Source organism: Halalkalibacter lacteus, assembly GCF_036663595.1.
Taxonomy (GTDB): Bacteria; Bacillota; Bacilli; order Bacillales; family Bacillaceae_D; genus Halalkalibacter; species Halalkalibacter lacteus.
The window spans coordinates 115,343-173,013 of sequence record NZ_JAWRVL010000005.1; the positions used below are offsets into that span (position 1 = coordinate 115,343).

General features: G+C 37.5%; 53 protein-coding genes, 5 tRNA genes, 2 pseudogenes and 1 riboswitch (1 of these 61 cut by a window edge). Of the genes and pseudogenes, 13 read left to right on the forward strand and 47 right to left on the reverse strand.

Annotation, left to right across the window (positions count from 1 at the left end; translation table 11 throughout):
- Window positions 1-85: 85 nt before the first annotated feature.
- From SAZ04_RS05490 to SAZ04_RS05505, 4 genes are all read left to right on the forward strand, one after another.
- Window positions 86-355, forward strand: coding sequence for a hypothetical protein (locus tag SAZ04_RS05490; protein WP_332692269.1), 270 nt, complete (start codon window positions 86-88; stop codon window positions 353-355).
- Window positions 356-651: 296 nt separating this feature from the next.
- Complete coding sequence (gene modA, locus SAZ04_RS05495) at window positions 652-1,440, forward strand: molybdate ABC transporter substrate-binding protein (RefSeq protein WP_332692272.1); 789 nt, start codon at window positions 652-654, stop codon at window positions 1,438-1,440.
- Window positions 1,440-2,117, forward strand: coding sequence for a molybdate ABC transporter permease subunit (modB, locus tag SAZ04_RS05500; RefSeq protein WP_332692275.1), 678 nt, complete (start codon window positions 1,440-1,442; stop codon window positions 2,115-2,117). Before modA ends, modB begins: the two co-directional genes overlap by 1 nt.
- A gap of 4 nt (window positions 2,118-2,121) precedes the next feature.
- Window positions 2,122-3,174, forward strand: coding sequence for a sulfate/molybdate ABC transporter ATP-binding protein (locus SAZ04_RS05505; protein ID WP_332692278.1), 1,053 nt, complete (start codon window positions 2,122-2,124; stop codon window positions 3,172-3,174).
- A 107-nt stretch (window positions 3,175-3,281) separates the two neighbouring features.
- Here the strand turns inward: SAZ04_RS05505 and SAZ04_RS05510 are convergent, their stop codons facing one another.
- From SAZ04_RS05510 to SAZ04_RS05520, 3 genes are all read right to left on the reverse strand, one after another.
- Window positions 3,282-3,902 carry a hypothetical protein gene (locus tag SAZ04_RS05510; protein ID WP_332692281.1) on the reverse strand — a complete coding sequence of 207 codons (621 nt, stop codon included), beginning with the start codon at window positions 3,900-3,902 and terminating at the stop codon, window positions 3,282-3,284.
- Window positions 3,903-3,914: 12 nt separating this feature from the next.
- Window positions 3,915-5,084, reverse strand: a complete 1,170-nt coding sequence (locus SAZ04_RS05515) for a ParM/StbA family protein (RefSeq protein ID WP_332692284.1) — start codon at window positions 5,082-5,084, stop codon at window positions 3,915-3,917.
- 625 nt (window positions 5,085-5,709) lie between these two features.
- Complete coding sequence (locus tag SAZ04_RS05520) at window positions 5,710-5,922, reverse strand: hypothetical protein (protein ID WP_332692287.1); 213 nt, start codon at window positions 5,920-5,922, stop codon at window positions 5,710-5,712.
- Between the two features lie 458 nt (window positions 5,923-6,380).
- Between SAZ04_RS05520 and SAZ04_RS05525 the strand changes: the two genes are divergently transcribed.
- On the forward strand, window positions 6,381-7,895 hold the full coding sequence (locus SAZ04_RS05525; protein ID WP_332692290.1) for an ATP-binding protein: 1,515 nt from the start codon (window positions 6,381-6,383) through the stop codon (window positions 7,893-7,895).
- Between the two features lie 295 nt (window positions 7,896-8,190).
- Here the strand turns inward: SAZ04_RS05525 and rlmN are convergent, their stop codons facing one another.
- The gene (rlmN, locus tag SAZ04_RS05530) at window positions 8,191-9,249 is read right to left on the reverse strand and encodes a dual-specificity RNA methyltransferase RlmN (RefSeq protein WP_332692293.1); all 1,059 of its coding nucleotides are present in this window, start codon (window positions 9,247-9,249) and stop codon (window positions 8,191-8,193) included.
- A gap of 188 nt (window positions 9,250-9,437) precedes the next feature.
- Between rlmN and SAZ04_RS05535 the strand changes: the two are divergent.
- The 3 genes and pseudogenes from SAZ04_RS05535 to SAZ04_RS05545 form a co-directional block, all read left to right on the forward strand.
- Window positions 9,438-9,592: pseudogene (locus tag SAZ04_RS05535) on the forward strand (iron chelate uptake ABC transporter family permease subunit); the annotation flags it as partial.
- A pseudogene (locus SAZ04_RS05540) lies at window positions 9,581-9,802 on the forward strand (iron chelate uptake ABC transporter family permease subunit); the annotation flags it as partial. The pseudogenes SAZ04_RS05535 and SAZ04_RS05540, both read left to right, overlap by 12 nt.
- A gap of 555 nt (window positions 9,803-10,357) precedes the next feature.
- Window positions 10,358-11,776, forward strand: a complete 1,419-nt coding sequence (locus SAZ04_RS05545) for an NAD(P)/FAD-dependent oxidoreductase (RefSeq protein WP_332692297.1) — start codon at window positions 10,358-10,360, stop codon at window positions 11,774-11,776.
- A 130-nt stretch (window positions 11,777-11,906) separates the two neighbouring features.
- Here the strand turns inward: SAZ04_RS05545 and SAZ04_RS05550 are convergent, their stop codons facing one another.
- Complete coding sequence (locus SAZ04_RS05550; protein WP_332692300.1) at window positions 11,907-12,263, reverse strand: nucleotide excision repair endonuclease; 357 nt, start codon at window positions 12,261-12,263, stop codon at window positions 11,907-11,909.
- A gap of 637 nt (window positions 12,264-12,900) precedes the next feature.
- Here SAZ04_RS05550 and SAZ04_RS05555 point away from each other — a divergent pair.
- Window positions 12,901-13,440 carry a hypothetical protein gene (locus SAZ04_RS05555; RefSeq protein WP_332692303.1) on the forward strand — a complete coding sequence of 180 codons (540 nt, stop codon included), beginning with the start codon at window positions 12,901-12,903 and terminating at the stop codon, window positions 13,438-13,440.
- Between the two features lie 437 nt (window positions 13,441-13,877).
- Here SAZ04_RS05555 and SAZ04_RS05560 read toward each other — a convergent pair whose 3' ends face one another.
- Window positions 13,878-15,221 (reverse strand): GntT/GntP/DsdX family permease, encoded by a 1,344-nt coding sequence (locus SAZ04_RS05560; protein WP_332692306.1) that lies wholly within the window; start codon window positions 15,219-15,221, stop codon window positions 13,878-13,880.
- Between the two features lie 179 nt (window positions 15,222-15,400).
- Between SAZ04_RS05560 and SAZ04_RS05565 the strand changes: the two genes are divergently transcribed.
- Entirely contained in the window at window positions 15,401-16,255 is an 855-nt protein-coding gene (locus SAZ04_RS05565; RefSeq protein ID WP_332692309.1) for a MurR/RpiR family transcriptional regulator, read from the forward strand.
- A 160-nt stretch (window positions 16,256-16,415) separates the two neighbouring features.
- On the opposite strand, the gene mmuM is transcribed toward SAZ04_RS05565, so the two are convergent.
- From mmuM to SAZ04_RS05710, 29 genes are all read right to left on the reverse strand, one after another.
- On the reverse strand, window positions 16,416-17,351 hold the full coding sequence (gene mmuM, locus SAZ04_RS05570) for a homocysteine S-methyltransferase (protein ID WP_332692312.1): 936 nt from the start codon (window positions 17,349-17,351) through the stop codon (window positions 16,416-16,418).
- A 45-nt stretch (window positions 17,352-17,396) separates the two neighbouring features.
- Window positions 17,397-18,134, reverse strand: coding sequence for an amino acid ABC transporter ATP-binding protein (locus tag SAZ04_RS05575; protein ID WP_332692315.1), 738 nt, complete (start codon window positions 18,132-18,134; stop codon window positions 17,397-17,399).
- On the reverse strand, window positions 18,131-18,853 hold the full coding sequence (locus tag SAZ04_RS05580; protein WP_332692318.1) for an amino acid ABC transporter permease: 723 nt from the start codon (window positions 18,851-18,853) through the stop codon (window positions 18,131-18,133). Before SAZ04_RS05580 ends, SAZ04_RS05575 begins: the two co-directional genes overlap by 4 nt.
- 21 nt (window positions 18,854-18,874) lie before the next feature.
- On the reverse strand, window positions 18,875-19,690 hold the full coding sequence (locus tag SAZ04_RS05585; protein WP_332692321.1) for a transporter substrate-binding domain-containing protein: 816 nt from the start codon (window positions 19,688-19,690) through the stop codon (window positions 18,875-18,877).
- Window positions 19,691-20,057: 367 nt separating this feature from the next.
- Window positions 20,058-20,161: riboswitch (SAM riboswitch) on the reverse strand.
- A gap of 347 nt (window positions 20,162-20,508) precedes the next feature.
- Window positions 20,509-20,988: a 23S rRNA (pseudouridine(1915)-N(3))-methyltransferase RlmH gene (gene rlmH, locus SAZ04_RS05590; RefSeq protein WP_332692325.1), complete on the reverse strand. Its 480-nt coding sequence runs from the start codon at window positions 20,986-20,988 to the stop codon at window positions 20,509-20,511.
- 66 nt (window positions 20,989-21,054) lie between these two features.
- Entirely contained in the window at window positions 21,055-21,216 is a 162-nt protein-coding gene (locus tag SAZ04_RS05595) for a CxxH/CxxC protein (protein WP_332692328.1), read from the reverse strand.
- Window positions 21,217-21,328: 112 nt separating this feature from the next.
- Window positions 21,329-22,552 carry a S1C family serine protease gene (locus SAZ04_RS05600; RefSeq protein ID WP_332692331.1) on the reverse strand — a complete coding sequence of 408 codons (1,224 nt, stop codon included), beginning with the start codon at window positions 22,550-22,552 and terminating at the stop codon, window positions 21,329-21,331.
- A gap of 265 nt (window positions 22,553-22,817) precedes the next feature.
- Window positions 22,818-23,615, reverse strand: a complete 798-nt coding sequence (locus tag SAZ04_RS05605; protein ID WP_332692334.1) for an MBL fold metallo-hydrolase — start codon at window positions 23,613-23,615, stop codon at window positions 22,818-22,820.
- A gap of 25 nt (window positions 23,616-23,640) precedes the next feature.
- Window positions 23,641-24,414: a two-component system regulatory protein YycI gene (locus SAZ04_RS05610; RefSeq protein ID WP_332692337.1), complete on the reverse strand. Its 774-nt coding sequence runs from the start codon at window positions 24,412-24,414 to the stop codon at window positions 23,641-23,643.
- Window positions 24,401-25,750 carry a YycH family regulatory protein gene (locus SAZ04_RS05615; RefSeq protein ID WP_332692340.1) on the reverse strand — a complete coding sequence of 450 codons (1,350 nt, stop codon included), beginning with the start codon at window positions 25,748-25,750 and terminating at the stop codon, window positions 24,401-24,403. The genes SAZ04_RS05610 and SAZ04_RS05615 overlap by 14 nt, the downstream gene beginning before the upstream one ends.
- Entirely contained in the window at window positions 25,747-27,567 is a 1,821-nt protein-coding gene (gene walK, locus SAZ04_RS05620) for a cell wall metabolism sensor histidine kinase WalK (protein WP_332692343.1), read from the reverse strand. The genes SAZ04_RS05615 and walK overlap by 4 nt, the downstream gene beginning before the upstream one ends.
- Window positions 27,568-28,278 carry a response regulator YycF gene (gene yycF, locus SAZ04_RS05625; protein ID WP_332692346.1) on the reverse strand — a complete coding sequence of 237 codons (711 nt, stop codon included), beginning with the start codon at window positions 28,276-28,278 and terminating at the stop codon, window positions 27,568-27,570. It lies immediately after the preceding gene.
- Between the two features lie 201 nt (window positions 28,279-28,479).
- Entirely contained in the window at window positions 28,480-29,940 is a 1,461-nt protein-coding gene (locus tag SAZ04_RS05630) for a peptidoglycan DD-metalloendopeptidase family protein (RefSeq protein WP_332692349.1), read from the reverse strand.
- Window positions 29,941-30,286: 346 nt separating this feature from the next.
- A tRNA-Thr gene (locus SAZ04_RS05635) sits at window positions 30,287-30,359 on the reverse strand.
- A 6-nt stretch (window positions 30,360-30,365) separates the two neighbouring features.
- Window positions 30,366-30,441, reverse strand: a tRNA-Phe gene (locus SAZ04_RS05640).
- Between the two features lie 35 nt (window positions 30,442-30,476).
- Window positions 30,477-30,553 (reverse strand) — tRNA-Asp (locus SAZ04_RS05645).
- A gap of 24 nt (window positions 30,554-30,577) precedes the next feature.
- Window positions 30,578-30,652: transfer RNA gene (locus tag SAZ04_RS05650), tRNA-Glu, on the reverse strand.
- A 16-nt stretch (window positions 30,653-30,668) separates the two neighbouring features.
- A tRNA-Lys gene (locus SAZ04_RS05655) sits at window positions 30,669-30,744 on the reverse strand.
- A gap of 257 nt (window positions 30,745-31,001) precedes the next feature.
- Window positions 31,002-32,288 carry an adenylosuccinate synthase gene (locus SAZ04_RS05660; RefSeq protein ID WP_332692352.1) on the reverse strand — a complete coding sequence of 429 codons (1,287 nt, stop codon included), beginning with the start codon at window positions 32,286-32,288 and terminating at the stop codon, window positions 31,002-31,004.
- A 279-nt stretch (window positions 32,289-32,567) separates the two neighbouring features.
- Window positions 32,568-33,932, reverse strand: coding sequence for a replicative DNA helicase (gene dnaB, locus SAZ04_RS05665; RefSeq protein ID WP_332692354.1), 1,365 nt, complete (start codon window positions 33,930-33,932; stop codon window positions 32,568-32,570).
- A 201-nt stretch (window positions 33,933-34,133) separates the two neighbouring features.
- Window positions 34,134-34,577, reverse strand: a complete 444-nt coding sequence (gene rplI / locus SAZ04_RS05670; protein WP_332692359.1) for a 50S ribosomal protein L9 — start codon at window positions 34,575-34,577, stop codon at window positions 34,134-34,136.
- Window positions 34,577-36,544 carry a DHH family phosphoesterase gene (locus SAZ04_RS05675; protein WP_332692361.1) on the reverse strand — a complete coding sequence of 656 codons (1,968 nt, stop codon included), beginning with the start codon at window positions 36,542-36,544 and terminating at the stop codon, window positions 34,577-34,579. Before SAZ04_RS05675 ends, rplI begins: the two co-directional genes overlap by 1 nt.
- Window positions 36,545-36,555: 11 nt before the next feature.
- Window positions 36,556-37,488, reverse strand: a complete 933-nt coding sequence (locus SAZ04_RS05680) for a YybS family protein (protein WP_332692363.1) — start codon at window positions 37,486-37,488, stop codon at window positions 36,556-36,558.
- A 227-nt stretch (window positions 37,489-37,715) separates the two neighbouring features.
- Complete coding sequence (gene rpsR, locus SAZ04_RS05685; RefSeq protein WP_332692365.1) at window positions 37,716-37,949, reverse strand: 30S ribosomal protein S18; 234 nt, start codon at window positions 37,947-37,949, stop codon at window positions 37,716-37,718.
- A 68-nt stretch (window positions 37,950-38,017) separates the two neighbouring features.
- The gene (ssb, locus tag SAZ04_RS05690) at window positions 38,018-38,518 is read right to left on the reverse strand and encodes a single-stranded DNA-binding protein (protein WP_332692368.1); all 501 of its coding nucleotides are present in this window, start codon (window positions 38,516-38,518) and stop codon (window positions 38,018-38,020) included.
- 24 nt (window positions 38,519-38,542) lie between these two features.
- Entirely contained in the window at window positions 38,543-38,830 is a 288-nt protein-coding gene (rpsF, locus tag SAZ04_RS05695; RefSeq protein ID WP_332692370.1) for a 30S ribosomal protein S6, read from the reverse strand.
- 701 nt (window positions 38,831-39,531) lie between these two features.
- A complete protein-coding gene (ychF, locus tag SAZ04_RS05700) occupies window positions 39,532-40,632 on the reverse strand; it encodes a redox-regulated ATPase YchF (RefSeq protein WP_332692373.1) in 1,101 nt (366 codons plus the stop codon).
- Between the two features lie 214 nt (window positions 40,633-40,846).
- Complete coding sequence (locus tag SAZ04_RS05705; RefSeq protein WP_332692376.1) at window positions 40,847-41,044, reverse strand: DUF951 domain-containing protein; 198 nt, start codon at window positions 41,042-41,044, stop codon at window positions 40,847-40,849.
- A 90-nt stretch (window positions 41,045-41,134) separates the two neighbouring features.
- Window positions 41,135-42,166, reverse strand: a complete 1,032-nt coding sequence (locus SAZ04_RS05710) for a YkvI family membrane protein (protein WP_332692379.1) — start codon at window positions 42,164-42,166, stop codon at window positions 41,135-41,137.
- Window positions 42,167-42,262: 96 nt separating this feature from the next.
- On the opposite strand from SAZ04_RS05710, the gene yyaC reads away from it, so the two are divergent.
- Window positions 42,263-42,916 carry a spore protease YyaC gene (yyaC, locus tag SAZ04_RS05715; RefSeq protein WP_332692381.1) on the forward strand — a complete coding sequence of 218 codons (654 nt, stop codon included), beginning with the start codon at window positions 42,263-42,265 and terminating at the stop codon, window positions 42,914-42,916.
- Between the two features lie 45 nt (window positions 42,917-42,961).
- Here yyaC and SAZ04_RS05720 read toward each other — a convergent pair whose 3' ends face one another.
- The 12 genes from SAZ04_RS05720 to rpmH all read right to left on the reverse strand — a co-directional run bounded on the left by SAZ04_RS05720 (window position 42,962) and on the right by rpmH (window position 54,526).
- Entirely contained in the window at window positions 42,962-43,666 is a 705-nt protein-coding gene (locus tag SAZ04_RS05720; protein WP_332692384.1) for a DUF554 domain-containing protein, read from the reverse strand.
- A gap of 15 nt (window positions 43,667-43,681) precedes the next feature.
- Window positions 43,682-44,833: an aminotransferase class V-fold PLP-dependent enzyme gene (locus tag SAZ04_RS05725; protein WP_332692387.1), complete on the reverse strand. Its 1,152-nt coding sequence runs from the start codon at window positions 44,831-44,833 to the stop codon at window positions 43,682-43,684.
- 164 nt (window positions 44,834-44,997) lie between these two features.
- Complete coding sequence (locus SAZ04_RS05730) at window positions 44,998-45,855, reverse strand: ParB/RepB/Spo0J family partition protein (RefSeq protein ID WP_332692391.1); 858 nt, start codon at window positions 45,853-45,855, stop codon at window positions 44,998-45,000.
- The gene (locus tag SAZ04_RS05735) at window positions 45,836-46,609 is read right to left on the reverse strand and encodes a ParA family protein (protein ID WP_332692394.1); all 774 of its coding nucleotides are present in this window, start codon (window positions 46,607-46,609) and stop codon (window positions 45,836-45,838) included. The genes SAZ04_RS05730 and SAZ04_RS05735 overlap by 20 nt, the downstream gene beginning before the upstream one ends.
- Window positions 46,610-46,755: 146 nt before the next feature.
- Window positions 46,756-47,622, reverse strand: a complete 867-nt coding sequence (gene noc / locus SAZ04_RS05740; RefSeq protein ID WP_332692397.1) for a nucleoid occlusion protein — start codon at window positions 47,620-47,622, stop codon at window positions 46,756-46,758.
- A gap of 199 nt (window positions 47,623-47,821) precedes the next feature.
- Window positions 47,822-48,535: a 16S rRNA (guanine(527)-N(7))-methyltransferase RsmG gene (rsmG, locus tag SAZ04_RS05745; RefSeq protein ID WP_332692400.1), complete on the reverse strand. Its 714-nt coding sequence runs from the start codon at window positions 48,533-48,535 to the stop codon at window positions 47,822-47,824.
- 156 nt (window positions 48,536-48,691) lie between these two features.
- Window positions 48,692-50,578 carry a tRNA uridine-5-carboxymethylaminomethyl(34) synthesis enzyme MnmG gene (gene mnmG / locus SAZ04_RS05750; protein WP_332692453.1) on the reverse strand — a complete coding sequence of 629 codons (1,887 nt, stop codon included), beginning with the start codon at window positions 50,576-50,578 and terminating at the stop codon, window positions 48,692-48,694.
- Window positions 50,579-50,774: 196 nt separating this feature from the next.
- The gene (gene mnmE / locus SAZ04_RS05755) at window positions 50,775-52,151 is read right to left on the reverse strand and encodes a tRNA uridine-5-carboxymethylaminomethyl(34) synthesis GTPase MnmE (protein WP_332692403.1); all 1,377 of its coding nucleotides are present in this window, start codon (window positions 52,149-52,151) and stop codon (window positions 50,775-50,777) included.
- A 285-nt stretch (window positions 52,152-52,436) separates the two neighbouring features.
- Window positions 52,437-53,060 carry an RNA-binding cell elongation regulator Jag/EloR gene (jag, locus tag SAZ04_RS05760; protein ID WP_332692406.1) on the reverse strand — a complete coding sequence of 208 codons (624 nt, stop codon included), beginning with the start codon at window positions 53,058-53,060 and terminating at the stop codon, window positions 52,437-52,439.
- Entirely contained in the window at window positions 53,057-53,830 is a 774-nt protein-coding gene (gene spoIIIJ, locus SAZ04_RS05765) for a YidC family membrane integrase SpoIIIJ (protein ID WP_332692409.1), read from the reverse strand. Before spoIIIJ ends, jag begins: the two co-directional genes overlap by 4 nt.
- A gap of 90 nt (window positions 53,831-53,920) precedes the next feature.
- On the reverse strand, window positions 53,921-54,274 hold the full coding sequence (rnpA, locus tag SAZ04_RS05770) for a ribonuclease P protein component (protein WP_332692412.1): 354 nt from the start codon (window positions 54,272-54,274) through the stop codon (window positions 53,921-53,923).
- Between the two features lie 114 nt (window positions 54,275-54,388).
- The gene (rpmH, locus tag SAZ04_RS05775; protein WP_003323480.1) at window positions 54,389-54,526 is read right to left on the reverse strand and encodes a 50S ribosomal protein L34; all 138 of its coding nucleotides are present in this window, start codon (window positions 54,524-54,526) and stop codon (window positions 54,389-54,391) included.
- Window positions 54,527-55,307: 781 nt separating this feature from the next.
- On the opposite strand from rpmH, the gene dnaA reads away from it, so the two are divergent.
- Together dnaA and dnaN are read left to right on the forward strand one after the other, a co-directional pair.
- Window positions 55,308-56,657, forward strand: coding sequence for a chromosomal replication initiator protein DnaA (gene dnaA / locus SAZ04_RS05780; RefSeq protein ID WP_332692417.1), 1,350 nt, complete (start codon window positions 55,308-55,310; stop codon window positions 56,655-56,657).
- A gap of 187 nt (window positions 56,658-56,844) precedes the next feature.
- Window positions 56,845-57,671, forward strand: partial view of a DNA polymerase III subunit beta gene (dnaN, locus tag SAZ04_RS05785; RefSeq protein ID WP_332692420.1) — the 5' portion only. Its footprint extends 313 nt past the window's final position; the window shows 827 of its 1,140 coding nt (coding positions 1-827); it begins with the start codon at window positions 56,845-56,847; its stop codon lies off the right edge, out of view.

A 57,671-nucleotide genomic window follows, 5' to 3' on the forward strand; every position in this document is an offset into this window, starting at 1 on the left:
ACACTTTTCTATTCGACGAACACAGGACTTGATCATGCATATTAACCGCCTCTGTATAGCACATTAGTAACAGGAGGGATGCACTTTGAAAAATAACATCACAAGTCTACAAACACAAAATCAAATATTTCAAGCACAGCAAGCGGTTGAGCATGCTCAAAATGCCATCCATCAAGCTCAATCGCATCCAAGCAAACAAACGATTGAACAAGCAAGAAACTCAGTCGAAACCGCTGAACATGCGTTAATGAATGCCTCTGAAAGTGACAACCAAGCAGCTATTGAGTTAGTACGCGAGCAATTCAAACAGAATAAACAAGCTTTCACAGAAATTTCAAACCGTACTTACGAATAATTAGCCACTGACTCCAAAGGTCTGCCCCCCTAGTCGCACAATATATGGGATTTCATATAGATCAATACCCGTATATTTCACTGTCTAGTCGGGGTCTGACCCTTTTTAGATAGTCAGATCACGTATTCACGGTTTGTTTTCGGTCAGTAACACTTCAAATTTATCCCATCAGCATGACAGAAATGCTCCTACAGAAAATCGAATTCTCCGCATGCTCCTTCGACATTATTCGTTGTTCCCTACACTTAATGTCGATATAATGGAATCTATACATAAGATCAAGGGAGCGCATTATTATGAAATCCATTCAGTTCTACCTTTTCTTTCTCATGAGCACGTTGATTCTTCTTTCGTTAAGTGCGTGTGGCAACAATGGTCAAGCCGAGAGTGAAAATGAGCTGTTAGTTGCAGCCGCCTCTGATTTAACAGTAGCATTTACGGAAATAGGTCCTTTATTTGAAGAAGAGTCAGGAGCTCGCATTACGTTTTCATTTGGTTCTACCGGACAACTAGCTGATCAAATCGAGAACGGCGCCCCTTTTGATGTGTTTGCTGCGGCGAATCGTTCATTTGTCGACAACTTACGTGAAAAGAAATTCGTTTTTGCTGATTCACAAACTACCTATGCGTTTGGCAGAATTGGAATCGCGGCTCTCCCAAGCAGTTCGTACACTGTGGAAACGATGGACGATCTGCTGAACCCGGACATTAAGAAAATTGCCATTGCCAATCCAGATCACGCCCCCTACGGCCTAGCAGCAAAACAAGCACTCCAATCGGCTGGTGTATGGGATGAAGTAAAAGAAAAGCTCGTTTTTGGTCGTAATATTTCTGATACGTTATCCTATATTAAAACAGGGAATGTAGAAGCCGGTATCATTGCTTTATCGCTTTATGAGGAAGGTGATGTTGGATTTAACATTATCAAAGACGAGTTACATGAACCACTTGAACAATCGATTGCTGTTGTGAAGAGAACAAGTCAAGAAGAGCTTTCAAGAGACTTTATCAATTTTCTTACCGGACCGATTGGTAAGCCAATTATGGAGAGCTATGGGTTCATTGTTCCTAAGGAGCATGAATAATGGCTGATATCAATTTATTTCCGCTTTTTTTATCACTAAGAGTTGCTGCAACAGCAACTCTATTAGCCATTTTGATCGGCATACCGATTGCCTATTATTTGAATAAATCCAATGGCAAGCTTGCTGATTTTTTTGATACATTATTAACACTTCCAATTGTTTTACCCCCTACTGTCCTTGGATATTATTTGCTCGTCTTACTCGGAAGACAAAGTACGCTAGGGAGATTTTTAGAAGATACATTTAACTTGACGATTGTGTTTACACCAACAGGGGCTATTATCGCAGCATTAGTTGTTTCCATTCCCTTTTTAATCAAATCAGCACGATCTGCGTTTGCAAACGTTGATCCGACCTTCTTAAAAGCAGCAAGAGTATTAGGGCGCTCTGAAATGAATATTTTCTTTTCAATTATTTTACCGCTTGCTTGGAGAGGGGTTGCAGCCGGAATTACCTTAGCCTTCGCAAGAGCTCTTGGCGATTTCGGGACGACCTTAATGGTGGCGGGAAGCATTCCAAATGAAACGATGACGATGCCAATTGCTATTTATGATGCGTTACTCGCCGGTAACCGCGACTTAGCAAATATCCTTGTAGTAATCATGACAACTGTTTCAATTGGAGTCCTTTATATTCTCAACCGTTTAGAGAAAAAAGGTTCTAGAGAAAGGAAGTAACGAAATGCTGAAAGTTTCGATTACAAAAACGTTCAACCACTTTAATTTAGATACTGATTTTAGCATCGCAAATGGAATTACTGGCATTATTGGTCCTTCTGGCTGCGGGAAGAGTGTTACGTTGCAGTGTATTGCTGGTCTCAAAACGCCAGATCTTGGTGAAATTGTTTTGGATCAACAACCATTCTTCCATGCGAATAAGCGGATTAATGTGAAAACGAAAGACCGCAATGTCGGCTATGTGTTTCAACATTACGCTTTGTTTCCCCATTTAACGGTTCATCAAAATATTGCCTATGGACTTAAATATGGAAAGAAATCTGAAAAGAAGGAAAAAGTAGCCCGCATGCTTAAGAAAGTTCAACTAATCGGCTACGAAAACCATTACCCTAATCAGCTTTCTGGCGGTCAGCAACAGCGCGTTGCACTTGCGCGGACATTAATAACAGAACCAGCATTATTATTGCTTGATGAACCTTTTTCTGCTCTCGACCATCACGTAAAGCATCTCCTTGAGCAGGAACTGTTAACGATTATAAAACAGCACTATTCAGGCGTCGTATTACTCGTTACACATGATATGGAAGAAGCTTACCGACTATGTGATCATGTCCTTATCTATGATAAAGGAAGAATTGTCCAAGCAGGAGAAAAGAAAGAAGTCTTTAATAAGCCAGTAAACGTTACAGCTGCTACAATCATTGGCTGTAAAAACCTCTATCCCATTGACTCATTAAACATAACCGAAGATGAAACGACCTGTATCATTAAAGGAATCCAACTTAACGTTCTAGAGAAACCATTAAAAAAGCAACCTAGCTATATAGGTATTCATGCTGGTACTATTCAATTTATAGAAAAAACAGTCCAAGTGGAAAATTCATTTGATTTCAAAATCGTTGATATTGTAACAGGCATTCACCAAACGAGTATAACAGTTCAAGTTAATGCTATTTTTATTAAAGCTACAATTCCTAGTAGTCAAATCGATCTTATCAAGAGTGAGAATCTTAGCGTTTATCTTCCTCCAGAGCAGTTGTTTTTCCTAAATAAATAAAACCGTGTTAGACATAGATTGGACCTACGCATGACACGGTTTTAATAGTTCGTCTTTCTTTATTCCCAAAGCAATTCCAAGCATTGCTCACGTTCAACATAACCGACTTACTTATTCATTGCATCTAGAAAATCTCCTAGTAAATCTTCTGGATCTTCTTCCTCCGCTTCTTCTTCCTGACTCTCATCAGTAGAAGCTAACTCTTGTCTTGCCTTATCAAAGTCAAAATCAAGCAAATCATCTTCAAGATCCTCTCGTTCATTGCCGATTGGCTCTTCTTCAAATTGATTTGACTCTTGCTCAAGTAAAGGAGAGAACCGGTCTGAATGGATGGACTGAACCATTTCACTTTCTTGAAGATAGAGGGCTTCATCAATATCAATTGCATTGCTAGTGAGCGATGCTAAAATAGAAGTCGCTCGCACTGGATCCGCTAACAATTGGTAGACAACATTTCCGAGCAAAGCTTCAGAATGAGAATGCCTCAGCCAGCTACGTTGCTCCTTGTTTAATGGTCTAGGAAGTGGAATCGTAACCGTTTCTTTCTCTTTTGAAAGGGAGTTACTCACTCCTTCTAACGTAAATTCAGCAATTTTACTTGAAAAATTTCTTCTTTCTGTTTCTTTTAACTTTTGCAATTGCTTGATGATATGATCAGGTGTATTAGAGGGGAGACGGAATGTAATCGCCTGCCCCCTCTGAATTCCAGTCATCCCCTTTTTTGTCATAAGATCACCCTATTAATTTTTTACTGCTTTTTTGTCTGTTTCTTTGTTATTCTTTCGATCAAAAGCAGCAATTAATTTATAATAAGCATTTGCCATCATCCAAATGCTTTCTTTCTCATCTTCAAAGAAGCCAATATTATAGCCATCCAAACTATTATTAAGCGTTTTGAGATAATCTTTTAAGACCATTGCCCCGCCCCCGACAAAATAACAAATCTCTGTTTGCGAATTTTTTTGCCATACATTGCGTAAATGACGATATTGTTTCTTCGCTAATTCTAAAAGAATTCGATCTGTTATATCATGGACGCTTGTCCGACTACCTTTAACCATAATATGGTTTCGGTCGTGCTTCTTCGTAATTATTTCAACGACATCTCTACGACTGTCTAATTCAACACCGTGCTTCGTTCTGATTTCTTCACGGATCGCTTCTAACGATTCAGATACTCCAAGATTGAAGCCCTGCGCCTTATCATCATCAACATTACGATTTTTGATTACTGCAATATCCGTAGATAATCCACCGATGTCTTGGATCAAGATTCTCTTATCTACTAAATCTCGATTAATGATATTCAAATTTTTATCCATCACTAAGTTAATATAGGCAGCAAAACCTTCTGGATATACTTTCATTTGATCAAACTTAATATTTACCTTTAACCCTTGGTATTTAGGTGTCACTAAAAATTCAACTTGATGAACCGAACTCACTAAACGTGAGCGGTATCCTACATCTTTGCCTTCTTTTACTTCACGAAGAGGTAGGCCTGTCCCAAGTGTGTAATTGGCATCAATCACATTATTCGTCTTTTTAAACAACTGTGCATTTTCTTCGCTCACTGCATCTAACGCTAAAGAAGCAAATAACATGACCAATGTTTGATCTTCTTCAGATTTGCTACTCCCAGGATCTAATTCAGCAGCATTGTCACTCTTTGTCGCTAAGTTACCAACACGGTAAATCGCATTGTTTTCTTTTAGGGCAGGGGAGTGAACGCGAATATGAATTCCGTCTAAAGGATCTTTATCATTTAATTCCTCTATCCCAATAACCGGTCTATCTTCTCTATCTCTTGCAATGACATTTGGAATGTTTAGTTCAAAGTCAGCTTTCCCAAATAACGCTTTAACAGAATCATTGCCTACATCAATAGCTGCAATTCTAGATCTACTCATATAATCATCATACCTTTCACTTGGATTATTGGTTTTTCAACTAAATTTTACCACTACTTGAATAGTATAATAGGTCAGTAGATTCGTCAATGATCCTAAAGTTGTACACAAAAAGAATATAAGAACACAAAGACGTTTACTTGTATACAAAATCGTAAACACGTTGATATGTATCATGTATACGTTATTGCACACATGCATACGTTGTTGCATACTTGTTTACAGAAATGTATACATTATAAATAATACTCTTCTCTCTTTTCTCCTCTATCTAATACATTCATTCTAATCAAACAACAACTTATGCTTTTATTGAATTACAACAAACAAAGGAGACTAAAATCGTTGTTCTCCAAATGAAAGCTTCTAATCTATTTACTTATTACCCTTCTACCAGCCCTAATCACTAGTTATTGGCTGACCGAACAGCAAACGAAAGAACTAAATTAGTTTGCAAATGATACCTTACTTAAGACACAGAAAAAAGATGTTCGCATTTTCTTGTTTTTATTGAACTAAACCTGATGAGGATTTGATAATAACAACAAACATTCTCTCTTCTCCCGTCAATATTTTCTGATAGAGAGTATTTTAAGAGGATCTCCAAACTGGAATGACAAGTATATTAGAACCTCATATAGGAAGGATTACTCGGCGTACGATTATCACAATTGTCACTCCAGCATTTTATAATGACGACGGAGAAGGTTTGCTTATTGCTAGCTAACGATTCGATCACTTGCAAATCATAATCGAATAATTGAAAAGATAAAAACATAACCGTTACCCAATTCAGTAGGAACAACTCTTTAATGACTTCCATACTAGAGTTACTCATATAAAAATCACACCTTGCATTTGAACTAACTTTTTTAAAATTTCAGCTTTTACTTGTTTTAGTAAAACAGGGTAGTGGATTTGTCAACGTTCTTAATTGTATACAATCAAGAACACAAGTACACAAATAAGTTTACATGAATACGAAGTCGTACACACATTGTCATACCGGCATGTATACCGATTTGCATACATGAACACAATAATGCATACACTAAGTGTACCATCTGTATACTTGTATCCAAAAATGTATACATTTTTGGAATTATACTTTTCCGCTCTCCTCTCCCCCATCTCTTACACTTATGCTCATCCTATAACTCTGTTATACATGCTCATTACAATCAAAGACACTTGAAAACTACTTATCAATTTTTGTATAAACAGCTACCCTTCAATGATATAATTAAACAAGGCTTATTCTACTAATACATTACAACATACAAAGGAGTACTCATCATGAGCCTTCCATCACTAAAGTCATTTTTCTCCAAACAAAATCTTCTTATCTATGTTCTTATTACTATTCTTCCAGCCATAGTTATTAGCTATTTGTTGACTGTTCAACAAACGCGAGAACTAAAGCAAGTATATACAAATGAAGCCCAGTGGTATGCTACTTTCCATGCAAACCAAATTGACAATTTTATTGGGGAAACGATTGGACGTCTCGAAATGCTTGCGACGTTTATTCACATTCAGCGCAAAGAACTCAATCAATTTGAACATATATTACTATCGACACAGGAAAAGGATATACGATTTTCTGGTTTTTATTGGGCTAATCCTGAAGGGGACTTGATAATAGGAACAAACGATCTCCCCTCCCCCGTTAATATTTTTGATAGGGAGTATTTCCAAGAGGCTCTCCGGACAGGAATGACAAGCATTTCAGAGGCTCACAAAGGAAGAGTTACGGGACGAAACATCATTACGATTGCAACTCCAGCAGTTTATAATGACGATATAGAAGGATTGCTTATCGCTAGCTTACGATTAGATCATCTACAAATTAAAATTGAGCAGAGCTTAACAAATGAGAATATAACAATCACTGACTCACAAGGAGCAACTCTTATTAAAACAAGACCAAACTTGGCGGAACCAAACACCATCACCTCTAGCATTACTGTTGAACGACTTCCTTGGACAGTTACAGCTCATGTAACACCAGCGGAAAGCAGTCGATTCAAGAATATCTTCCTTTTATACCTACCTATTTGTCTTATTGTGAGTCATATTGCGTTTTTGCTAATCCAATATTACCTTTTGCAGCGTCATGTAAAAAAGGAAAAAGAACAGAATGAAATTCAAAAAATGAAATTGGTTGAAAATTTAGCAGCAAGTACCGCTCATGAGATCAGAAACCCATTAACTGGTATTAAGGGCTTAGTTCAACTATTACGTGAAAAGCATAAAGATGAACAAGAACAGCTATATTTTACTGTTATTTTAGATGAAGTAAATCGGATTAATTCGATCGTTAGCGAATTACTATTGTTAGGAAAACCTACAGCCCAGGCCATAAACATCTATAACGCAAACGATATCATTGCAGAAATTTTGCCCATCATTGAATCAGAAACCAATTACAAAAATGTTGAATTATTCTTTCACTCAACAGCAGACACATTACCGATTTTGTGTGTAAAAGATCATATCAAACAAGTCATTTTAAATTTAGTAAAAAACTCACTTGAGTCAATGGATAATGGGGGCCAAATAACACTTTTATTAGAGAAACATGGCTATATATGTTGCATTAAAGTGAAGGATAACGGAGCAGGCATGACTCAAGACGTATTAAAGCAAGTATTTACGCCTTTTTTTACGTCAAAAGAGGATGGAACTGGACTAGGATTACCTGTTTGCAAACGAATTATTAAAGGCGCAGGAGGAGACATTACCATTCAAAGTGTGCTAAATAAAGGGACAGAAATTACTATTCAATTGCCCCTGACAGCAAGTGAATAAGGACGTAGCTGCTTATAAGCGGCTACTAACTGTCCGATTGTTTTGAAGCACTTGGCTTTGTTGATTTACTATAAGCATATGATCATTGCTCGTACCATTGAAAAGAAGGCACTGAAAAAGGTAAAAACCGACCTTAAAAAGAACTTCGAGGAAGCGCAATGGCTCCGCATGTTGCGTGCCTGCGGATTGAGCAACTCACTGATAGCAGGCTTTAAAACAAAGCAACGGCGGTGCTCATTGCTAAGAGGCTATGGATTTTTTTAAACAGAATTAACTAAGATCAATACGTTTATTATTAGCTTTGACCTTCTTTCATTTGCTTGCTTCGTAACTGACCACAAGCAGCATCAATATCCGTTCCGTGTTCAATACGGATCCCACAATTGATCCCCTTTTTCTTCAATCTATCATAAAATGCCAACACAGTTTCCTCTTCACTTCTTTGGTATTGGCTATGTTCATCAACAGGATTGTAAGGAATTAAGTTCACATAAGAGCGTCTGTCGCCAATCAAATCAGCTAACTCAAGTGCATGTTCCTTTTGGTCATTCACGTCTTTTAGTAAGATGTACTCAAGCGTAATCCGTCGATTCGATTTTTCCACATAATAGTCAATTGCTGGCATTAATTTTTCTAGTGGAATAGCGCGATTTATTTTCATAATTCGTGTCCGTAATTCGTTGTTCGGAGCATGCAGAGAGATCGCTAAATTTACTTGTAATTTCATATCGGCAAACTCATAAATTTTATCAGCTAGACCACTCGTTGATACGGTAATATGTCTTGGACCAATCTCAAGACCTTTTTGATCTTTTACAATTTCTAAGAAATCGACCATGTTATCAAAATTATCAAACGGCTCTCCAATTCCCATCACAACAATATGACTCACCCGATCGCCCTTGCCTACTTGATCAAAATGAAATTGAACTTTCATAATCTGTTCAACAATTTCACCACTTGATAAGTCACGATCTTTTTTTAGCAAGCCGCTCGCACAAAAACTACAGCCAATGTTACAGCCAACTTGTGTCGTAACACAGACACTTAAGCCATATTTATGCCTCATTAAGACTGTTTCAATTAAATTGCCATCACGTAATGTAAACAAAAACTTAATCGTTCCATCTGCCGATTCTTGCTTCGTATGCTCACGCAATGTTTGAATCGCGAAATGTTCCTTTAACACGTCGATACAGTCTTTGTTTACATCGACCATCTCAGAAAATTCCGTTACACGCCTTCTATAAAGCCAATCCCATACTTGTTGTGCACGGCCCTTTTTATGACCACGCTCCAAAAGCCAAGACGCTAAACGGTCAAATGTTAACCCATATATAGATTGTTTATTCATTAGATTACCCTCTTTTCAAAACGTAAAAACTCATCCCTATTCTACTGAATGTCAGTCAAACTAGCAAATCGTTCACTACTTAAATAATTGGAGAAATTGGTGTGTCTTGCTTGTGTTTAAGTTCGATACTGTTAAAATATCCATATCTTAGTAAGCGTGGAGGATGAAAATAATCGCTTCGAATGGGGAAAGAGAAGTTTGTGTTATTTTCTGTGCGCTAGCCACGTATTATTATTACGTTGTTAGCAGGTATATACTCGCTTACTCTGGGCCGAGTTTACAAGGAATCACACATAATGATTTAGCTGATCCTTGTATTATCGGAATTAACTCTGAAGCAGGAGGCTTTGCCTTTATCAGCTTAACGGCTCCATAAATTCCCAAAAATCAAGTAGGCCCTAGAAATCAATTATTCATCCCTGTAGCGATTTTAATTAGTGGGTGACTCTTATTATTTGCTGATACAATTGGACGCAATATCATCGAACCTGAGGGCATTCCAGCAGAGATTATGGTCAAAATAACCGATGCACCCTATTTTAAAAAATTCCTGACCCCCAGTACGTTTGAAGCGAGGTTGGTCATTTGGCTTATTGAAGATGATTCAGTTATTTCAGGAAATCAAAGTTCGGTTAACAGCGTGGTCGTATGTTGTGTATAGCGTTACTAACTACAGCAAAGTGATGAGGAATTTCTTTGCTGTAAGCTTTTCTACCTTCTAATCAACATGATTCTTTTTCTTCTGCTATCATATAAACTACTAAACTCTTTAAATAATAGATAAACCATTCAGGCTACTACGTTAAGGGGCCTCATTATTCTTTCACCTTAGACATTCCTTGTCTAATTATCTAACATCGTAAATCTCACTTATTGTAATGTGCTTTCGTTTCCTTATTTCCTTTCAGTAGCTTTTTAAGAAGATCCACTAGTTATATTAAACAAATAAAAGTATAGATTTTAGACAAAGTGAACATGCAATAAAATTGATAAAAGTGCTACGATATGCGCAAGGGAACAAGTGTAACTGTACGTACGGAAAGTTTAAATATAAGAAACAAGGATTGGGAATCTGTCTTATAGACGACGTTGAAAGGAATGAATAATCATGAGTTTAGAGACTTTAAACGAACAAGTGAAAACCGATCTTTCTTATCTCGCCTACGGTGGCCGGGATTGGGTACGCCCACTCAACCATCCTGAAGGACATGTCTATGATGTCGTAATCGTCGGAGGTGGTCAAAGTGGCTTAGGCACAGCATTTGGCCTTTTACGCGAACGGGTATCCAACATCCTCGTCATTGATGAAAACAGTGAAGGATTAGAAGGACCGTGGGAAACCTATGCTCGTATGGTAACGTTACGAACGCCAAAGCATTTGACTTCGATCGACCTTGGCGTTCCTTCTCTAACCTTCCGCTCATGGTGGGAAGAACAATTCGGACCAGAGAGCTGGGAAGAGATCGATAAGATTCCACGAGGCGACTGGATGAACTACCTACGCTGGTATCGAAACGTACTTAATCTACCTGTCATCAATGAGGTGAAGCTTGGCTTGGTTGAACCTGTAGAAGAAGGCATTCACCGCCTGCATATCGAAGGAGCGGGAGCACCATCTAACACATTACTAGCGCGCAAGGTCATCTTAGCGACTGGTATTCAGGGAGGCGGCGAATGGCATGTCCCGCCAATGATTGCTGATAAATTACCTGCTCATCTTTATGCTCACACCTCTGAAACGATTGATTTCGGCATGCTCAAGGGTAAAAAGATTGCTATTTTAGGCGGTGGTGCCTCCGCCTTTGATAATGCCAATTTCGCGTTATCAGAAGGTGTCGCTGAGGCGCATGTCTTTGTTCGTCGCAAGGAAATGCCGCGTATCAACCCAATTCGTCAGATGGAAGGTTCTGGCATGATCGAACGTTTCCATGCCTTAGTAGATGCCGACAAATATGCGGCTATCGCTCATTTTTTTAAGCACAATCAGCCCCCTACTAATGATACATTTGAACGTGCGACCTCGTGGAGTGGTTTTCACCTACACTTAGGTGCGCCATGGCTTGATGTTGAGGCTAGAGGTAATGGTGCAGTCGTGACTACACCTCAAGGCACATTCAGCTTTGATTTTTTGATCGTCAGTACCGGTCTTCTTACCGATCCGGCTTTACGTCCAGAGCTAAAGCTTGTCGAAAGCCACATTGCCCGCTGGGGAGATCGTTATGATGCTCCGACTGAAGTGGCCAATCCTGTGCTCGATGCACACCCTTACTTAAGCCCTGGTTTTGCTTTTGTAAGTCGTGATGAAAGTGGCTGCAAGAGCTTGCATGGTCTGTTCGCTTTTAACTATTCAGCTTTGATCAGTTGTGGGATTTCAGCCTCTGCCCTTTCCGGTATGAGATTTGGCATACCGAAGCTTGTATCTGCCGTTGCTGATCAGCTTTTCCTCGATGATCGTGATAAGATTTTGACTAACTTCTTTGCTTATAATGAGGTTGAGTTTGTTGGCGAATGGCCGGTAAATGTGTAAATTGGTAACAACTAATTGAAGAGAAACATCTAAATTCCAAGAAATACGTTAAAAAGGTCTGATCTAAGAAGTTGAACTTTCTTAGATCAGACCTACCTGACTGCTCTTTTGCTTCTGACTAAGAGGGCTTTTACTTAAAAAAGACTTTGTCTACATTGTACTTCGCCTTGAGTTCATTAATAATATACGTTTCATAGATTTCTCTATTAACAGGTTCTTCAATAATACAAACGTCAATTTTACTAACTTCATCTCTATGCATTTTGATCGCCGATACCGTATCCTCAAAATGTTTTTTTATTCTTGGTCTTAATTTTCTTGCTTTGCCGACGAATAATAATTCCTCATTATTATTATAAAACATGAAAATACCACCCTTATCTCTTGGAATCAGGTGAAAATCAGTAAATCCATAAATATTACTTAGCTCTGGATCGTCCTGTTTCGTAATGGAAACATTCGGTGTTGGAATCGTAATGTTTATCATTTAAGCTCACTTCCTCTTTTCATATTGCTGTAAATACTATCACAAATGCCCATGTAAAGCCATTTTTAACCTTTTTGTACTCTCCATCCTTTATGAATCACTTGTGGTAATGATTTCCTCACCACACTCTCAATCCTAAATTTTTTCTAAAAGCACCATGTTTTGAAAGTATGGTTGACTTCCAATTCTGTGCCATCAGAGCTCTTTACCACTCCTAATTTATCACTTAAAATCTCCGACTGGATGCCTACTTCTTTTTCTCTTGATAATGCTTAAATCCACCCTCTTTTTCACTTGCTGGTTCAGGTGTGTTACCGGCATGATTTTATTTGTTAATTCCCGACTGAATGTGAGGTCAAACGTAGCTTTTATAATTTTTATTAATTGAATGAATCTCATAAACCTTAGTACCTACAGATTTATATAAATAGTTATTTACATTATTTTTTGCATTTGGTAAACTTTTTAATGTAAAGGAAACTTTTTAGCCGATAAGACATATGATTCATTAAGGTAAATAACAAAATAAAAGTTTTAACCTAAACAACGAAGTTCAAGTAAATTTTTTTACCTGAAAAGTTTCCCTAAGGAAAAATATATACCTTAAGGAAACAATAGAACTAAGGAGGAGTAGTAAATGAAAATTTCTAAAAATATAAGAGTGCTTCCATCTCTAATTGTTTTAATGCGTGTGCTTTTTGGAATAGGTTGGTTATTAGCAGGGGTAACTAAACTTACCGAAAGATCATGGTTTAAAGAACCAGGGTTATTTTTGAGCGAGTATCTGATGGGGGCATTACAAAATTCTAATGTCCCAAACTTTTATAAAATTTTCATAGAGAATGTAGTTTTGGAACATGTAATAATTTTCAACTATGTTATACCAATTGTTCAAATTATACTTGGTCTATTTCTAGTAGTGGGTTTATTCACCATACCCTCTATCCTTGTTTGTCTTTTTATGCACATTAACTTTATCCTTTCTGGAAATATGAATTTAATTAGCCTTGTCCTTTATACAAATGCATTTTCATTAATTATTTTCAGAAAAAATCTATATCATTTCAGTCTAGATAAGCATTTTAAATTAGCAACTCTATTCACTATCAATCGAAATAAAAAAGAAACAACCGTCTCTATGTCACCTAACAAAGAAAAGTTGCTTAGTAATTCTTAACTCATATTTTATTAAGTAAAAATGTCAATTACCATTGTAGTAATCCAATAAAGTAACCCTACAATATTTAGTAGTACAAAAACATATAATAAAATTCTAGTAATCTTCAACTATCATTACTCCCTTACTTATTGATCTTACCTACTAGTAGTTCTTATTAATTATATTCTAATATAACCTTAATACTCTATTAAAATATACAAACCGTCACTCTAATAATGACGGTTTGTATATTTTACTTTGCCAAACTTTATTAATTTATAATAAGAATTGTTTTAACTACTATCTTGACGTATCCACTGAAAATGACTTTATGCTTACTTGTCGTAAAGTTCACCGTCATAACACTATGCACAAAGTTGAATATGATCATAAGGTTTATATAAATATTTAAAAGAAAAGACCACTTTTATCGTTAGTACAATGAAAAAATGGAATTAGTAAATAATCATTGCAAGTAATAAAACTACAGTAAACCCGACAAGGCCGATTATTGTTTCCATAACTGTCCAAGTTTTTAATGTATCTTTTACACTTAACCCAAGGAAACGCCCTATTAACCAAAAGCCAGAGTCATTCACATGCGAGAGTACAGTTGCTCCTGAGGCAATAGCAATAACTAATAACCCTAGTACTGGGCCATCTAAACCTAGAACGGACACTAGAGGAGCTGTTAACCCTGCAGCTGTTATCATCGCAACTGTTGCTGAACCTATTGCAATTCGAACTACTGCAGCAGTAATAAAAGCAAGGAAAATCGGTGGTAATGCTGAATCTGCCATCATTATCCCTAGTACATCTCCAACGCCTGAATCAATTAATACTTGCTTAAAAACTCCACTAGCACCTGTTATTAAAATAATCATACCTGCCGGTTCTAACGCTCTAGAAGCAATATCTTGAATTTCTTGACGAGAATATCCTCGTTTAGTACCAAGAAGAATGAACGTTAGTATCGTTGCAATGATTAAAGCAACAAATGGATGACCAAGAAAGGTTAAGATCTCGCGTATTATACTGCTCTCTTCCATTAATAAACCTGAAATTGTATTCAGTAAAATTAATACTAAAGGAATGAGAATTAGAGTGGCCACAAGATTAAAGCTCGGTAATTCTTTTTCATATTCCACTTCTTCTAAATTCATGAATTCTGGAACATCTACATGTATTTTTTTTGAGATAAATTTAGCAAATAGTGGTCCTGCGATAATCATAGCAGGAATTCCAGCTATGATTCCAAAAAGAACAACCCAACCTAATTCTGCCCCAATTAAATTAGCTGCAGCAATTGGACCGGGTGTTGGTGGAATAAAACTATGTGTTGCAGCTAAACCCGCTAACAATGGCAAACCATAGTATAATAATGATTTACCTGTTTTCTTTGCCAATCCATAAACAATAGGAATTAAAATGATAAAACCAACATCAAAGAATACTGGAATGGCAACAAAAAATCCTGTAAAACCAAGTGCCCATTGTGCTTTACCTTCACCAAACTTTTTAATCATAGTTTGAGCTATACGTTCAGCTCCACCCGAAATTTCAATCATATGACCAAACATTGCTCCTAAACCAATTACAACTGCTATGTATCCAAGTGTTCCAGCCATTCCTTCTTGCATCGAGTGCACTACATCGTTTAAAGGCATGCCTGCTAAAATACCAACAATTAGACTAACTAATAATAAAGCAACAAATGCATGTAATTTTATTTTAATGACTAAAAACAAGAGGAAAAAAAATCCTGCTAAAGCAATGAGAATTAACATTTCATTTGACACGTATATTCACTACCTTTTTATTTTTAATAAGGTTTTTAACCCAGGAATAACACAACTGTCATCCTACCACTTAAACAGCACCTTTTAAAAATTTTTTTCTTTAGAAGTAATACTAAAAATTTTTTTTGCATCTCAACTCTAGTATAATATAAAGAAAGCAATTATAGGAGAGATGACCGATGGGAAAAAAACAACAGCTATGTTTAGCCAGTGTTCGCTCACACTATCCTAAATTTAGCGTAACGGAAAGAAAAATTGCAGATTATATACTAGATAATCCAAAAAAAATTATACATTTTTCAATTAATCAGTTAGCAGAAGTTTTAAATGTTGCAGATTCTACGGTTTTTCGTTTCTGTACACGTATTGGATTTAAAGGTTATCAAGCGATGAAAATTGCACTTGCTTCTGAAGTTGTAACACCACTTACTGATATTCATGAAAAAGTAAATGAAGGCGATACATTGGGGACAATTTCCTCAAAAGTTTTTCGCTCCAATATAAAAACAATTGAAGACACTTTGGCAGTTTTTAATGATGAACAAATGATGTTAGCGGTAGATGCATTCGTTTCTGCTAATTCTATTGAGTTTTTTGGGAGTGGGGGCTCAAGTATTATAGCTCTAGATGCTTATCACAAATTAATACGTACTGGTTTAAAAGTAAATACTGTAACGGATAATCACTTCCAACTATTAAAAGCTTCACAAATGACTGAGAAAGATTGTGCAGTATTTATTTCTCATTCTGGATCAACGAAGGACATTTTACATGTTTTAAACGTGGTTAAATCTACTGGTGCAAAAACTGTTGCGATCACAAACTATGCAAAGTCTCCACTAAGTAGTGCTGTAGATATTCCTTTATATACCGTTTCTGAGGAGACCGACTACCGCTCTGAAGCGTTGTCATCACGCCTTGCCCAACTTACACTTATTGACGTACTTTACGTAAACATCTTAATAAATAAAGGAATTGAAGGTCAAAACGCTCTCAAAAAAATACGTGAAGCCATTTCAGTTAAGCGAATCTAACATACCTTAAGACATATGTTACTGGTTTACTTAATAGTTTTTGTGTTAAAGTGACCAGTTTAAATCTGATCCTAAACGCCCAATAAACCTGTTAGATAAAGAGGGATCGGACCCTCCATATGGATGTCTGACCCCTCTTTAACCTATTATTATTACTACCTCATTTACGAGCCCATATAGTAATGGCTGTAATATCCTCAGGGTTTGTTCTACAACAACCTCCGATTATTTGGGCACCAGCTTCATACCAACGTTGTGTGTTAGAGGTAAAATGATTTGTTAAAGACTCATCACCCCATGTCTTACTTGTTGCATCATATTCTTCACCTGAATTAGGATAAACAATTATCGGTTTAGAAGTTCGACTTTTTATCTCTTTAATTAAAGACTCTATAAAGTGTGGTGATGAACAATTTATACCAATCGCAGCTACTTGCTCTTCTCCATCTAACCACTCCGCACAACTGGAAATTTTTTCTCCATCACTTATGTGGTAGTCATCCTTTGCACTAAAACTGAACCAAGCATAAACCCCTGAGAATTCCTTTAGTACCCTTGTAATTGCTTTAGCTTCTACAAGACAAGGAATTGTTTCACACGCTAAAATATCTGCCCCCGCTTCAACCAATACCCTTATCCTTTCTTTATGAAAGGTCACTAATTCATCTTCGTTTAAAGAATAATTACCACGATATTCAGAGCCATCTGCAAGAAAAGCGCCATATGGACCTACAGAGGCTGCAACTAACGGTTTCGGTCTGTTAGACTTATCATTTAACTCTGTCCAAAATTCGTCACGAGCCTCTGCTGCAATTTGAACAGACTTTTTGATCAATCCAATTGCCTCTTCCTCAGTCAACCCTCTTTCTTTATACCCTTCAATAGTCGCCTGGTAGCTAGCAGTAATAGCACAATCTGCACCTGCTTTAAAATAATCTAGATGAACCTTCTTTATTAATTCCGGATTTTCCATTAATATTTTTGCTGACCATAAACGATCATTCAAATTACATTCATACTTCTCAAGCTCTGTAGCCATTGCTCCGTCTATAATTATGATAGGAAAGTTATTCAAAATTTGTTCTATTGGGTTCACTTCTTACTCTCCTTCCCATGTCTTAACTCATTTTAATATCTTTTATTAGTTCCTAATTACTTTACTTAAAAATTTCTTCGTTCTTTCAACACTAGGATTATTAAAGATTTGTTCAGCAGTTCCCTCTTCAATAATAGTACCGTCTTCCATAAATATTACACGGTCAGAGATCTCACGTGCAAAATTAAGCTCATGTGTAACAATTAACATCGTATTTCCTTCATTTGCTACACCTTTTATAGTTGTCAAAACTTCATCAACTAACTCTGGATCAAGAGAGGAAGTCGGTTCGTCAAACAATAAAACTTCTGGATTGAGTGCAAGTGCCCGAGCAATACCAACCCTTTGTTGTTGCCCGCCCGATAGCTGTGCTGGATAGTGACTTAACCTATTATTTAAGCCAACTCTTTCAAGAATATCTATACTTATCTTTTTAGCTTCATCCTTATTCATTTGCTTAACACTTGTTAAACCAATCATCACATTTTGTAACACTGTTAAATTTTTAAATAAATTATATTGTTGAAAGACCATTCCTGTCGAAGTTCTTAAAGAAAAAATATCTGTCTTACTTGCTGATTCAACATTTACTCTTTTATCACTAACCTCAACGATTCCACTAGTAGGCTGCTCCAAGAAATTAATGCATCGTAAAAGTGTTGATTTACCTGAGCCACTTGGACCTAAAATAGAAACAACCTCTCCTCTATTAACGGTAAGGTTAATCCCCTTTAGCACATGCTGGCTATCATAGTACTTATGAATATTTTCCAACTTAATCATGAAGCAATCCCTCTTTCATATCTACGAGCTCGCCTCTCTATTTTAACTAGCAATCTCTCAACTATAATACAAAGAATCCAGTAGATAATAGATACAGCAATATACACCTCAAAGAATGCTAACCCACGAGAACCGAGAATTTTGGCTTGTCCCATAATATCTATAACACCAATAATAAAAACAAGAGAAGTGTCCTTAATCGAACTAATAAACACATTTCCAATGTTAGGTATTGCTACTGCCAAAGCCTGTGGGAAAATAATTTTAAGCATCATTTGTGTAGGGCTCATACCTATAGATTTAGCAGCTTCAAATTGCCCACGATCAACCGACTCAATAGCAGACCTAATTGTTTCAGACAAATAAGCACCCAAATTAATAGAAAATGCTAATAATGCATATACTTCAGGGGCTATTATATTAACATCTACGTATTGAAGCCACCCATATTCAGTCTGTAAATAGTAAATAATCTTAGGTATTCCGTAAAATACAAGATAAATTTGAACTAATAGAGGAGTTCCTCTGATAAAAGATATATATAAAGAAGAAATTACCCTTAATACTGGAACTCTATATATTTTTATAAGTGCTGTACCAATCCCAATAAATAAACCCAAAATTAATGAACCTACAGCTATCCCTACTGTAATAGGTAGCCGTGAGATAATAGCAGGAAAGCTTTCTATTAAATAATTAATATCTAGTAAATTCTCCATTTTATCTTTCCTTCTCCAAACTTATTCAGGGATATATTCTCCACCAGTCCATTTTTTTGACAGTTCAACTAACGTACCATCTTCCTTAAGTTGTTTCAGAATAGGATCAATTAGTGCCTTTAACTTCACGCCCTGCTCCTCATTCTTGAATACGATTCCCATGTTATCATTAACTAGAGACTGTCCCACAATTTCTACATCTAAATCATACTTTTCCAAAACTGTATTGATCATAATAGGATCATTTACATAGGCATCTATACGACCGTTTTGTACATCTTGCAAAATTTCCGAAGGGTTTCCACTTTCGCTATACTTTAAAACAATATTATTATCTACTTTTTTGTTATGTTCTTCTAGCAATAATGTATAAGAATCTCCTGCTAAAGCTCCAACATTCTTGCCTTCTAAATCCTCTAATGTTTGAATATCTTCTCTGCCTGCTTTCACAACAATAACCGTTTCTGCTGCAAAATAAGATTCATCGGTAAATAAGTACTTTTCCTCACGTTCCGGTGTTTTCGCTACTTGATCTGCTATTGCCTGAATTTTATTTGACTCTAGTGCAAGAAACATACTATCCCAAGGGGTGGCAACGAACTCGAATGTATAACCATCCAATCTTTTATCAATTTCTTTGACAACTTCTACATCATATCCTGTAAGTTCGTTGTTCTCATCTGCAAATGCAAAAGGAGGATAATCATTTTGTGTTCCTACTAGAATTACTTGATTGTCAGTTACACTAGTTGCTTCGTTTGACGAACAACCATTTAATATTCCAATTACACCTAATAGTAAAAACATGGATACAAGTAAGTAATATTTTCTTTTCATTTTTTAAAGCTCCTTTTTTTATATAAAGTAATAAATCAATTTAATGTTGAAAAAAGCAATACTATATTTATATTTTTCCTAAATATATAGAAGCGAAGTCCCATGTTTTTTGAATAAAATATTATTTCAGGGATTACTAGATATTAAACCGCTTCTATTATCATTCTGGTTCTTAAATACCAATCCTCTCTTTTTTAACGCTGATTACAGTAATCTATCTATATAGATTCTAGTTTATTTAGATCAAAGTAAATTTCCCACCCCTACCAATCTGTGAAGATAGTTATCCTATACTTTACCTCTTCTCTCTTAATCCCCCTTTATATACAAAAAAGCCCCCTTCAATCGGAAAGAGGCTTTAATCTAACCCTTATCTCTCAGAATGAAACACTCTGCAGGAATTAGCACCTTTCATAAAATGATGGTTGCTGGACGTCATCGGGCCTGTCCCTTAGTCTCTCATGATAAGCTATTTAATTTTTGACATATAAAGATATTATTTTACATTAAGTCTAATGTCAAATACATTTTTCTACTATTCTAAATTTATACAAAATGTTTTATATACAAGTGGAACTTATATACAACATACAGCGTTTAAATTCACTTTCATAGGCTTTTTTAAAATAAGACAACATTTTGCAATGACTACTTCCTATCCCCCTTTTGCCAAAGTATTTACTATTAAATTTATATCATTAAATGAGACCTGTTTATTTTTTATCAAGTCTCATTTACCTCTTGTTAATAAAAGTCTCTTTACCTATTACTTTTTTAATATGAGTTCATATATCTCATCAAAGCAAAAAAAACCTCATTTACTTATGGTACGGTTCACCCCGATTAATCCGAAACGCCCGATATATCTGCTCCACTAACACCAACTTCATTAACTGATGGGGAAACGTCATCTTCGAAAAAGATAGACTCTCATTCGCTCGTTTCATCACTTCATCACTTAAGCCCAAAGATCCTCCTATAACAAAGGCAATTTTGCTTTTTCCATATGTAGCAAGCTTATCAAGGTTGTCTGCTAGTTGCTCTGATGTGAGCATCTTTCCTTCTATCGCCAGAGCAATAACATGCGTATCAGGATGAATTTTTGCTAAAATCCGTTCTCCTTCTTTGTCTTTTATTTGCTTCATTTCAGCCTCGCTTGCTTGCTCAGGTGCTTTTTCATCTGCTACTTCGATTAGCTCGATTTTTGCATAAGCTCCTAATCTCTTTGTGTATTCATCTATCCCGAGCTTCAAGTATTTTTCTTTTAATTTCCCAACTGTCACAACTGAGATATTCACAATGTGCATAACCTCCTTAAATGTTATCCACAACACTTATCCACATATCAACATTGTGAGTTTATATTACATGTCCACTCTATAGATGGCCGCGTTCTCACAAAAACTGCAAGTTGTGGATAACATTTCACTGTTTTCATCTATTTTTTCCACTATAGGAGCTAATTCTCGTTCATCTATAATCATATCTATCGCTAATTCTATGTGTTCATCGCAAGCATAATACATATCTAACGTCCTTTCTTTTACAACTTTCCCATTATAGCATACCCATTATCCACTGTGGATAACTGAAAACGAAAAGACTGTTGAGCTTATTCCCTCAACAGCCTTTATCTTATTAAAAACTTTGTTGTTCTGCTAATTGTACTTTAATAACTTCACGAGATCCATCTCGGTAAACTGTGACATCTATTTCATCGCCTATCCTTTTTTCCGAATAAAGATACTTTCGTAAGTCATGTCCGTCATTGATTTCCTTATCATCAATCTTAACGATTACATCATACTCTTGTAAGCCAGCTCGCTCAGCTGGAGATGTTGGTGAAATACTCGAGATGACCACTCCACCTTTTATGTCTTCAGGCAACTTTAATGTTTCTTGCCAATAAGCACTTGGAATTTCACTAAGTGAACGGATGCCTACGCCCATTTGTGGACGACGTACTTCCCCAATGCTTTCTAAATCTTCAATGACTGGAATCGCGATTTCAGTCGGAATCGCAAATCCAATTCCTTCAACAGCGCTTTGCGCAATTTTCATTGAGTTGATGCCAATAACTTGGCCTTCAATATTGACTAATGCCCCGCCGCTATTACCAGGATTAATCGCTGCATCTGTTTGAATAACTTCGGCATGCCAATCAACTTGACCATTTCCAGTTAAATCAACGGGAATGCTTCGCTCCGTTGCACTAATAATTCCTTGTGTCACCGTACTAGAAAAATGTAACCCTAGTGGATTTCCAATTGCTAACGCAGGCTCACCGACACGTAATGTACTTGAGCTACCAAATTCCGCTGTCGTTTCAACATCACTGCCATCAATTTCAAGAACAGCTAAATCTGTAATAACATCACTACCTAGTAATTTAGCTTGTACTCTTGTTCCATCTGCTAGACTCACTTCTATTTCATTAGCGCGATTGATTACATGGTGATTTGTCACAACATACGCTTTATCACCACTCTTTTTGTAAATAACCCCTGAACCTGTTCCTTCATTTGCTTCTTCTGAAAAGAAATTCGACTGTTGCATGTTAATTACACCTACAACCGCATCAGAAACGCTATCAACCGCCTGTGTCACATCGGAATTTACGTCTAGATTGACCGTTTGGCTCAGACCTTCTTGAGGTGATTCCGAATTAAATACAGCCGAAGAATCAGCCTCACTATTAATCTCGTATGGTAAAAGGCCGAAATGAGAGAGCGCAGGTATTGTGAATATTACGACAAGCCCTCCGAAAACCGCACCAATAAATGCTGCCAAACCTGTTGATGTGCGTTTAGAACCTCTACGTCTACTTTCTTGTTCTGACACATGTTCATCATAATACCCCATACAATTGACACCACCCTTTTTCCTATATAAAAAGAAGTACTTTGATTTTTATTATAATAAGAAATATCCTAAATACTAGTGACCTGCTTATTTTTCGTATATTTTTTATACTTATTCTATAATTGCCAACAAAATTGACGTATAATCTCTAAATCCTTATAAACCAAAAAAACCATTCTAATTGAGTTTTCTTGAGCACTATTACTTTTAATTGATTCTCTAGTTGGGCGGCACAAAAAGGTAACCTGTCCTTTTGACCTAAACTCTATGAAACAACTGCAAGCGCCGTTGGATTTTGCGGGTCTGTATCATATAGCTGAAATTGCTCACCAACAGCCATTCCTTGCTCTTTTAATACTTGTTCAACCGATAAACGTGCTAAGTCTTTCATGTTGTTATCAAGGCTTAAATGAGCCAAATAAATACGACTCGTATTATCTCCAATGACTTCTGATAGAGCGAGTGCAGCATCTTCATTTGAAACATGACCAACATCACTTAAAATTCTGCGTTTCACACTCCATGGGTACCGCCCCATCCGCAGCATATTCATATCATGATTGGATTCAAATATAAACATATCAGCCTTTTCAATCGTTCCTTTAATTCGTTCGCTAACATAGCCCATATCTGTTGCTAACACGAGTTTCTTTCCCGCGTGGTGAAACGTAAAAAACATCGGTTCAGCCGCATCATGCGACACACCAAACGATTCAACATCTATATTTCCAAATGACTTAACTTCCCCTGTAGCAAACGTAAATTTTTGTTCAGTAGCTAAATTCCCAAGCTGCCCATCCATTGCCTTCCAAGTCAATTCATTAGCATAAATAGGAAGTTTATGCTTTCTAGCAAAAATACCAACACCTTTTATATGATCAGAATGTTCATGGCTCACTAAAATTCCATTTAACTCTTTTGGATTACGATTTATCCGTTCAAAAAGCTCGTCCATTTTCTTCCCACTTAAACCTGCATCTATAAGTAATCGTTGCTGCTCTGTCTCTACATAGACAGCATTGCCTGTACTGCCGCTTGCCAGTACACTAAAGCGTAATGTCATAAAAACACCCTTCCCCTCTAACTACCTAAGTGAGCTGCTGTACAGTCCCACCAATTGCGTGAACTAGATACGTATCGCCATCTACAGTCACACGCCACATTGGAGCAAATACTTGAACATCTCCTGTTGGGCTAAAAAAGCTATAATAACCAAACTGAACATCTGTAATCGTCTGATTCATTCTTACTAATTGATCATTTAATAGAACTTCAATGGCCTTTAAACTCGAGTACATTTCTCGTTCTTCGCCATCTTGCAACTCAAACTCTAAATATTTCTGCTGATAGCCAATAATTTGTAGGTTATCGTCAAGATGAAGAATTAGTGGCTGGTCATCAAACGTATATGCCGTTTTCTCTCCATACGCTTGGTACAAAAATACTTGATTTTTCACTTGATCGAATCCACCGAAACGATAGTCTACTCCTTGAAAAACATACGTAGATAAGAATGTACTTAGCTCCGTTGAAAAATTTTCACGAGATAAGACAAATGGTTCTTCAAGTACAGACAGAATAGTGCGTTCATCTATGATGTTAATCTCTTGGTCCTCTACATTTGGAATGTCTTCATTTGATAGAACGACATTTTTCCCTACTACAAGCAGACCAGGTGAGTCGGTTTCTGGTAACTCTGTTTCAATCGTAACATTGTTTTCACGCAGGACTTCTTGAATGTTAGCGACTGTAATCATACTAATTTGGTTCATATTATGTGTTTCAATCAACTGCCATGTTAAAAAGATGTTCAAGAGCAAGAAGGTAATAATGAAGATCGTTTTAGTTCTATTCCAATCCATTAGTCCCTCCTTTTCCCTCTTCAAACGTTACTTTTTGCCACTTATTTCCGTATAAAATAAACCAATGCGGTTCTATTGTAACAAACGAGGAGTTTCTCATAATCATTTCATAACCAATTGTTACTTTAGATAGTTTTTCTTTATCAAAGAACTCTTGTTTGTTTAGCTCTTCGATTACATCCTCACCAGATGGCAACTCCACGCTTTGGCTCGCATCAATAGGATAACTATCTAACTCAAATAATGGTCGTTTATAATTAACGACTTGTGTACCTGAACGACTTATTAGCAAAGACATATCACCTTGACCATCAAACTGAATGACAGGCATCCCATTTACATGAAGCTGATAGCTTGCTTCATCCTGAATGTCTGATGATTCCCAATTAAACAGACGATACTGATCCGTCCATCCACCATGTCCATTAATATATTCATAGCTAGTCTGAACAATATGCTTGCTACTACGATCTTGAGACTCTATAAAAACAGGGTTAATGTACTCCATAAACAGTCCCGTGTTTTGCAACGTAATAATTCGGTTTCCATCCGTATAGGAATCTTCCCCATCACTTTGCTGATAATACTTAACCGAAGAAGGATCTGTAAAAAGAGACTGTTTATAAAATTCAGCTGAGAGAGGTGTAGTAGAGTAAGAAAGCCTTTCAACTGTAACAGGTTCCAATGTGATATAAACAGATTCAGTAAGTCGATTATGATAAGGAGAAACTTCATTCACAGTCGTTACTTGTTCATATTCATCAAAGTTGTCTAAATACGTTTCTTCAAATTCTCTAACCGACAAAGTCGTTCCAACTTCAATTACCCGCTCTTCTCCACTTGATAGAATTTGCATATGCACTTGTTCACTAGCATCAATGTATAAAAACAATCGATCTACCTCAGTGGATGGGAGAGAAAACTCTTCTTCTTTCATTTCGAATAATCCAAGAAAGACATCCATTGGAATGGACGTTGGAAAAATAAGTTCAATTCCACCTCGATCATCATGCTTCGGAAAAGGACCTGTTGCTAGTAAATTGACTTCATGTAAATTGGTACCGACTAGTTTTTCATATATCTTCTCAAAACGGGCATCTTTTCCCGGAATCATCGCATACTCATTTTGTTTGTGAACAATGATTTCTTCTGGAAAAACAACATCGGTAATTGTCCGTTCTTCACGCTCTTCATTAAGAGAGTCCGGAACATATCTCGACGTATTATCATCAAGAAGAGCAATTTCAGGTTGGAACGTGTAGAGCTGCCAAGTTAATACAATACTTAAACAAATCAAGCCAATAAGGAATATAGATTTGAAATGCTCATAGGTCATTCCTCTCCCTCCTTGATTTCTAAATATGGTAATGTAATGAAAATAGTTGTTCCTTTTCTATATTCACTCCGAGCCCAAATGTCACCTTTATGAGCATGAACCAATTCTTTTGCAATCGCAAGCCCAAGTCCTGTTCCACCAACACTTCTTGCCCTCGCTTTATCAACTCGGTAAAAACGATCAAAAATCTTCGACTGACTCTCTCTTGGAATCCCCATTCCTTGGTCAGTGATACTGATTTGTAATTGGTGCCCCTGTTGAAGCAACGCGATTGTAATATTTCCACCTTCTGGTGAATACTTCATTGCATTTGAAATGATATTATCTACGACTTGAGTCATTTTATCAGGCGCCATTTTAACGTACATTGGCTTTTTAGAAATCTTTCTAATAAATTGGATCTCTTTATCATCAGCAATCATCTCAAATCGATCAACAATTTCATGAAGAAATAACACGATATCAACAGATTGAAACGAAAATTGATAATCGTAACTATCAATTTTCGATAATTGCAGTAAATCATTAACAAGACGAATCATTCTCTCTGTTTCGTTTTGTGTGACACTCAAGAAACGAGGTCCGAGCTCCTTGTCTTTCATGGCACCATCTTCAAGCGCCTCTAAGTAGCTTTTCATTGTCGTTAAAGGAGTTCGTAACTCATGGGAAACATTTGCTACAAATTCACGACGTTCGTGTTCAATTTTCTCTTGTTCTGTTACATCATGCAAAACGGTAATTAACCCATTAATGGGTCCTTCGTTTTCTTGAATAACAGAGAAGTTCGCTTCTAACAAATACTCTTCGTCTTTGCTACCGAAATCCAGCAGAACAGAGTCTGACTGCTCATATAAATCATATAAAGCAAACGTATCTGATAAGCGGAGCACATCTGGCAAATGTTGCCCCAAAACAGCTTGACTAGAGACATCCAATAATTCCTCTGCGCGCTTATTGAGTAAAATAATTCGTCCATTCTGATCGGTTGCAATGACACCATCTGTCATATGAGTCAAGACAGATTTAAGTCGTTTCTGTTCGCGATTACGAGTTAAAGTAGCGTCTTGTAATCTCATCGTTAGATCATTAAATGATGTTGCTAGTTGTCCGATCTCATCTGCACTATATACCGTTACCTGCTTTGTAAAATCTCCTAGAGCCATACGTACTGTTTGTTTCCGCATTCCCATAATCGGTGCTGTAATCGTTCTTGCAACTAAGATGACAAGGACAACTGAAATGACAAGAGCAATAAACGTACCGCTCAATAAAATACTATTAATTTGCCTTATTTGAGCATAAATATCTTCCATTGACGCCTCAATATAGAGGGCACCAACTGGACCATCATCCGACTTGATTGGAACAGCAAGAACACGAATGCGATGACCTGTTTCATGATCGCGTAAGACATCTTCATCTTTATTGCCTAACAATGCTCGCTTCACTCGTACTTCTGTACTTTGTTGCCCCACAATATGTCTATTTGAAAAATTAGATGTACTGATGACGACACGATTTTGATCGATTACTTGCACCTCTGACTGATCAATTGGAAAGATATCTCTCAGTAACACATTAATATTCGCCGTTACAGTACTCCTATCATCCTTATTTGCAGTCATTTCCTGGGCAAGGTTATAAGCAAGTAAATTAGCTCGTTCATCAAGCATTTCAAAGTGATTCGTTACAAGTTGATTTTCAACCTGTCTCGTAAAATAAACACCAATGATTTGAATGGCAATAAAGATAATCAGAACATAAATAATGATTAATTTGAACTGAATCGACTTAAAAAAGCCTACTTTTCGATCCATTTATGCCTGCCCCTGCTGTTCTGGCGATGACAAATAGTATCCTACACCTCGTCTAGTAATGATCCAAATTGGATAACTAGGATTATCCTCTACTTTTTCACGTAATCTTCGAACAGTCACATCAACTGTCCGAACATCTCCAAAATAATCATAGCCCCAAACTGCTTGTAATAGATGCTCTCTTGTCATGACCTGTTCTAGATGCTTTGCTAGATAATGAATTAGCTCAAACTCACGATGTGTTAAATCGATCGCTTCCCCGCGTCGTTTCACTTGATAGGCTTCTGGATAAATAATCAAGTCACCTACGGCAATTTCTTTTTGCGAACTCACTTCTTCTCCACTTGTTTTATGCCTGCGTAAATTAGCTTTCACTCTTGCTAATAGTTCTCTCGTACTAAAAGGTTTTGTCACATAATCATCTGCTCCTAGTTCAAGTCCAAGAACTTTATCAATCTCAGAGTCCTTTGCCGTTAACATAATAATCGGAATATCAAATTGCTTCCTGACTTCTCGACACACTTCCATTCCATCTTTATGTGGAAGCATAATATCAAGTAAGATTAAATCTGGTTCGTCTCTTTTCACCGCTTCAATTGCTTCGAGGCCATCATACGCACACACTACCTCAAAGCCTTCTTTCTCAAGGTTAAACTTTAATATATCCGCTATCGGTCTTTCATCATCTACAACTAAAATACGCTTGTCCATAGTGCAGATCTCTCCCGTTCTTCTATATAGTCTTACCTCACATTCTAACACATGAAAGCACTTCACGTTGGTAGTTCGATTGGGAATTGCTTAATTATTAAAGTTGAAATGTGAAAAAGAAAGACTAACCAGATTTTTGATTTGTCTGGTTAGTCTTTTCGGAAGAAAATTAAGGATAAATGGTAACCTCTCCTAGTTTTTCTAATTCAAATAATCCATTGGATTTTTCAGTTGTCCGTTTTCATATACTTCAAAATGGAGGTGGATTCCGGTTGAGTTGCCGGTTTGACCCATTATTCCGATTTTTTGCCCTTTAGCTACTGTTTGTCCGACTTTTACATCAATCGAATCCAAGTGAGCATATAATGTTTCCATACCATTGTTATGATTAATTCGCACCAGGTTTCCGTAGCCACCTTGGCTTCCAGCAAATGATACAGTACCGTTATCTGCAGCTAATATATTATAGTTACTTGGTCTTGCAATATCAATTCCGCGATGAAATCTTCCCCAACGATTCCCTTGCTGACTAGATATATACCCCCCAACAGCAGGCCAGCCTAATGAACCAGAACCACGTGATGGCATTACTTTTGTTCCTTTAACGATCAGTTTCTTCACCGGTTCTTTCGTTACTTCTTCTGAAAGGACTTCTCGTTTAATTACATTTCCATTTCGTTCGGTAATCTCATACTCAAGTACTTGTTTACCCGTTTGACCCTCCTGTGTAACTTTTTGATCACCTTTCCACATGGAGTCATCTTCTTTTATTTCTGTTTGAAAAGGAATTTCTTCTTCTACTTTCTTAACGTGCGTTGCTAGAACCTTCACTAAAGGCTCATAAACCGTTACTTGAATCTCTTGACCTATACGAATAACACTATCCTCTTGCAAATCTTTATTTAACTCCAACAATTCAGAGGTTGATAGGTCGTAATCACTTGCAATTGAGATTAGAACATCCCCTTCTTGAACGATATATGGCTGTTCTTCTAAGACACCTTTATTTAATTTCTCCACTGCTTCCTCAGCTGAAACAACTTCTTCAGGCAAAACAAGCGATTCTTCCTCTATTACTTCTTCTGTAAGTGATAGATTCGTAATCTTTTTCTCCCCAACTTTTAACGTATGTTCTTCATCTATTTCACTTTGAAATTGTTCATATACTTCTTCATCAACATATTGTGTAATCAATTTTTCAAGCGCTCGTTCTGTTTCCTCATTAGTAGGTAAATAAACAGCTGGCTTATCATCAATCACTAAGGCAATAGCCTCCGCCTGAACGATCAATTCATCTTCTAAAGCAGTTACTATATCTTCATCTTCTTTTTCTTCAATAAATACAAATTCCGGAATAATTCTTATCTTTTCATCAATTTGAAGAGACAGATTTGGGTATTTATCCTCATATTCATTTAGCGTTTCTTCAATGTATGTAAGAACAGGCTCAGCATCTTGTACCGTGCCGATAAGTTTATCTCCAACATAAATATGATAAATCGTATGTACATCCGGTTCACCTTCTGCCTTAGCCACTGTCATAGTTACAAATAGACTTATGACTATAAATAATAGCACAAAACATGTTTGAACTACTTTTTTTTCGGATATAACACTAAATGAATGTAAATGTTCTTCTTTTTGTTTATACGTTAAAATCATTTCTTCCTCCTACAATTATGAAGCTCTTTAACTATGACCAGTCGTGCACGTACAGCGGTGAGAAACATCGCTTCTATTTGAAAACATCTATAAGTCTTACATTTCTACTACATTTGACAAAGTTCGCCAACCTTCATCATTCTAGCATATTCTCATTTTAAAGAGGGAACTAAATAGAGTGAAAAACAAATTGTAATATGCTTGTCATATTAGTGGGTAATTTAGGTAATTACGTCGAGTGAACTTTCGATTTAAAACGGGGACAAAAACTCCGTTCGCTGCTCATTGAAAAGCCTCTAAATAAAATAAAACCCGCATGGAATTTAAATTCCATACGGGTTTAAAGTGCCGGCCAGAGGACTTGAACCCCCAACCTACTGATTACAAGTCAGTTGCTCTACCAATTGAGCTAGGCCGGCAAAAAGTGGTGGCTCAGGACGGAATCGAACCGCCGACACATGGATTTTCAGTCCATTGCTCTACCGACTGAGCTACTGAGCCAACATATTATGAAATTAAACGTACTTTAGTTTAAATGGCGGTCCGGACGGGACTCGAACCCGCGACCTCCTGCGTGACAGGCAGGCATTCTAACCAACTGAACTACCGGACCAATCTATGTAAAGTTAAAAGATAATGGTGACCCGTACGGGAATCGAACCCGTGATACCGCCGTGAAAGGGCGGTGTCTTAACCGCTTGACCAACGGGCCACTTTAGTAATAAAAATGGTGAGCCATGAAGGATTCGAACCTTCGACCCTCTGATTAAAAGTCAGATGCTCTACCAGCTGAGCTAATGGCTCTTACTGTTATTTCTAGGAAATATATTCATGTCGTTGTCGACGATAAATATCTCGATTGTCTTACTTATTTTTCCGTTCGCTTGTCTTTCCTCTTAGCGACAAGATTTATAATACCATAGCATCATATTAAAAACAAGTAGTTATTCAAAAAAATATTTCGCGTGTTATTTAAATCAACTAAAAGCCTCTTACAGCATAGCGAAAAATAGCGAAGGATGCAAGACTTATCGAACTTGCACCCTTCATTTGTACTCAATTTAAGCAAATACACCACGAACTAGATTTGTTTGATTACGGTCTGGTCCAACAGAAAAAATCGTTAATGGAATACCAGACAGTTGAGATACACGCTCAATATAATGACGCGCATTCACAGGAAGCTCATCTAGTGATTTCACTCCTGTTATATCTTCTTCCCAACCAGGAAGCTCTTCATACACTGGCTCACATTCAGCAAGTACTTTTAGACTAGCTGGGAATTCTTCCATTACTTCTCCACGGTATTTGTATGCTGTACAAATCTTTAATGTTTTAATCCCTGTTAGAACGTCAATGGAGTTCAATGACAAGTCTGTGATTCCACTTACACGACGTGCATGACGAACAACAACACTATCAAACCAACCTACACGACGGGGACGACCTGTTGTTGTACCATACTCATTTCCTACTTCACGGATATTATCACCGATTTCATCATGTAACTCTGTTGGGAAAGGACCATCACCAACACGAGTTGTATAAGCTTTTGATACACCTACAACATGGTTAATCTTTGACGGTCCTACACCTGATCCAATTGTTACACCACCAGCAATTGGGTTAGAAGACGTAACAAATGGATATGTACCTTGATCAATATCAAGCATAACCCCTTGAGCACCTTCAAATAATACACGGCGTCCATCATCTAATGCATCATTTAACACAACAGATGTATCACAAACATACTGTGCTATTTGTTGGCCATATTCATAATACTCTTCAAGGATCTCCTCTTTCGTAAATCCTTCTACTTCATAATACTTTTCAAACATACGGTTTTTCTCTTCAAGGTTACGCTCTAATTTTTCTTCAAATACTTCTTTATCAAGTAAATCAGCGATTCGAATTCCAATACGAGCAGCCTTATCCATATAAGCTGGACCAATACCTTTTTTTGTTGTTCCAATTTTATTGGCACCTTTTCGTTCTTCCTCAACGATATCTAACTTCAAATGATAAGGAAGGATAACATGAGCACGATTACTAATACGTAAATTGCTTGTATCTACATCGCGATCATGCAAATAAGCTAGTTCTTCTACAATTGCTTTTGGATCAATAACCATTCCGTTACCAATCACACAACTTTTATCTTTATAGAAAATCCCGGATGGAATTAAATGAAGTTTGTATTTATTTCCACCAAATACGATTGTATGTCCTGCATTATTTCCACCTTGGTAACGAGCAACAACTTCAGCTTTTTCTGAAAGATAATCTGTAATCTTACCTTTACCTTCATCGCCCCATTGTGTCCCTACAACAACAACTGATGACATGTGATGCACCTCCACCTTAACTACTGTATCTAGGTTAATTATTTTACTATTTCCAAAGCCAATCATAAGTATACCAACTTAAAAAACGTGCGTCAATGCAAAACACGAACGTTTTAAATACCATTTTTGACATTTGTTCGCTTTAAGAGAGATTATTTCTACCATAGAAAAAAGACTATTGACTTCAACATTTCGGTCTAGTTTTTCTTGACCAATTGACCACTTTTATTAGCAAAACGATCATTTTGCTGCGTGCCTGCTAAAAAAAACTACTTATAGCTAAGCACCCGGCGGCATATTACTTTCATCGTGTCGCCGTTCTAAGTTCACAAACTTATTGTATTCTTTTACAAAGGCAAGTTCAACCGTACCTACTGGACCATTACGCTGTTTTGCAATAATAATCTCAATAATATTTTGATTTTCGGTTTCTTTATCATAATAATCATCACGATATAAAAACGCAACAATGTCAGCATCTTGCTCAATACTTCCAGATTCACGAATATCAGACATCATCGGTCGTTTATCTTGGCGTGATTCAACCCCACGCGAAAGCTGTGAAAGGGCAATAACGGGTACCTCTAACTCACGGGCAATTTGCTTTAATGTACGGGAAATTTCTGATACTTCCTGCTGACGATTTTCACCACTTTTTCCATTTCCTTGAATAAGTTGTAAATAGTCAATCATGATCATCCCTAAACCTTGTTCTTGCTTTAATCTACGACACTTCGCACGGATATCATTTACTTTCACCCCTGGAGTATCATCGATATAAATTCCTGCTTTCGCCAGACTACCCATTGCCATCGTTAGCTTTTGCCAATCCTCAGAATTCAGCGCACCTGTCCTCATACGTTGTGCATCAATATTCCCCTCCGCACAAAGCATCCGTTGAACAAGCTGACTCGCTCCCATCTCTAAACTAAAGATCGCCACATTTTCTCCTGCACGCGTCGCGACATTTTGTGAAATATTTAAGGCAAAAGCTGTTTTCCCAACGGACGGTCGCGCCGCAACGATAATTAAATCATTTCGTTGAAACCCAGCAGTCATTCGATCTAGCTCTACGAAACCAGTAGGAATACCGGTAATGTCACCTGTCTGATTTTGCAGTTCTTCAATTTTGTCATAGGTTTCAATTAATACGTCTTTAATAGAAATAAACGCACTCGTATTTTTTCGCTGGGAAACATCGAGTATTGTTTTTTCAGCCTCTGTAAGAATCGTATCAACTTCTTCTTCACTTGCGTAGCCGTCTGCAGCGATATTCGTTGCTACTTTTATTAACCTACGTAGTACGGACTTTTCTTCGACCATCCTACTGTAGTATTCAACATTAGCAGCAGTTGGAACAGAATTAGCAAGATCACCTAAATAAGCAACTCCGCCAATCTCATCAAGCCATTTTCGATCCTGAAGCTCTGACGTTACTGTGACAAGGTCCACCGGTTCACCCTTCTCAGCCAAATCAAGCATCACTTCATATACTCGCTGATGAGAAGCACGGTAAAAATCATCAGGTAACAAACGTTCTGAAGCCGTGACAAGTGCTTCATCCGCTAAAAAAATAGCACCTAAGACTGCTTGCTCAGCTTCAATATTCTGTGGTGGTGTACGGTCTGCAAACAAGTCACTCATGCTCTCTCTCCCCTTTAAAGAATCGTATCTATTTCATTTCTTAACAAGACAATGAACCATTTTTATTTCTCAAATGTAGTTATTTTCCCCTAAATTATTCTTTCCCATAAACAGATACTTCTTATCACATATGAGCGCCCGCTCCCTAACGAAAGAAAAACAAGATGGCTGATTCGCTAATCAACCATCTGTTCTAAAAGGTTATTCTTCTACGACATGCACTTTCACTGTTGCAATTACTTCTGGATGAATCTTAATCGGTACATTTGTGTAACCAAGGGCGCGAATTGGCTCATCTAGTAAAATTTTACGCTTGTCCACTTTTTTCTTCATCTTCTTTAATGTCTCAGCGATTTGTTTCGTTGAAATTGCTCCAAATAGACGTCCACCTTCGCCAGCTTTCGCTTTGATTTCAACTACTAAGGCTTCTAACTCTTCCTTATAAGCTTTCGCTTGGTCAAGTTCCTCGTCTACTTTCTTTTGTTGACTCTTTTGCTTAGCCTCTAAATTAGCCATATTTCCTTTCGTTGCTTCAACTGCAAGGTTGTTAGGTAGTAAATAGTTTCTTGCATATCCTTCAGAGACGTTTTTCGTTTCGCCTTTTTTTCCTTTTCCTTTTACATCAGCTAAAAAAATGACTTTCATTATGATTTTCCCCCTTCTAAATAATCATCTATCGCATCTTTAAGCTGCTCCTTCGCTTCCTCTATACTTACTTCTTCAAGCTGAGTTGCAGCATTAGACAGGTGACCTCCACCATTTAATCGTTCCATAATTAATTGAACATTTATCTCACCAAGAGAACGTGCACTGATGCTTACAAGGCCGTCCTTTCGTTTTGAAATCACAAATGAGGCGACAATATCTTTCATCGTTAAAAGTGTATCTGCAGCTTGAGCAATAATAATCTGACTACACATTTCACCCTCTTTTGCAGTTGCAATGGCCACACCATTTCGATAATAGTCAGCACTCTCGATTAGTTTAGCACGCTTGACATAATGGTCCAAGTCTTCTTTTAAAAGCTTTTGTACAAGCGTAGTATCTGCTCCATTTGACCGTAAAAAAGAGGCTGCATCGAATGTTCTAGCTCCCGTTCGAACAGCGAAACTCTTCGTATCAACAATAATCCCTGCTAATAAGGCGGTTGCTTCTAAACGATCCATTTTTAATGTTTTTGGTTGATATTCAAGAAGTTCTGTTACCAACTCAGCCGTAGATGACGCATATGGCTCCATATAGACAAGAACAGGGTCACGGATAAAATCTTCTCCACGGCGATGATGATCAAGGACCACAATTCGTTCTACTTGTTCTAGCAGCTTCGGTTCTATTACCATTGAAGGCTTGTGAGTATCGACAATAATTAATAACGTTTCAGGTGTTACTTCTTCTAACGCCTCAACTGGTGTGATGAATTTTGACCATAAATCATCATGATTCTCTACTTCTTCCATCAGCTTTTGAACATCATGATTAATATCATGATGATCGAGAATGATTGTTGCCTCTTTACCATTGACATCTGCAATTTTTTGAACACCAATAGCAGCACCGATCGCATCCATATCAGGGTTTTTATGTCCCATAATAAATACTTTTTCACTTTCAAGCACAAAATCTCGTAATGCATGTGAAATGACACGAGCTCTTACTCTTGTCCGTTTTTCGAGGGCATTTGACTTCCCACCATAAAACGTAACTTTTCCATTCTTTTTCTTAATTGCGACTTGATCTCCACCGCGTCCGAGTGCTAGATCAAGACTTGATTGGGCTAAAATTCCTAACTCTCTTAACGAGTCTTCTCCTGTCCCAACTCCAATACTTAAAGTAATTGGGACCTTCTCTTTTCCTGTTAATTCTCGTATTTCATCGAGAATATCAAAACGATTCTTCTCAATCGCCTGTAATACCTTTACGTTCATAACGGCAATAAAGCGATCTGAAGCTATCCTTCGCAAGAAAATTTGATTTTCATTTGCCCAGTTGTTCAGCGCTAATGTCACCTGGCTCATTAAACGACTACGCACTTGGTCTTCCATTCCTTGCGTGACTTCATCGTAATTATCGAGAAAAATGAGTGAGACAACCGTCTGAGCTTCTTCATATAACACTTTTGTCTCTTCATTTTCCGTTACATCTAAAAAGTAAATCAAACGTTCATTTTGTTCAATCGAGACATGAAAAAACAATTCGCCTATTTGAATCGTATCACTACTTATATCCTCTTCTAGCAAAGTAATGAGCCCTTCACTAATACCTTTTATGTCTTTCCCAATCACTTCTGTCGAAATAATTGATGTAACATATGGATTCGCCCACTGAATTTTCTTTTCTTCATTGTAAAGGATAATCCCAATAGGCATTTTCGTTATGGCTTCTTCCCCTGCTTTAGTCACTCTATAAGAAAGGGTTAAAATATACTCTTCTAGGTCACGCTCAAAAGAAATCCTAGCTTGGACCGCATAGAATGCAAGGACTCCTAACGTAAAGAAGCCTATCAAACCAATTTGCCATTGATACCAAGTTAAAATACCAACAAAAGTAAGAGCAACAGCAAACAGGGTGATAATGTGGTAGCCGTGCCACCGTTTCATTAAGAACTTTGGCATAATGTCAGCTCCTATTTTTTCTCAGAAATACGTTTACGCAAATCAAAACCTAAATCAATAATTCCAACGATTCTTACTAAGTATAGTAGTGGTGAAATAATGACTACCACAATTACAAAAAGGATCGGAACAACTGTAGCAATCTTCTTTTGGTAACAATAATAAAAAACAAGCGCTAACCCTTGTACAGCTATGACGGTTTCTAACAACGGCAATAAATTCCAAATAACAACAAACAACGTTGATCCTTCTTCTGCACCAACCATAGCCAAAATTAAAATGATTAAATAATACCAAAGAAACGATTTAGGAAACTTCCAATTTCTAAAAGGCGGCAATGGACTTACTTCGTGTCCAAGTCTCCTTAATACATAATAACTAACCAACTTCGTAATAACGGCTAATGTAATTCCAACTCCGACTATCATGACTGGAGCTAAGTAAACAATATTATTAACCATTTCATACATTGCTTCAAGCTGATCGCCACTTTGGCCAAATGAACCTAATGTTGATTCTGTTAGTTTGAGCTGCTCTTTCGTTAAATCAGCTGCTAGGTGCATAGGGTTTTCACCAATAATTAGAACTAACCCTAAAAAGACTAGAAGCATATTAACCGTATAAACTAGTCCAGCACCAATTAATACGGAAAATCCATTTAGTTTACGGCGATACAACTCACCCATTACTAATCCTGCACTTCCAAAAAGAAAGGCCGTTGGTACTGTCGGCAATCCTCCTACTATAAAAGCTAAAAAGAAAGAAACCGCCCAAAGCATAAAACCAGACTTCAAGCCCCTTCTAAAAGTAAAGACAATGAATGGCAGAGGTAAAGCCCATACAGTTATCATACCAATGAAAGGAACATACGTTGTGATCAATAATAATATTGCGAAAACAGAGGCAAGCAGAGCACCTTCTGTTAACGTTCTTGTTTTCTTCACAAATACACCTCTTTTTCTAGCTAGCACTTCTAACAATTCATTCCTGATCTTTTTTATCCTTGGTCTATTTTAGCGTACTTACTCTTAAAATTAAAGCGCTGGCTTTAAATCAAAGCATTATTAACCGTTTTCATCCCTCACACCTGTAAGTAATTCTTCGGGCTTTACCTGTACATACGTAAAAAGCATGATAGAGTTTCACTCTACCATGCTAAATTCACTACATATTAGTTAACATCGTTAACATATGGCAATAAAGCGATTTGACGAGCACGCTTAATTGCAACAGTAAGTCGACGTTGATACTTCGCAGATGTTCCAGTTACACGGCGAGGAAGAATTTTTCCACGCTCTGAAATGAAACGCTTAAGAAGATCAGTGTCTTTATAATCGATTTTCGTAATTTTGTTTACAGTGAAGAAACAAACCTTACGACGCTTTGGACGACCACGACGAGCCATTTGACAGCACTCCTTTCCCATTATTATTTATGAAACATATTATATTCTTCGTTTAGTAAGAGAGGACGTTAGAACGGCAAATCGTCATCCGATATATCAATCGGCTTACCATCATTCGCAAATGGATCATCATTAAATCCACCAGATGAACGGTTTTGATTATTGTTCTGTTGCCTTCCAGAGTCGTTTCCAGTAGGTCCAGGACTACCAAAATAATCATTTCCCTGACCTTGGTTCGTGTTACCACCACCACGCGGTTCAAGGAATTGAACACTTTCTGCTACAACCTCTGTTACAAAAACACGGCGGCCTTCGTTGTTGTCGTAGCTACGTGTTTGCATGCGACCGTCTACACCAGCCAAACTACCCTTTTTCAAGTAGTTAGCTACATTTTCTGCAGGCTTTTGCCAAACGACACAGTTAATGAAATCTGCCTCGCGCTCACCTTGCTTATTAGAAAAAGTTCGGTTTACTGCAAGTGTAAAATTCGCTACTGCAACTCCATTTGGTGTATAACGTAATTCTGGATCACGCGTTAAGCGTCCTACTAGTACAACACGGTTCAGCATCCGAACCCCTCCCACTCAAATAAATTATTCTTCGTCTTTTGTAATAAGAACACGAATAACGTTATCGTTAATCTTAATAAGACGGTTAAATTCTGCAATCGCTTCTGAGTTAGCTTGTACATGTAGCAATACGTAGAAACCTTCACGATGATCGTTGATTTCATATGCTAAACGACGCTTACCCATCTCGTTAACCTTTTCGATTTCAGCACCATTTGTAGTTAAAACGTTATTAAAACGTTCAACCACTTCTTTAGTAGCTGCTTCTTCTAGGTTTGGAGCGATGATGTACATAATTTCGTACTTACGCATTCCGGTCCACCTCCTTTTGGTCTAGCGGCTCCCTAATCGGAGCAAGGAGCAAAACTCATTAAATGAGTCTATTTACTCGCATTATCAGATTATAACAGATTGATTCATTGGCTGCAAGTGATTTTCAAAAAGGAAATAAAGGTTCGTCTTATTGTGGTTTGGTAGAGTAATTTCACCTGGGGATCGCATTTTGGTATGGATTAATTATGAAAGGGTTGTCGCTCTTGAGGGTTATTAAGGAGATTAGTTATACTCGGGACTACATAGTGTAATTCCAATATAAGGGCATATGTTTGGTCACTCTTCTTAATTTGTAGTTTACTAGATCTCTCTTCTATACGCAATACAAAAAACTAATAATTCAGAAAAAAAGTGAAGTCACTATAGCTTGTTACAGGAGACTCTGAGCAACGATTATAACTCGATAACAGAAACAATGGTAAAAAGCAGATTAGTCGATCGACTAATCTGCTTCTATAATATGTGGTAAAAAATGATGGCAGCGACTCCGCTCATTGCTTCGAGATTTTTCAAAAAGGGAAAGTCGCCCTTTGGGGTTTAATCGATGATGGCAATGGCTCCGTTCACTGCGCGCTCGCTATGAGAAACCCCACTCATAGCGAGCTTAAAACCCGGCAGCGACTCCGCTCATTGCTTCGAGATTTTTCAAAAAGGGAAAGTCGCCCTTTTTGAAAAATCTCTTATACATTAAATCTAAAATGAACGACATCTCCGTCTTGGACGATGTATTCTTTTCCTTCTAGGCGTACTTTTCCTCTTTCTTTTGCGACTGTCATTGAGCCGGCGTCAACTAAGTCTTCATAAGAGACTACTTCAGCACGGATAAACCCGCGTTCGAAGTCTGTGTGGATAATCCCTGCTGCTTGAGGCGCTTTGATTCCTTTTTTAAATGTCCACGCTCTTACTTCTTGTACACCTGCAGTAAAATATGTTTGCAATCCTAATAGATCGTAAGCAGCTCGAATCAGTTGATCAAGTCCAGATTCTTTAATTCCTAATTCCTCAAGGAACATCTGCTTTTCATCACCATCAAGCTCTGCAATCTCTGATTCAATTTTCGCACAAACTAAAATCACTTCACTGCCCTCAGACGCTGCAAATTCTTTTACCTGCTTTACATAGTCATTATCTTCTGGTGAGAGTAAATCCTCTTCACTTACATTCGCTACATAAAGAACCGGCTTACTCGTAAGTAAATGCAGTTGTTTCACAATCTTTTGTTGATCATCTGTAAAATCAATGCTCCGAGCTGACTTTTCTTCTTCAAATGCATCATGAAGAAGCTGTAATACTTCTAACTCAGCTACTGCTTCTTTGTCTTTTGCTTTTGCTAACTTCGCCACACGAGTCATTCTTTTTTCAATTGATTCAAAATCGGCTAAAATTAATTCCAAATTAATAATTTGAATATCACGTAATGGATTCACTCCGCCTGACACATGGGTAATGTTATCATCAGCAAAACAACGAACAACATGAGAAATCGCATCTACTTGGCGAATATGAGAAAGAAATTTATTCCCTAACCCTTCTCCTTTGCTTGCTCCTTCAACGATTCCAGCGATATCCGTAAATTCAAAAGCAGTCGGGATCGTCTTTTTCGGTTCGACTAATTCCGTTAGTTTCTGCAAGCGATAATCAGGAACTTCTACGATTCCGACATTTGGGTCAATCGTACAAAATGGGTAGTTTGCTGATTCAGCCCCAGCTTGTGTTATTGCATTAAACAATGTCGATTTCCCTACATTCGGTAAACCGACTATTCCAGTTGTTAAAGCCACTAGATCCACTTCCTTCTTTCAATATCTTATTCTTATTCTTATTTCTAGAAAAACTAAGGCCCTCACCAAAGTCTTTTTAATCAAAAACAACAAAAATCATGCTACTCTTAATTGAAAAAGTAATTAATACAAGTGCGCATTCCTTCCAATTATAGTGATTACTACAAAAAAAGACAAGGCAATGAAGGTTTTCTCCCCTCATTGCCGATCACTGCTATTCAGATGCTCGCTCTAGTACTTTTTTTAATTTCTTTGAAAAATCCTTCCGCGAAAGCATTACACTATGCTGACACCCGAGGCATTTAATGCGGACATCCATTCCCATCCGGATGATTTTCCAGCGATTTTCCCCACAAGGATGTTGTTTCTTCATTTCTACCACATCATGGAGAGCAAACTCTTTATTGATCATGCAAGATGCCTCCTTCTCTTCTTCCTACAACCTTTTTATTGTTGTATTATACACGAAAGAGCGCAGATGAGTCGAGGACATCCCATAAAATTATCGATCTCGCCCCAATAGAGCACGATGGTGAAAAACGGGATAAAGAAGAAGCGAAGCTAGAACAAATAAGTTTAATACCCCATATAGTGGGTAAAGAATTGATATAAGTGTTGAAAATCCAAAAGTAGTTAATGGAGACATAATCGCTATTAAAAAAAGAGCAAGCAACCAGGCTGGTCCTTTTATCCAAGCTCTCATTCGCGAGAGTAAACCAAATACCCCAGCTGCTGCAGTTGTATAGATGGCTAGCCATAATAAAGCCGACATAATTAACATCATGAAGTAAGGATAATGCTTTAGGATCGCAAATAGTGGAATCTCATATAACATAATATCACCTGCTACTTGTAACAATGACTCATTGTAAAGAAACGAGATGGAACCAAGGATGACTCCACTTCCTATACACGCTATCCACATTTCCCCTTTATGTTTTACTTCATGACCAACAGCACCAATGACAGCAATTAACGGAAGAATATTAAGAGCAGTGAACGTTAAAGCAGATGGCCAATTGTGTTGTGCATCTATTTTAAATTGGATAGGAAACCCTTTTAAAGACTGAAACGCGAGTAAAATCGCAATTAAAAATACAATGAGAATAGGAATAATAAACGCATTCATGGACGTCATCCCTTTTGTATCCCATAAAAATAAAACGACAACGAGACCACCAATAATCAGTGTACCGAGCCAGTAAGGAACATGAACGACTTCAAGGGTTGCTCCACCTCCAGCAAGCATAATAACAGTTGTTGAGAACAAGTAAACGATGATCATCACATCATATATTTTAGATAAACGCTTGCCCATTAGTTCTTGTAGCACAGGTAAATAATGTGTTGATTTTTTTTCATAGCTGATCGTCATTATAACCTTACATGAAATGGTAAAAAGAATAGTAAAAAGTATAATTGCTAGTCCACTTTCAGCTCCAAAGAATTCCCAAAGCTCTCTCCCGGAAGCATAGCCAGCACCAATCATTGTACCAATAATGAGAAACATCCATTTTAAGCCGTTTGCCCACATGCGAAATCCTCTCCTCACCTCTTCTTTTCCTCATGTATGTATAGAAAGGAAAAAAGTTCCGTATACTGTTACTACTATGGTAAAGGAGGCGATGTTATGAGTACAAACCATCGTCTGTTCGGAAAAAAGAATTCACCGATGCGTGTTCATATGGAAGAAGCTACAGCAATCGAACAGATAGTCAAGCAATTATATGAAATGACTGAACCTCATCTAAAACGAGATCTTGTAGTCATCTGCATTGGAACCGATCGCTCAACAGGAGATTCACTTGGTCCTTTGATTGGATCAAAATTAGAGAATATGAATCTGAAACGTTTCTACATTTACGGTACGTTAGAAAAACCAGTTCATGCTGTAAATTTAGTAGAACGAATAGCAGAAGTAAAAGAAAAACATTCTCGCCCATTCGTTTTAGCTATTGATGCCTGTCTTGGTAGAATGAATAGTGTAGGGAAAATTACACTTGCTGAAGGACCGGTTCAACCGGGCGCTGCCGTCCAAAAAAAGTTACCTTCTATTGGTGATATTCATATGACTGGCATCGTTAACATAGGCGGTATGATGGAATATTTTGTATTACAGAATACACGTCTTCATACGGTTATGCAAATGGCTGAAACAATCGCAAAAGCGATTGGTGAAACAGATGCTCTTCTGCCTGAAAAAACGGCTTCTCCTTCACTATTACATTCATTACGTCTGAAGCCACAAATTCTCTTACGCTCTAAGAATGAACCATCTATGTAGAAAAAAGGGTCTGACTTCCATACAAGAAGTCAGACCCTAACGTATTTAAACAAAATAGTGTAAAATAGTTACAAATGCTGCTACAACAACAATACTTGGTAATAAATTTGCAACACGGACATGCAAGATTCCTAGAATATTTAATCCAATCGCAATAATCATAATGCCACCTGTTGCTGTCATTTCAAGAATAAATGCATTCATTAGTACTTCAGGCACAAACTGATTGATTTGAGTTGCTAGTAAGGCAATTACACCTTGATAGAGGACAACCGGAATCGCCGAGAAAATCACACCTAATCCTAACGTAGAAGTAAAAATGATTGCAGAAAAGCCATCGAGTAATGACTTAGTATATAAAACAGAATGATCGCCTCGTAATCCACTATCTAGCGCTCCAAGGATTGCCATTGCTCCAACAACATAAATGAGTGTTGCCGTTACAAATGCCTTTGCAATTGATCCGTCTTCTTTTGCCCCAACTTTTATTTCAACCCATGCACCTAGTCTTGCAAGCCGAGCTTCCAAGTCAATTTTTTCACCGATGATTCCGCCTATCACAAGGCTGCCAATAACGATTAGAAATTGCTCACTTTTTAGTGCCATTCCAAACCCTAAAACGACAACAGCAAGTGCGATCGCTTGCATTGTCGTCGTTTTCATTTGTTCTGAGATGTTTCGAACTAACAACCCAATTAATGATGCAATAATAATCGCTAACCCATTTACAAGTGTTCCTGTTAAAACCATACTACTACCCCTCATCTATTCGAAAGCTTGTTTGATCTCTTTTAATGCTTCTAGTAAGCTTTCTACTTCTTCTGCTGTATTATATGGACCAAAACTAATGCGGACGAGCCCTGACTCACTCGTTTGTAAAGATTGGTGGGTTTTCGGTGAACAATGCATGCCTGCTCTTACGGCAATCTGGTAATGTTCGTCCAAAATCATGGCTAGCTCATGACTTTCCACTCCTTCTAGCTCAAGCGGAATAACCGCCACTCTATCGGAAACATTCGTAGGTCCATATGTCATAAATCCGGATAGTTCTTTTACTCCGTTTAAAAATTGCTCCATTAATTTTTGTTCATGGAACCATATATTTTCTATTCCTATCTCAATGATTTCATCAATCCCAGCCGATAATCCAGCTATACCAGGTGTATTGAGTGTACCTGCTTCATAGCGGTCAGGCCATTTTAACGGTTGGTGGGGGAGCTCTGAATAACTCCCTGTCCCTCCGACAATTAAAGGCTCTAACTGATAATCTTCTTTTGAAATGAGTACGCCTGTACCTTGAGGACCAAGTAATGATTTATGCCCCGCAAATGCTAAAAGGTCAATTCCATCATCGTCCATACTAATTTCGATTGTACCAGCCGTTTGTGAAGCATCAAGTAGAACTACGACATTTCTCTTTTTAGCTACGTTAGAAATCGCACGAATTGGTACGATTGCCCCCGTCACATTTGAGGCATGTGAGACAGCAATCATTTTTGTTTTTTCTGTAAAAGCTGTTTCGATTTGCTCTACTGTCATAAGTCCTTTCTCGTTTGGTTCAATATAAGTGACGTCTATCTTTTTATCAGAAATAAGTTTCTCAAGTGGGCGTATCACTGAATTATGTTCAAACATGGTTGCAATTACATGATCGCCTTCCTGAAAAGGAAATCCTAGTAATGCTTGATTTAATGCCATAGTCGCATTTTGATAAAACCAAACATGTTTACTTCCTGGTGCACCAAATATACGAGACAGCTTTTGTCTAGTTGAATCGATCACTACTCTAGCCTGTTCTGCTAACTTATGCCCACCACGACCAGGATTTGCGCTAAACGTAGAGACTGCATTATGCATCGCATCTGCAACCGTTTTAGGTTTTGGATAAGATGATGCAGCATGGTCAAAATAAATCATGAGAACATCTTCCTTTCATCTATTTATTTTTTAAAAAGCAAAAAAAGGTACTCCAAAGCTCCTCCCGTTCCTCACTTCTTACAGTTAGCCGATCAGGTTCAATAAACTGTAATCTAGTAAGCTGTATTGGGCAGGTACTTCGAGTCCCCCTTTTCATCATCCATTTATTCCGTAGAATGCTCCGAATCTAATAATTGGATAATTCGCTCAAGATCTTCTTCAGAGAAATAATCAATTTCAATTTTGCCTTTTTTCTTTCCTGGCTTAATTGCGACCGCAGTTCCTAAACGCGATCTAAGAACATCTTGTCTTTCTTTTAAAAATGGAGAAAGAGACACCTTTTTTCGTTTTGTTTCACGTGGAACTCTTTCATTTACTTGATTGACGATTTCTTCTACTTGGCGAACATTTAGTTTTTCTTTGAATATTTTTTCAATAAGTGCTGATAATTTCTGTTTTTCTTTTAACCCTAGTAAAGCCCGGCCATGTCCCATTGACAATTTCCCCTCTGAGATAAATTGCTGAACAACTTTCGGAAGGTTTAATAATCGTACATGGTTGGCTATATGAGGTCGGCTTTTCCCTAAGCGGAAAGCTAGTTGCTCTTGCGTCATAGACAGATGTTCCATCAGCTTTTCATAAGCAACCGCCTCCTCAATTGGATTTAAATCTTCACGTTGGAGATTTTCAATGAGGGCAAGCTCCATCATTTTTTGCTCATCTAACTCTTTTACAACAACTGGAACTTCGGTTAAGCCTGCTTTTTGAGCGGCACGAAAACGGCGCTCGCCCACGACAATTTCATAGCCTTTTATGCTTTTCCTTGCAATAATCGGCTGCAAAATCCCATATAGTTCAATGGAGTCAGCAAGTTCTGAAATAGTCTCTTCAGAAAATATTTTACGTGGTTGATAAGGATTGGAGCGCAATTGTGTAACCGCAATTTGCTCAACTTTATCTTGAGTTTCATCATTATGATCAGGGAAAAATGCCTGTAATCCTTTACCTAACCCTTTCGCCACTCGCTACCACTTCCTTTGCTAGTTCTAAATAAACTTCTGCTCCTCTTGATTTTGCATCATACTTTATAATGGGCTCACCATGACTTGGTGCCTCACCTAAACGAACGTTTCTCGGAATAATCGTACCAAAAACCTTCTCACGAAAGTATTTCTTTACTTCTTCAATTACTTGAATTCCAAGATTCGTTCTGGCATCTAACATCGTAAGCAATACACCTTCAATTTCAAGAGTCGTATTTAAATGCTTTTGTACAAGACGAACTGTATTTAACAATTGACTTAATCCTTCAAGTGCGTAATATTCACATTGAACAGGAATTAAGACAGAATCTGATGCTGTTAGTGCATTAATAGTCAACAATCCTAAAGAAGGTGGACAATCAATAAAAATATAATCATAGTTGGCCGATATACTCGTAAGGGCTCTTTTCAAACGAACTTCACGGGAAATAGTTGGAACGAGTTCAATCTCTGCACCAGATAATTGAATGGTTGAAGGTAAAACATCTAAGCGTTCCACAGATGTTGATTTAATTACTTCAGAAGCTTCAACATCTTCGACAAGAATATTATAGACACATTCATCGACATCACCTTTTTCAATACCTATTCCACTTGTCGCATTCCCTTGTGGATCAATGTCAACAAGCAAAACTCTTTTACCAATATGCGCTAAACAAGCACTTAAATTGACAGCCGTCGTCGTTTTACCGACGCCACCTTTTTGATTTGCTACAGCAATGATTTTGGCCACGCTGTCACCCACTTTCCATCCCAAACTCGAACATGTCTTATTTTAACACAATTTTCGTAATTCGTTTTTATCATTTTTGACTTTGCATTTTGCCATAACCGGTCTCTAATTCATACCTAAAAAAATAACCTATCTTTAGAGATAGATTATTTTTTCGGAATCCGAATCGTAAACTGATAAAATTCTTCGTTCTCTTCTTCATTTGTATCCACATGCAGACCACTTTTTAACACCATATCAACTGATTGGCGGATTGTATTCATTGCAATACGCATATCTTTCGAATAAGATTTTCGAGTTGGTTTCTTTTTTTGAGTCGGTTGTCCCTCAAGTATAAATTTAACCCGTTCCTCAGTTTGCTTTACATTAAGGTGTTTTTCCACAATTTCTTCTAGTACTTTCATTTGTAGTTCTTCATTCTTTAATGTGAGTAACGCACGAGCATGACGTTCAGAAATATGGCGTTCCAAAATCGCCTGCTGCACACCTTCTGGCAAATGCAACAACCGTATCTTATTAGCAACTGTTGATTGTCCCTTGCCTAACCTTTGAGCTAGACTCTCTTGTGTTAGTCCATGTAACTCAATCAACTTTGCATAAGCTATCGCTTCTTCAATCGCTGTTAACCCTTCTCTTTGAAGGTTTTCTATTAGCGCAATTGAAGCTGTTTGAGAATCATTAAACTCTTTCACTAAAGCAGGAATCGTATCCCAACCTAACTTTGTGACTGCTCGCCATCTCCGCTCGCCGGCAATGAGTTCAAACTTTCCATCCCTCTCACGTACAACAATTGGCTGAATAACCCCATGTGTTCGAATTGTCTGAGCCAATTCTTCAATTCGCTCCTCGTCAAAAACTGTACGCGGTTGGAACCGATTTGGAACTATATCTGAAATATTAATTTCTTTAACTTCTTCATTACTATGACCTTGACTTATTTCTTCGTTTCCACTAACTTCAACCTCTGCCTGCTTGTCACTAAAGCCAAAAAGGCGTGAAAACGGTTGCTTCATCGCCTGACACCACCTTCTGATAGTAACCGTCTTTTACTAGATTCGACACCCGTTGCTGGAGTCCTTCTTTTGTACCTACTTCATTATATATCCTGCGCACATTACAGCGTCAAGTAAAAGTTGTCGTTGAAGTTATTTTTACCGGTACGTTTCTAAAACACTCACTATAAAGCGAAAGTATGTTCCACGTGAAACACACTTATAAAGGTGTCTTGTTTGGTGTCCCTGGCTTTCTTGGATATTTTTTAGGCGTAGGTTTGTCTTTAGAAACACGGACAATATGGCGTTCACTTTCTTCAAGTGGCAAGGTAAATGAATCGTCAAAGGTAACGGTTCCGCCTAATAATTTGATTGCTTTTTTTGCATCCTCCAACTCATCTTGCGCGCCTGCACCTTTCATTGCAATAAAGTGACCTTTTACCTTCACTAACGGCAAGCATAACTCTGAAAGGACTGAGAGACGTGCAACGGCACGTGCAGTTACCACATCGTACTTTTCTCGATGATCTTTATTTTGACCAAATGTCTCGGCACGGTCATGAAAGAATGAAACTTCCTCTAATCCTAGCTCACTCGATAAATGCTCAAGAAAATGAATTCGTTTCTTTAAAGAATCAACAATGCTAACATGAATTGTTGGGTAAATAATCTTCAAAGGAATACTCGGGAATCCAGCGCCAGCTCCTACATCTATTAAACGCTGTCCTTCTTGAAAATCAAAGTAAAAACTAGCTGTAATAGAATCATAAAAATGTTTTAAATAAACATCATCTTCTTCTGTTATAGCAGTTAAATTCATCTTCTCATTCCACTCAACAAGCAATTGATAATACAGCTGAAATTGCTCTACTTGTTTCGGTGTTAACGTAATACCTTTTTCCTCTAAAAGAGCACTAAATTGTTTTTTACTCATAACGACTCTCCATCTTCAGAAGTAATTGTGAATCAAAAAGGTATACTTTCCTTTTTGATTATGTATGAGTTGGACCTACTTAGGAGGCTAGCTAAAATCCCAAAGGCCTGACCTTTTTGAGAAAACCTTGGCAAGCTAAGTAAGTCACCTCATTTTTTATTGAATTTTTGCTAACCTTCCTTGCTCGAGATACACAAGAAGGATTGAAATATCTGCAGGGTTTACACCTGATACTCTCGACGCCTGCCCTACTGAAAGCGGTCGTACTTGAGATAATTTTTGTCTTGCTTCTGAGGCCAAACCATTAATAGCAGAGTAATCTAGATCCTCAGGAATCTTCTTATTCTCCATTTTCTTAGAGCGTTCCACTTGTTGAAGCTGCTTTTCAATATAACCTTCATATTTCACTTGGATTTCTACTTGTTCAGCAACTTCCTCTGATAACGGTTCAGCAGGATTTTCTATTACTTTCGCTACGTCTACATAAGTAAGTTCTGGTCTCTTTAAGAGCATCGTTGCACGAACTGCCTCTTGCAAAGGCGCTGAACCTGCTTGTTCGAGCATTTCTTTTACATCTGCAGAAGGCTTAACAATGATTCTCTCAATTCGTTTCTTTTCATTAGCAATTTGTTCTTTTTTCTTCAAGAAACGATCATAGCGCTCTTGTGGAATTAAGCCGATTTCATACCCTTTTTCCGTCAAACGCAGATCTGCATTATCATGACGTAAAAGCAAACGATATTCAGCACGTGAAGTAAGTAAACGGTATGGTTCATTCGTACCTTTTGTTACAAGGTCATCAATTAATACACCAATGTATGCTTCTGAGCGATCAAGAATAATTCCTTCTTTTCCTTGAGCTGCTCTTGCTGCATTGATGCCAGCCATGATGCCTTGTCCTGCAGCTTCTTCATAACCAGATGTACCATTAATTTGACCTGCTGTAAACAAACCAGGTACCTTCTTGGTTTCAAGAGTTGGCCATAGTTGAGTAGGCACTATTGCATCGTATTCAATTGCATAACCAGGACGCATCATCCGCACATTTTGCAATCCTGGAATGGACTTCAAAATATTTAACTGTACATCTTCAGGTAAACTCGTTGATAAGCCCTGTACGTATACTTCAGATGTGTTTCTTCCTTCTGGCTCAAGAAAAATTTGGTGCCGCGGTTTGTCATTAAATCGAACAATTTTATCTTCAATTGATGGACAATAACGTGGTCCTGTCCCTTCAATCATTCCTGAATACATTGGAGATCGACTTAAGTTGTTGTTAATAATTTGGTGCGTATTTTCACTCGTGTATGTTAACCAACAAGGCAATTGATCAGTAATGTATTTTGTCGTCTCATACGAGAATGCACGCGGTTTGTCATCACCTGGTTGAATTTCCGTTTGATCATAATCAATCGTACTCCCATTAACTCGAGGAGGTGTACCTGTTTTAAAACGCACCATATCAAAACCAAGTTCTTTTAAATGGTATGATAACTGCACAGATGGCTGCATATTATTAGGGCCACTCTCATACGCTAAATCACCAATAATTATTTTCCCTCTTAAGTACGTACCCGTTGTAATGACAACTGCTTTTGCATAATACTGGGCACCTGTATTTGTAATGACTCCTTTGCAAACACTGTCTTCAACAATAAGTCGCTCAACCATTCCTTGTCGTAGTAATAAATTATCATTTTCCTCAATTGTTTTCTTCATTTCATGCTGATAGAGATATTTATCTGCTTGGGCACGTAATGCACGCACTGCAGGGCCCTTCCCCGTATTCAGCATACGCATTTGGATATGGGTCTTATCAATATTGTGGGCCATTTCCCCACCTAATGCATCAATTTCTCTAACGACAATTCCTTTTGCCGGTCCACCGACTGACGGATTACACGGCATATAAGCAACAGCATCTAAGTTCAGTGTCAACATTAACGTCTTCGCTCCCATTCTTGCTGATGCAAGACCTGCTTCTACGCCTGCATGCCCTGCACCAACAACAATGACATCAAATTGTCCACCATCATAATTCATCATTCTAACCTCCTTATTAGAAATGCTCAAGGTTAATGAGCATTGTATTAATTGTCTTTGATTTCTAATGGTTTAAACTATTATTGTGGCTGCGTTATTTCCTAGGAATATAATTAAATAGGAAAAATCCTTTTAAATTACACTCTGCTTTCATCAAGGGATGGCAATGGCTCTGCTCATTGCTTCGACTACTTCTCTATTTCCCTAAGCAAAACTGTGAAAAGAGCTGGTCGATTAGGCTTTCGTGGACACTGTCACCGATGATTTCACCTAACAATTCCCATGTTCTCGTTACATCTATTTGTATTAAATCAATTGGCACTCCCAGTTCTATCGCAGCTATGGCATCTTGAATTGTTGTCATTGCTTGTTCTAAAAGTGCAATATGTCTTGTATTTGAAACATACGTCACATCAGCGCCTTCAATTTCACCTTCGAAAAATAGATCCGCAATTGCTTGTTCTAACTGCTCTATCCCTTCATCATGTAGCAAAGATGTTGTAACGAAAGGACGATTACCCGCAAGACTCTTTACCTGCTCTAGATCAATCTTCTTTTCGACATCTGTTTTATTTACAATAATGATCACATTCATTTTTTCAACCGCTTTAAAAAGAGCCTCATCTTCAGGAGATAATTCCTCCCCGTAGTTTAACACTAAAAGAATGAGATCTGCTTTTTTCAAAACTTCTCTTGAGCGTTCCACACCGATTCGTTCAACAATATCTTCTGTTTCTCGAATTCCAGCTGTATCGACTAATCTGAGCGGTACTCCCTTAACATTAACATATTCTTCTATAATATCTCGTGTTGTCCCTGCAACATCGGTTACAATTGCTTTGTTTTCATGGACTAAACTATTTAATAGTGACGATTTCCCTACGTTTGGACGACCAATAATAACAGTAGAAAGTCCTTCACGTAGAATCTTCCCTTGGGCAGCTGTTGATAAAAGTTTATCAATTTCATCAATTACAAATGTCGCTTTCTCCCTCAATATGCTATGCGTCATTACCTCAGCATCATATTCAGGGTAGTCAATATTGACTTCAACATGTGCTACTGTTTCAAGTAATGCTTGACGTAACGTTGCAATTTTCTTCGATAAACGACCATCTACTTGATTAAGAGCAACATTCATCGCGCGATCGGTTTTCGCCCGAATTAAATCAATTACTCCTTCAGCTTGGGAAAGATCAATTCTTCCATTTAAAAAAGCACGTTTTGTAAATTCTCCTGGTTCGGCTAATCTAGCACCATGTCTTAGTGCTAACTTAAGAACTCGATTCACTGAAAGGAGTCCTCCATGACAGTTAATCTCTACAATATCTTCGCGCGTGAACGTTTTTGGCGCACGCATAACCGATACCATCGCTTCTTCTACCCGTTCATTTGAAGCTAAATCGATGATATGCCCATAGACAATTGTATGAGATGGAGCTAGTGATAGCGGCTCTTTCCCTTTATATAATTTGTCCGCAACTGAAATAGCTTCATCTCCGCTTAAACGCACAATCCCAATTGCCCCTTCTCCTAGAGCAGTAGAAATTGCTGCTATTGTATCAAACTCCATTCCGTTCACCTCTTCCCATTCTTCAATAAGCGTAGCCACCGTACATCTATTACACATACTATTTGTTTGTAGTATCGACTTTTTTCACTATCTATATAGCCTAGAATCTCTACTTTCTTGAAAAACCTCTAAAACTCTAGAATATCACAGCTATTTTTGAAATGCTATTTTAGACTATAAAGAGTTCGTTCAAGGTGACAATGACTCCGCACGCTACATGCTGCTATTTTATTAAAATCTATAATGCAAAGAAAATCCTCTACCATCAGGATAGAGGATTTCGTTCTACTTCACAGGCAAAACAACAATATGTCGATTTCCCCCTTTTCCTTTTGATTCCGTTACAACACCATGAACAGATTTAATTGTTTCATGAACAAGTTTTCGTTCAAGGGCATTCATTGGTTCTAAAGGCAAAGGTTGCTTTGAATCTTTTACTTTATTCGCTACTCGCAAGGCTAGCTGTTCGAGAGTTTGCTTACGCCGCTCACGATAGTTTCCTATATCAAGCTCAAGACGTGTATACGATTGTTCACCACGATTACAAACGAGATTCGTCAAATACTCAAGAGACTCAAGCGTCTGACCTCTTCTCCCTATTAATCGTCCAACATCATCCGAACTAGCAAGTTCAAACAAAACATGCTTGTCAGAAACTGTTTTTGTAATGGTTGCTTCATGCCCAATCAACGAAATGGTTTCTTCTAAGAAGGTTTGAGCTAATTCAACCGGATCAGGCAGAACATAGGCTTCAATTTTTGCAGGCTTTGAACCAATGATACCTAGAAAACCTTTTTGAGGCTTTTCAATCACGCGGTATGAAAGTTTCTCTCTCGTTGTCTGCAACTCATTTATTGCTTTTGCAATCGCCTCGTCAACTGTTTTTCCTAATACGGTTAAATAGGTCACTTCTTTTTACCTCCCGTTTTTGCCTCAGTTGTCTTACTCTTTCCGACATTTGGACCAGTAATAAAATACGTTTGAGTAATCATGAACAGATTCCCTACTACCCAATAAAGCGTAAGAGCTGCTGGGAAGAAGATCGCAAATACAAAAATCATAATCGGCATGACATATAATAAGATTTTCATTTGCGGATTGTCTGTCACCATCATCATCTTTTGTTGGATGAACGTTGTCGCCCCCGCAATAATAGGAAGTAAGAAAATCGGATCTGGTGTACCTAATTCAAACCATAAGAATGGATGGTTGCCAATTTCTCCAGTACGCATAATCGCATGATAAAACGCAAGTAATATTGGCATTTGAATGAACAATGGCAAACAACCCGCTAAAGGATTGACACCGTGTTCTTGAAACATCGCCATCATTTCTTGTTGAAGTTTCTGTTGAGTCTTTTGATCTTTTGCACTATGTTTTTCACGAAGCTTAGCCATCTCCGGTTGGATTGCTTGCATCGCTTTTGCACTCTTTGTTTGTTTGATCATTAAAGGTAAAAGTACTATACGTATCAGAATCGTAACGATAACAATTGATAACCCAAAGTTTTCATTAAAAAGATCCGCAACATAAATGATTAACCATGATAAAGGATAAACTAAATAGGAATCCCAAAAGCCAGTACTATCTTTCGTAATCGGTTCCTCAATATTAAAACAACCTGTCATTACAACAAGTAGCCCTACCATCATGGCAACCAAGCCAAATTTTTTCAGCACGTATTCTCCTCCTTGTTCCTCATTCACTTCTTATTATATATATGAAGGGCTTATCCGACAAAAAATAAACCCTTTTCAAATCATTCGCTTTTACACGCGTTTTCCACTCTTCAAAACACGTGCTTTTCTTAATACATGCAGCAAACTTTGCTCCACTTCATGAAAACTCATTGTAGCAGCAGGTTTTCTAGCAATGACAACATAATCTGCACTTCTATGAATCATTTCTTCCTTTAAACGAAATACTTCACGAATGTATCGTTTCACTTGATTTCGCGTTACGGCATTCCCTACTTTTTTGCTAACAGAAAGGCCAAGTCTAAATGAAGCTTGTCCTTCTTTTGGTAACGAATAAAGAACAAACTGACGGTTTGCAACGGAATGTCCTTTTTTAAATACGTGTGTAAACTCATCATTTTTTTTAATCCGTTGCTCTTTTTTCAATCTTTTACACTCCTTAACAAACAAGAACTTATTTATCAGACATTGTTCTCATCCACTAAATCAGTCATACAGATCTCTATAGAAAGAAGAAAAAGACCACTGACATTCAGTGGCCTATGCAGATAATACTTTTCTTCCTTTACGACGACGACGAGCTAATACTTTACGGCCATTTTTTGTGCTCATACGTGCACGGAAACCGTGTACCTTTTTACGCTTACGATTATTCGGTTGAAATGTTGGTTTTCCCATCTATAACACCTCCCTGAGGATTAACTTATCTAAAAGACATTCTTGTAAATTATAAGAAACGACACCGCACTTGTCAAGAAGGATTTATAAATCCGTAGCAGCGAGTGGAGACTATAATTAATCCAATTTGTCGAGGAGTCTCTATAATTAAGTGCCTTTCTTTTTTAAAACAACTAAAAAATTAAACGGAGCCACTTCTTGCCTTTAAGCAAATTTTAAGTTGGTTTCTTTTAGCTTCCACGGAACGAGTAGAGTCAATGCCATTTCCTGATCAATCCACATTTTAAGAATTTCAAACGAATTCACTCCCATCTTCAACGGTTCTACAAACAGTTCTCCTACGACATCCAATAAGTTGTGGATAAGTAGATTCCGACATTTTTCGACCCCTCCCCAATTTTATCGACAAGTTACACACACATCTTGTGCTGTGGATAATTATAAGACACAACATGCAGTGTTATGTGGATAAATACAACAAACCGTTGCGACTACGGACTTTTTTTGCTATGATTGAATTGTTTTCACTCGTGGACAAGTATTTCGAGTGTGTTTTTGTCCACAGTCTGTGGGTAACATTGTGGACATCTTTTATTTTATGTGAATTCAGTTCTCCACAACCTGTTCAAAACTCACATTTAGACGTTTTTCTACTATATTATAATTTTTACACAAACGCGTGTGAATGTATATTTATTCGACGGCATCCACCCTCTTGTACAAAAGTTCGACAAGGAGGTGGATGACTGTTCGTTATTCAGAAAGAAGGAGGGGGAAACTTTTGGAGAACATCCATGACCTATGGGAACAGGCACTTGCTGAGATTGAAAAAAAAGTCAGCAAACCTAGTTTCGAAACATGGTTAAAAGCCACGAAAGCAAACGATATTCAAAACGACACGATTGTCATAACTGCACCGAATGAGTTTGCGCGCGATTGGCTTGAAGACCATTATGCAGAGTTAACCTCTGAAACAATTGAGCAATTAACAGGAACACGTCTTAAACCCAAATTTGTTATCCCTCAACATGAAATGGAAGAAGACTTTATTCCTGAACCTGTCCCAAAAAAGCAAGAAACACAAGAAGTAACATCAGCTAATATGTCAAAAACGATGTTAAACGATAAATATATGTTTGATACCTTTGTCATTGGATCAGGTAACCGTTTCGCTCACGCTGCTTCACTCGCTGTCGCTGAAGCCCCAGCAAAAGCTTACAATCCCCTGTTTATCTATGGTGGGGTTGGTCTTGGGAAAACACATTTAATGCATGCGATTGGTCATTATGTAATGGACCACAATCCAAATGCCAAAGTCGTCTATTTATCATCCGAAAAATTCACAAATGAGTTCATTAACTCCATTCGTGACAATAAAGCTGTTCATTTCCGCAATAAATATCGAAATGTAGACGTTCTCCTTATTGATGATATTCAGTTCTTAGCTGGAAAAGAACAAACACAAGAGGAATTTTTTCATACGTTTAATGCATTACATGAGGAATCGAAACAAATTGTCATATCTAGTGATCGACCTCCAAAGGAAATACCAACACTAGAAGATAGATTGCGTTCACGATTTGAATGGGGCTTGATTACGGATATTACACCTCCTGACCTTGAAACAAGAATTGCGATCTTACGAAAAAAAGCTAAAGCTGAAAACCTTGATATTCCTAATGAAGTTATGCTTTATATTGCCAATCAAATAGATACAAATATTAGAGAGTTGGAAGGTGCACTTATTCGTGTCGTTGCCTATTCATCCTTAATTAATCAAGATATGAATGCTGATTTAGCCGCAGAAGCTCTTAAAGATATCATTCCTAATTCCAAACCTAAAATACTGACGATTATTGACATACAAAAGTTAGTAGGTGAACACTACCATGTGAAATTAGAAGATTTCAAAGCGAAGAAACGAACCAAATCAGTCGCTTTTCCAAGGCAAATAGCTATGTATTTATCGAGAGAGTTAACTGATTCCTCTTTACCGAAGATCGGAAGTGAATTTGGCGGGCGCGACCACACAACCGTCATACACGCGCATGAAAAAATCTCTAAATTACTTGCAACCGACCAAGAACTCCAAGAAAAAGTACAAGAATTAATGGATATACTACGAAATTAATTATTCAAAGAAAAAATAGAAACTGTGTACAGTGTGAATAAGTAGAGCCAGTCTATTAACATGTTATTAACATGTGTACAGGCTGGCATTTTACTCACTTCATCCGGTTATCCACATACTCACAGCCCCTATTACTACTATTACTATTATTTTTAAAACATAACTATACTAATTAAGGAGTTTTGATATGCGTTTTTCTATTAATCGTGATCGTTTTGTTCATGATGTTCAAAATGTAGCTAAAGCTGTTTCTTCAAGAACGACGATTCCTATTTTGACAGGTATAAAAATTATCGCACACGCAGAAGGGTTAACACTTACAGGTAGTGATTCTGATGTTTCGATTGAAGTCTTTATTCCAAAGGAAGATGATGGATCTGAAATTGTTAAAATAGAGGAAAAAGGGAGTATTGTTTTACAAGCTCGTTTTTTTGCTGAAATCATTAAAAAGCTTCCAGGTAATGATGTTGAATTAATCGTACAAGATCAATTTGCAACAACGATCAGGTCTGGATCATCTGTTTTTAACTTAAATGGACTTGACCCAGAAGAATATCCGCGCTTACCGCAGCTGGAGGAGGATTTGCTATTCCGTCTTCCTCAAGACATGTTAAAAAATATGATTCGTCAAACTGTTTTTGCAGTGTCCACTCAGGAAACACGTCCGGTGTTGACAGGTGTAAACTTGGAAACGGACGGAGGAGAGTTAATCTGTACTGCAACAGATAGCCACAGGCTTGCAATGAGAAAAGCAACAATCGAAAAGAATGATGAAACGCTATCCTTCTCAAATATTGTAATTCCTGGAAAGAGTTTGAATGAGCTAAGCAAAATTATTGAGGATACGAATGAGCTAATTGACGTTGTTGTAACGGAAAATCAAGTTTTATTTAAGTTGAAAAACCTTTTATTTTTCTCTAGATTACTTGAAGGAAAGTATCCTGTTACAAAAAGTATGATCCCAACTCAAACAAAAACGTCGTTACAATTAAAAACAAAGCCATTCTTACAAAC

What these genes read in the sequence shown, in the direction of transcription:
- modA (WP_332692272.1), top strand. Translation starts at nt 652, where the DNA reads ATGAAATCCATTCAGTTCTACCTTTTCTTTCTCATGAGCACGTTGATT.
- modB (WP_332692275.1), top strand. Translation starts at nt 1,440, where the DNA reads ATGGCTGATATCAATTTATTTCCGCTTTTTTTATCACTAAGAGTTGCT.
- SAZ04_RS05505 (WP_332692278.1), top strand. Translation starts at nt 2,122, where the DNA reads ATGCTGAAAGTTTCGATTACAAAAACGTTCAACCACTTTAATTTAGAT.
- SAZ04_RS05510 (WP_332692281.1), bottom strand. Translation starts at nt 3,902, where the DNA reads ATGACAAAAAAGGGGATGACTGGAATTCAGAGGGGGCAGGCGATTACA.
- SAZ04_RS05515 (WP_332692284.1), bottom strand. Translation starts at nt 5,084, where the DNA reads ATGAGTAGATCTAGAATTGCAGCTATTGATGTAGGCAATGATTCTGTT.
- SAZ04_RS05520 (WP_332692287.1), bottom strand. Translation starts at nt 5,922, where the DNA reads ATGAGTAACTCTAGTATGGAAGTCATTAAAGAGTTGTTCCTACTGAAT.
- SAZ04_RS05525 (WP_332692290.1), top strand. Translation starts at nt 6,381, where the DNA reads ATGAGCCTTCCATCACTAAAGTCATTTTTCTCCAAACAAAATCTTCTT.
- rlmN (WP_332692293.1), bottom strand. Translation starts at nt 9,249, where the DNA reads ATGAATAAACAATCTATATATGGGTTAACATTTGACCGTTTAGCGTCT.
- SAZ04_RS05545 (WP_332692297.1), top strand. Translation starts at nt 10,358, where the DNA reads ATGAGTTTAGAGACTTTAAACGAACAAGTGAAAACCGATCTTTCTTAT.
- SAZ04_RS05550 (WP_332692300.1), bottom strand. Translation starts at nt 12,263, where the DNA reads ATGATAAACATTACGATTCCAACACCGAATGTTTCCATTACGAAACAG.
- SAZ04_RS05555 (WP_332692303.1), top strand. Translation starts at nt 12,901, where the DNA reads ATGAAAATTTCTAAAAATATAAGAGTGCTTCCATCTCTAATTGTTTTA.
- SAZ04_RS05565 (WP_332692309.1), top strand. Translation starts at nt 15,401, where the DNA reads ATGGGAAAAAAACAACAGCTATGTTTAGCCAGTGTTCGCTCACACTAT.
- SAZ04_RS05575 (WP_332692315.1), bottom strand. Translation starts at nt 18,134, where the DNA reads ATGATTAAGTTGGAAAATATTCATAAGTACTATGATAGCCAGCATGTG.
- SAZ04_RS05580 (WP_332692318.1), bottom strand. Translation starts at nt 18,853, where the DNA reads ATGGAGAATTTACTAGATATTAATTATTTAATAGAAAGCTTTCCTGCT.
- SAZ04_RS05585 (WP_332692321.1), bottom strand. Translation starts at nt 19,690, where the DNA reads ATGAAAAGAAAATATTACTTACTTGTATCCATGTTTTTACTATTAGGT.
- SAZ04_RS05595 (WP_332692328.1), bottom strand. Translation starts at nt 21,216, where the DNA reads ATGTATTATGCTTGCGATGAACACATAGAATTAGCGATAGATATGATT.
- SAZ04_RS05600 (WP_332692331.1), bottom strand. Translation starts at nt 22,552, where the DNA reads ATGGGGTATTATGATGAACATGTGTCAGAACAAGAAAGTAGACGTAGA.
- SAZ04_RS05605 (WP_332692334.1), bottom strand. Translation starts at nt 23,615, where the DNA reads ATGACATTACGCTTTAGTGTACTGGCAAGCGGCAGTACAGGCAATGCT.
- SAZ04_RS05610 (WP_332692337.1), bottom strand. Translation starts at nt 24,414, where the DNA reads ATGGATTGGAATAGAACTAAAACGATCTTCATTATTACCTTCTTGCTC.
- SAZ04_RS05615 (WP_332692340.1), bottom strand. Translation starts at nt 25,750, where the DNA reads ATGACCTATGAGCATTTCAAATCTATATTCCTTATTGGCTTGATTTGT.
- walK (WP_332692343.1), bottom strand. Translation starts at nt 27,567, where the DNA reads ATGGATCGAAAAGTAGGCTTTTTTAAGTCGATTCAGTTCAAATTAATC.
- yycF (WP_332692346.1), bottom strand. Translation starts at nt 28,278, where the DNA reads ATGGACAAGCGTATTTTAGTTGTAGATGATGAAAGACCGATAGCGGAT.
- SAZ04_RS05630 (WP_332692349.1), bottom strand. Translation starts at nt 29,940, where the DNA reads ATGATTTTAACGTATAAACAAAAAGAAGAACATTTACATTCATTTAGT.
- SAZ04_RS05660 (WP_332692352.1), bottom strand. Translation starts at nt 32,288, where the DNA reads ATGTCATCAGTTGTTGTTGTAGGGACACAATGGGGCGATGAAGGTAAA.
- dnaB (WP_332692354.1), bottom strand. Translation starts at nt 33,932, where the DNA reads ATGAGTGACTTGTTTGCAGACCGTACACCACCACAGAATATTGAAGCT.
- rplI (WP_332692359.1), bottom strand. Translation starts at nt 34,577, where the DNA reads ATGAAAGTCATTTTTTTAGCTGATGTAAAAGGAAAAGGAAAAAAAGGC.
- SAZ04_RS05675 (WP_332692361.1), bottom strand. Translation starts at nt 36,544, where the DNA reads ATGCCAAAGTTCTTAATGAAACGGTGGCACGGCTACCACATTATCACC.
- rpsR (WP_332692365.1), bottom strand. Translation starts at nt 37,949, where the DNA reads ATGGCTCGTCGTGGTCGTCCAAAGCGTCGTAAGGTTTGTTTCTTCACT.
- ssb (WP_332692368.1), bottom strand. Translation starts at nt 38,518, where the DNA reads ATGCTGAACCGTGTTGTACTAGTAGGACGCTTAACGCGTGATCCAGAA.
- rpsF (WP_332692370.1), bottom strand. Translation starts at nt 38,830, where the DNA reads ATGCGTAAGTACGAAATTATGTACATCATCGCTCCAAACCTAGAAGAA.
- SAZ04_RS05705 (WP_332692376.1), bottom strand. Translation starts at nt 41,044, where the DNA reads ATGATCAATAAAGAGTTTGCTCTCCATGATGTGGTAGAAATGAAGAAA.
- SAZ04_RS05710 (WP_332692379.1), bottom strand. Translation starts at nt 42,166, where the DNA reads ATGTGGGCAAACGGCTTAAAATGGATGTTTCTCATTATTGGTACAATG.
- yyaC (WP_332692381.1), top strand. Translation starts at nt 42,263, where the DNA reads ATGAGTACAAACCATCGTCTGTTCGGAAAAAAGAATTCACCGATGCGT.
- SAZ04_RS05720 (WP_332692384.1), bottom strand. Translation starts at nt 43,666, where the DNA reads ATGGTTTTAACAGGAACACTTGTAAATGGGTTAGCGATTATTATTGCA.
- SAZ04_RS05725 (WP_332692387.1), bottom strand. Translation starts at nt 44,833, where the DNA reads ATGATTTATTTTGACCATGCTGCATCATCTTATCCAAAACCTAAAACG.
- noc (WP_332692397.1), bottom strand. Translation starts at nt 47,622, where the DNA reads ATGAAGCAACCGTTTTCACGCCTTTTTGGCTTTAGTGACAAGCAGGCA.
- rsmG (WP_332692400.1), bottom strand. Translation starts at nt 48,535, where the DNA reads ATGAGTAAAAAACAATTTAGTGCTCTTTTAGAGGAAAAAGGTATTACG.
- mnmG (WP_332692453.1), bottom strand. Translation starts at nt 50,578, where the DNA reads ATGAATTATGATGGTGGACAATTTGATGTCATTGTTGTTGGTGCAGGG.
- mnmE (WP_332692403.1), bottom strand. Translation starts at nt 52,151, where the DNA reads ATGGAGTTTGATACAATAGCAGCAATTTCTACTGCTCTAGGAGAAGGG.
- rpmH (WP_003323480.1), bottom strand. Translation starts at nt 54,526, where the DNA reads ATGGGAAAACCAACATTTCAACCGAATAATCGTAAGCGTAAAAAGGTA.